Origin of the sequence: Endobacter medicaginis, from assembly GCF_014192375.1 — a bacterium.
GTDB classification, from domain to species: Bacteria; Pseudomonadota; Alphaproteobacteria; order Acetobacterales; family Acetobacteraceae; genus Endobacter; species Endobacter medicaginis.
Genome location: NZ_JACHXV010000004.1, coordinates 227,032 through 282,885 on the forward strand (window position 1 = coordinate 227,032; position 55,854 = coordinate 282,885).

The 55,854-nt window shown below is 68.5% G+C and carries 53 protein-coding genes and 1 pseudogene (2 of these 54 cut by a window edge); 23 read left to right on the plus strand and 31 right to left on the minus strand.

Annotated elements, in window-relative coordinates:
- A protein-coding gene (locus tag FHR90_RS06785; RefSeq protein ID WP_183274956.1) for a short-chain fatty acyl-CoA regulator family protein crosses the window boundary here: on the minus strand, positions 1-610 show its beginning. 803 nt of this gene lie to the left of the window's left edge; 610 of the gene's 1,413 nt are visible here — the first part of the coding sequence; the start codon lies at positions 608-610; the stop codon falls past the left edge of the window.
- A gap of 235 nt (positions 611-845) precedes the next feature.
- Between FHR90_RS06785 and aceA the strand changes: the two genes are divergently transcribed.
- The 3 genes from aceA to FHR90_RS06800 all read left to right on the plus strand — a co-directional run bounded on the left by aceA (position 846) and on the right by FHR90_RS06800 (position 5,083).
- Positions 846-2,153 (plus strand): isocitrate lyase, encoded by a 1,308-nt coding sequence (gene aceA / locus FHR90_RS06790; RefSeq protein WP_176623733.1) that lies wholly within the window; start codon positions 846-848, stop codon positions 2,151-2,153.
- Positions 2,154-2,259: 106 nt separating this feature from the next.
- On the plus strand, positions 2,260-4,446 hold the full coding sequence (locus FHR90_RS06795) for a malate synthase G (RefSeq protein ID WP_176623732.1): 2,187 nt from the start codon (positions 2,260-2,262) through the stop codon (positions 4,444-4,446).
- A gap of 136 nt (positions 4,447-4,582) precedes the next feature.
- The gene (locus FHR90_RS06800; RefSeq protein WP_394367838.1) at positions 4,583-5,083 is read left to right on the plus strand and encodes a UPF0262 family protein; all 501 of its coding nucleotides are present in this window, start codon (positions 4,583-4,585) and stop codon (positions 5,081-5,083) included.
- Positions 5,084-5,218: 135 nt separating this feature from the next.
- Here the strand turns inward: FHR90_RS06800 and FHR90_RS06805 are convergent, their stop codons facing one another.
- Positions 5,219-6,148 (minus strand): hypothetical protein, encoded by a 930-nt coding sequence (locus tag FHR90_RS06805; protein WP_176623728.1) that lies wholly within the window; start codon positions 6,146-6,148, stop codon positions 5,219-5,221.
- A gap of 135 nt (positions 6,149-6,283) precedes the next feature.
- Here FHR90_RS06805 and FHR90_RS06810 point away from each other — a divergent pair, with 135 nt between their 5' ends.
- The 4 genes from FHR90_RS06810 to FHR90_RS06825 all read left to right on the plus strand — a co-directional run bounded on the left by FHR90_RS06810 (position 6,284) and on the right by FHR90_RS06825 (position 9,743).
- Positions 6,284-7,480 (plus strand): BaiN/RdsA family NAD(P)/FAD-dependent oxidoreductase, encoded by a 1,197-nt coding sequence (locus FHR90_RS06810; RefSeq protein ID WP_408871428.1) that lies wholly within the window; start codon positions 6,284-6,286, stop codon positions 7,478-7,480.
- A gap of 29 nt (positions 7,481-7,509) precedes the next feature.
- The gene (locus tag FHR90_RS06815; RefSeq protein WP_176625806.1) at positions 7,510-7,944 is read left to right on the plus strand and encodes a PaaI family thioesterase; all 435 of its coding nucleotides are present in this window, start codon (positions 7,510-7,512) and stop codon (positions 7,942-7,944) included.
- 8 nt (positions 7,945-7,952) lie between these two features.
- The gene (locus FHR90_RS06820) at positions 7,953-9,041 is read left to right on the plus strand and encodes a PQQ-dependent sugar dehydrogenase (protein WP_176625808.1); all 1,089 of its coding nucleotides are present in this window, start codon (positions 7,953-7,955) and stop codon (positions 9,039-9,041) included.
- A gap of 81 nt (positions 9,042-9,122) precedes the next feature.
- The gene (locus tag FHR90_RS06825; RefSeq protein ID WP_246330081.1) at positions 9,123-9,743 is read left to right on the plus strand and encodes a YitT family protein; all 621 of its coding nucleotides are present in this window, start codon (positions 9,123-9,125) and stop codon (positions 9,741-9,743) included.
- 9 nt (positions 9,744-9,752) lie between these two features.
- Here the strand turns inward: FHR90_RS06825 and FHR90_RS06830 are convergent, their stop codons facing one another.
- Genes FHR90_RS06830 through bfr form a run of 3 tightly spaced genes read right to left on the minus strand, consistent with a single transcriptional unit; the run spans position 9,753 to position 12,027 of the window.
- Entirely contained in the window at positions 9,753-10,583 is an 831-nt protein-coding gene (locus FHR90_RS06830; RefSeq protein WP_183274957.1) for a nitroreductase family protein, read from the minus strand.
- On the minus strand, positions 10,580-11,461 hold the full coding sequence (locus FHR90_RS06835) for an aldose 1-epimerase family protein (RefSeq protein ID WP_176625577.1): 882 nt from the start codon (positions 11,459-11,461) through the stop codon (positions 10,580-10,582). Before FHR90_RS06835 ends, FHR90_RS06830 begins: the two co-directional genes overlap by 4 nt.
- 53 nt (positions 11,462-11,514) lie before the next feature.
- Positions 11,515-12,027, minus strand: a complete 513-nt coding sequence (gene bfr, locus FHR90_RS06840; RefSeq protein WP_176625579.1) for a bacterioferritin — start codon at positions 12,025-12,027, stop codon at positions 11,515-11,517.
- A 148-nt stretch (positions 12,028-12,175) separates the two neighbouring features.
- Here bfr and FHR90_RS06845 point away from each other — a divergent pair, with 148 nt between their 5' ends.
- Together FHR90_RS06845 and aroA are read left to right on the plus strand one after the other, a co-directional pair.
- On the plus strand, positions 12,176-12,391 hold the full coding sequence (locus FHR90_RS06845; protein ID WP_176625581.1) for a (2Fe-2S)-binding protein: 216 nt from the start codon (positions 12,176-12,178) through the stop codon (positions 12,389-12,391).
- A gap of 34 nt (positions 12,392-12,425) precedes the next feature.
- Positions 12,426-13,706, plus strand: a complete 1,281-nt coding sequence (gene aroA, locus FHR90_RS06850; protein ID WP_183274958.1) for a 3-phosphoshikimate 1-carboxyvinyltransferase — start codon at positions 12,426-12,428, stop codon at positions 13,704-13,706.
- A gap of 10 nt (positions 13,707-13,716) precedes the next feature.
- Here aroA and FHR90_RS06855 read toward each other — a convergent pair whose 3' ends face one another.
- A complete protein-coding gene (locus tag FHR90_RS06855) occupies positions 13,717-14,607 on the minus strand; it encodes a LysR family transcriptional regulator (RefSeq protein ID WP_183274959.1) in 891 nt (296 codons plus the stop codon).
- Between the two features lie 116 nt (positions 14,608-14,723).
- Between FHR90_RS06855 and FHR90_RS06860 the strand changes: the two genes are divergently transcribed.
- The 5 genes from FHR90_RS06860 (at position 14,724) to FHR90_RS06880 (ending at position 19,521) form a co-directional block, all read left to right on the plus strand.
- On the plus strand, positions 14,724-16,010 hold the full coding sequence (locus tag FHR90_RS06860; RefSeq protein WP_176623150.1) for a cupin domain-containing protein: 1,287 nt from the start codon (positions 14,724-14,726) through the stop codon (positions 16,008-16,010).
- A 123-nt stretch (positions 16,011-16,133) separates the two neighbouring features.
- A complete protein-coding gene (locus FHR90_RS06865; protein ID WP_176623148.1) occupies positions 16,134-17,210 on the plus strand; it encodes a lipase in 1,077 nt (358 codons plus the stop codon).
- Between the two features lie 50 nt (positions 17,211-17,260).
- Complete coding sequence (locus FHR90_RS06870; RefSeq protein ID WP_176623146.1) at positions 17,261-17,749, plus strand: MmcB family DNA repair protein; 489 nt, start codon at positions 17,261-17,263, stop codon at positions 17,747-17,749.
- Positions 17,750-17,787: 38 nt separating this feature from the next.
- Positions 17,788-18,627: an inositol monophosphatase family protein gene (locus FHR90_RS06875; RefSeq protein WP_176623144.1), complete on the plus strand. Its 840-nt coding sequence runs from the start codon at positions 17,788-17,790 to the stop codon at positions 18,625-18,627.
- Positions 18,628-18,687: 60 nt separating this feature from the next.
- Positions 18,688-19,521 carry a lipid-binding SYLF domain-containing protein gene (locus FHR90_RS06880; protein WP_176623142.1) on the plus strand — a complete coding sequence of 278 codons (834 nt, stop codon included), beginning with the start codon at positions 18,688-18,690 and terminating at the stop codon, positions 19,519-19,521.
- A 52-nt stretch (positions 19,522-19,573) separates the two neighbouring features.
- Here the strand turns inward: FHR90_RS06880 and FHR90_RS06885 are convergent, their stop codons facing one another.
- From FHR90_RS06885 to FHR90_RS06930, 10 genes are all read right to left on the minus strand, one after another.
- Positions 19,574-20,812: a tetratricopeptide repeat protein gene (locus FHR90_RS06885; RefSeq protein ID WP_176623140.1), complete on the minus strand. Its 1,239-nt coding sequence runs from the start codon at positions 20,810-20,812 to the stop codon at positions 19,574-19,576.
- Positions 20,813-20,818: 6 nt separating this feature from the next.
- Entirely contained in the window at positions 20,819-21,256 is a 438-nt protein-coding gene (locus FHR90_RS06890; RefSeq protein ID WP_176623138.1) for an ExbD/TolR family protein, read from the minus strand.
- A 70-nt stretch (positions 21,257-21,326) separates the two neighbouring features.
- The gene (locus tag FHR90_RS06895) at positions 21,327-21,758 is read right to left on the minus strand and encodes an ExbD/TolR family protein (protein WP_176623136.1); all 432 of its coding nucleotides are present in this window, start codon (positions 21,756-21,758) and stop codon (positions 21,327-21,329) included.
- Between the two features lie 5 nt (positions 21,759-21,763).
- Positions 21,764-22,774, minus strand: coding sequence for a MotA/TolQ/ExbB proton channel family protein (locus FHR90_RS06900; RefSeq protein ID WP_183274960.1), 1,011 nt, complete (start codon positions 22,772-22,774; stop codon positions 21,764-21,766).
- Between the two features lie 111 nt (positions 22,775-22,885).
- Complete coding sequence (locus FHR90_RS06905) at positions 22,886-23,536, minus strand: energy transducer TonB (RefSeq protein ID WP_183274961.1); 651 nt, start codon at positions 23,534-23,536, stop codon at positions 22,886-22,888.
- Positions 23,537-23,972: 436 nt separating this feature from the next.
- Positions 23,973-25,104, minus strand: a protein-coding gene (prfB, locus tag FHR90_RS06910; RefSeq protein WP_176624698.1) for a peptide chain release factor 2 whose coding sequence is annotated in 2 segments (ribosomal slippage) — positions 23,973-25,034 and positions 25,036-25,104 — 1,131 coding nt in all. Because the reading frame shifts where the segments join, the coding sequence is not laid out codon by codon here.
- A 28-nt stretch (positions 25,105-25,132) separates the two neighbouring features.
- Positions 25,133-27,931, minus strand: a complete 2,799-nt coding sequence (locus FHR90_RS06915; protein ID WP_183275004.1) for a penicillin-binding protein 1A — start codon at positions 27,929-27,931, stop codon at positions 25,133-25,135.
- A 113-nt stretch (positions 27,932-28,044) separates the two neighbouring features.
- A complete protein-coding gene (locus FHR90_RS06920; RefSeq protein WP_183274962.1) occupies positions 28,045-28,773 on the minus strand; it encodes an LrgB family protein in 729 nt (242 codons plus the stop codon).
- Positions 28,774-28,782: 9 nt separating this feature from the next.
- The gene (locus FHR90_RS06925) at positions 28,783-29,166 is read right to left on the minus strand and encodes a CidA/LrgA family protein (RefSeq protein WP_183274963.1); all 384 of its coding nucleotides are present in this window, start codon (positions 29,164-29,166) and stop codon (positions 28,783-28,785) included.
- A 33-nt stretch (positions 29,167-29,199) separates the two neighbouring features.
- Entirely contained in the window at positions 29,200-29,427 is a 228-nt protein-coding gene (locus FHR90_RS06930; RefSeq protein ID WP_176622651.1) for a hypothetical protein, read from the minus strand.
- Positions 29,428-29,575: 148 nt separating this feature from the next.
- On the opposite strand from FHR90_RS06930, the gene FHR90_RS06935 reads away from it, so the two are divergent.
- From FHR90_RS06935 to FHR90_RS06945, 3 genes are all read left to right on the plus strand, one after another.
- Complete coding sequence (locus FHR90_RS06935) at positions 29,576-30,373, plus strand: glucose 1-dehydrogenase (RefSeq protein WP_176622649.1); 798 nt, start codon at positions 29,576-29,578, stop codon at positions 30,371-30,373.
- A 4-nt stretch (positions 30,374-30,377) separates the two neighbouring features.
- The gene (locus tag FHR90_RS06940; protein WP_176622647.1) at positions 30,378-31,097 is read left to right on the plus strand and encodes a dienelactone hydrolase family protein; all 720 of its coding nucleotides are present in this window, start codon (positions 30,378-30,380) and stop codon (positions 31,095-31,097) included.
- A gap of 87 nt (positions 31,098-31,184) precedes the next feature.
- Positions 31,185-32,618 carry an alpha/beta fold hydrolase gene (locus FHR90_RS06945; RefSeq protein WP_176622645.1) on the plus strand — a complete coding sequence of 478 codons (1,434 nt, stop codon included), beginning with the start codon at positions 31,185-31,187 and terminating at the stop codon, positions 32,616-32,618.
- Positions 32,619-32,637: 19 nt separating this feature from the next.
- On the opposite strand, the gene FHR90_RS06950 is transcribed toward FHR90_RS06945, so the two are convergent.
- From FHR90_RS06950 to FHR90_RS06960, 3 genes and pseudogenes are all read right to left on the minus strand, one after another.
- Positions 32,638-32,883 (minus strand): hypothetical protein, encoded by a 246-nt coding sequence (locus FHR90_RS06950; RefSeq protein ID WP_176622643.1) that lies wholly within the window; start codon positions 32,881-32,883, stop codon positions 32,638-32,640.
- A gap of 14 nt (positions 32,884-32,897) precedes the next feature.
- Positions 32,898-34,990 (minus strand): annotated as a pseudogene (locus FHR90_RS17780) (penicillin acylase family protein).
- Positions 34,987-37,101: a S46 family peptidase gene (locus tag FHR90_RS06960; protein WP_176622641.1), complete on the minus strand. Its 2,115-nt coding sequence runs from the start codon at positions 37,099-37,101 to the stop codon at positions 34,987-34,989. Before FHR90_RS06960 ends, FHR90_RS17780 begins: the two are co-directional and overlap by 4 nt.
- A gap of 185 nt (positions 37,102-37,286) precedes the next feature.
- On the opposite strand from FHR90_RS06960, the gene FHR90_RS06965 reads away from it, so the two are divergent.
- Complete coding sequence (locus tag FHR90_RS06965; RefSeq protein ID WP_176622640.1) at positions 37,287-38,297, plus strand: DnaJ C-terminal domain-containing protein; 1,011 nt, start codon at positions 37,287-37,289, stop codon at positions 38,295-38,297.
- Positions 38,294-38,620 (plus strand): chaperone modulator CbpM, encoded by a 327-nt coding sequence (locus FHR90_RS06970; RefSeq protein WP_176622638.1) that lies wholly within the window; start codon positions 38,294-38,296, stop codon positions 38,618-38,620. Before FHR90_RS06965 ends, FHR90_RS06970 begins: the two co-directional genes overlap by 4 nt.
- A gap of 108 nt (positions 38,621-38,728) precedes the next feature.
- Here the strand turns inward: FHR90_RS06970 and FHR90_RS06975 are convergent, their stop codons facing one another.
- Entirely contained in the window at positions 38,729-39,847 is a 1,119-nt protein-coding gene (locus FHR90_RS06975; RefSeq protein ID WP_183274964.1) for an alpha/beta hydrolase, read from the minus strand.
- 125 nt (positions 39,848-39,972) lie between these two features.
- On the opposite strand from FHR90_RS06975, the gene FHR90_RS06980 reads away from it, so the two are divergent.
- From FHR90_RS06980 to FHR90_RS06995, 4 genes are all read left to right on the plus strand, one after another.
- Entirely contained in the window at positions 39,973-40,209 is a 237-nt protein-coding gene (locus FHR90_RS06980) for a zinc-finger domain-containing protein (RefSeq protein WP_176626048.1), read from the plus strand.
- Between the two features lie 71 nt (positions 40,210-40,280).
- The gene (gene polA, locus FHR90_RS06985) at positions 40,281-43,046 is read left to right on the plus strand and encodes a DNA polymerase I (protein ID WP_183275005.1); all 2,766 of its coding nucleotides are present in this window, start codon (positions 40,281-40,283) and stop codon (positions 43,044-43,046) included.
- Positions 43,043-44,167 carry an FAD-dependent monooxygenase gene (locus tag FHR90_RS06990; protein ID WP_176621741.1) on the plus strand — a complete coding sequence of 375 codons (1,125 nt, stop codon included), beginning with the start codon at positions 43,043-43,045 and terminating at the stop codon, positions 44,165-44,167. Before polA ends, FHR90_RS06990 begins: the two co-directional genes overlap by 4 nt.
- Positions 44,148-44,705, plus strand: coding sequence for a GNAT family N-acetyltransferase (locus FHR90_RS06995; RefSeq protein ID WP_176621740.1), 558 nt, complete (start codon positions 44,148-44,150; stop codon positions 44,703-44,705). Before FHR90_RS06990 ends, FHR90_RS06995 begins: the two co-directional genes overlap by 20 nt.
- Here FHR90_RS06995 and FHR90_RS07000 read toward each other — a convergent pair.
- From FHR90_RS07000 to tkt, 11 genes are all read right to left on the minus strand, one after another.
- A complete protein-coding gene (locus FHR90_RS07000; RefSeq protein ID WP_176621739.1) occupies positions 44,660-45,292 on the minus strand; it encodes a glutathione S-transferase family protein in 633 nt (210 codons plus the stop codon). The genes FHR90_RS06995 and FHR90_RS07000 overlap by 46 nt on opposite strands.
- Positions 45,289-45,927 (minus strand): nucleoside/nucleotide kinase family protein, encoded by a 639-nt coding sequence (locus tag FHR90_RS07005; protein WP_176621738.1) that lies wholly within the window; start codon positions 45,925-45,927, stop codon positions 45,289-45,291. The genes FHR90_RS07000 and FHR90_RS07005 overlap by 4 nt, the downstream gene beginning before the upstream one ends.
- Before the next feature lie 5 nt (positions 45,928-45,932).
- Positions 45,933-46,457: a gluconokinase gene (locus tag FHR90_RS07010; protein WP_176621737.1), complete on the minus strand. Its 525-nt coding sequence runs from the start codon at positions 46,455-46,457 to the stop codon at positions 45,933-45,935.
- 4 nt (positions 46,458-46,461) lie between these two features.
- Entirely contained in the window at positions 46,462-47,157 is a 696-nt protein-coding gene (rpiA, locus tag FHR90_RS07015; RefSeq protein WP_176621736.1) for a ribose-5-phosphate isomerase RpiA, read from the minus strand.
- A complete protein-coding gene (gene pgl / locus FHR90_RS07020; RefSeq protein WP_176621735.1) occupies positions 47,154-47,897 on the minus strand; it encodes a 6-phosphogluconolactonase in 744 nt (247 codons plus the stop codon). Before pgl ends, rpiA begins: the two co-directional genes overlap by 4 nt.
- Positions 47,897-48,709, minus strand: coding sequence for a Cof-type HAD-IIB family hydrolase (locus tag FHR90_RS07025; protein ID WP_176621734.1), 813 nt, complete (start codon positions 48,707-48,709; stop codon positions 47,897-47,899). Before FHR90_RS07025 ends, pgl begins: the two co-directional genes overlap by 1 nt.
- A gap of 6 nt (positions 48,710-48,715) precedes the next feature.
- Positions 48,716-49,552, minus strand: coding sequence for a Cof-type HAD-IIB family hydrolase (locus FHR90_RS07030; RefSeq protein WP_176621733.1), 837 nt, complete (start codon positions 49,550-49,552; stop codon positions 48,716-48,718).
- Positions 49,549-51,090 (minus strand): glucose-6-phosphate dehydrogenase, encoded by a 1,542-nt coding sequence (zwf, locus tag FHR90_RS07035; protein ID WP_176621732.1) that lies wholly within the window; start codon positions 51,088-51,090, stop codon positions 49,549-49,551. Before zwf ends, FHR90_RS07030 begins: the two co-directional genes overlap by 4 nt.
- A 21-nt stretch (positions 51,091-51,111) precedes the next feature.
- Positions 51,112-52,134, minus strand: coding sequence for a phosphogluconate dehydrogenase (NAD(+)-dependent, decarboxylating) (gene gnd, locus FHR90_RS07040; RefSeq protein ID WP_176621731.1), 1,023 nt, complete (start codon positions 52,132-52,134; stop codon positions 51,112-51,114).
- A 71-nt stretch (positions 52,135-52,205) separates the two neighbouring features.
- Entirely contained in the window at positions 52,206-55,073 is a 2,868-nt protein-coding gene (locus FHR90_RS07045) for a bifunctional transaldolase/phosoglucose isomerase (protein WP_176621730.1), read from the minus strand.
- A gap of 127 nt (positions 55,074-55,200) precedes the next feature.
- Positions 55,201-55,854: the end of a transketolase gene (gene tkt / locus FHR90_RS07050; RefSeq protein ID WP_246330102.1), read on the minus strand. 1,437 nt of this gene lie beyond the right edge of the window; only the last 654 of its 2,091 coding nucleotides appear in the window; its start codon lies beyond the right edge, outside the window — the gene reads right to left on this strand; the stop codon is at positions 55,201-55,203.

The window sequence follows — 55,854 nt, forward strand, 5'->3', positions numbered from 1 at the left end:
GCATCGCGTTGTCCAGGGCCGCGATCGACACCACCAGCCCGTGCCTCCGACGCAGCCGCCAGATCAGCGCCTGCTCGATCTCGGAGGGTGCCAGCGAGGCGCCGTCCTCGCCGACCATCTGCTCGCGCACCTGTTCGGCGGCGGCCTCCAGCTCGGGGAAATGGTTGAGCCGGTCGTGATAGAGCTGCCGCGCCTCGTCGGCCGGCAGCCGGATGCGCCGCCCCGACGGCAACATCATCCCCGACGCATCGTCGCGCGCCACGCGCAGCGCGCGATGCAGCGCAATCACCGAACGTGCCAGGGCGGGGCGCGCGCCCAGGGCTGCGAGTTCCTCGGGCGGCGGCGTGTCCTTGGCCAGGGCCGGGTCGGACAGCGCCTCGCGCACGCCCAGCATCAGCAGCCGCTCGCGCTCGCCCGACAGCATGTCGAGCTCGACATCGAGCGCGCGCGTGAGCTTGAACAGCAGCGAGGCCGTCACCGCGCGACGGTCGTGCTCGATGAGGTTGAGATAGCTGGCCGAAATGCCCAGCGTCGCCGCCAGGCGCTGCTGGGTCAGCCCGCGCTCGGCCCGCAGCCGGGCGATGGTCTGTCCGATCAACTGCCTCGACACGCGGCCTCCCTCGCTCCCGTTCCTGTAAAGTTTACAAACACAAGCGATTGGACGCGAGCGGTTTGTAAAGGGTTTTACCTCTTTACATGTTTTGCAGTGTGTTGACTGTTTTCTTGCGCCACACCCGGGGCCAGTGTCTGCCGCAGGAAGACCCCGCCGCTTTCGGGGCCGCACGCCGACCACACCCGGTCGCAAGCCCCGCCCGCCCGGCGGGGTCGTGAAAGGAGCGCCTGACATGATCCGCACCGAACTCCTGCGCAGCCCGGATGGCCCCGGCTTCGTCACCCCCACCGACGATCCGGACCGTTTCGCCGGCATCAAGCGCGACTACACCCCCGCCGAGGTCGAGAAGCTCGCCGGCTCGTTCCGCATCAAGCACACGCTGGCCGAGAACGGTGCGAAGCGCCTGTGGCACCTGCTCAAGACCGAGCCCTACATCAACACGCTCGGCGCGCTGACCGGCAACCAGGCCGTCCAGCAGGTCAAGGCCGGCCTCAAGGCCATCTACCTGTCCGGCTGGCAGGTGGCGGGCGACGCCAACCTCGCCGGCGAGATGTATCCCGACCAGTCGCTGTATCCGGCGAACTCGGTGCCGATGGTGGTGCGCCGCATCAACAACGCGCTGCGCCGCTCGGACCAGATCGCGCATCTCGAGGGTGATCACTCGACGCATTGGATGGCGCCGATCATCGCCGACGCCGAGGCCGGCTTCGGTGGCGCGCTCAACGCCTACGAGCTGATGAAGGCGATGATCGATGCCGGTGCGGCCGGTGTCCATTTCGAGGACCAGCTCGCTTCCGAGAAGAAGTGCGGCCACCTCGGTGGCAAGGTCCTGGTGCCGATCTCCCAGCACATCCGCACGCTCAATGCCGCCCGTCTCGCCGCCGACGTCGAGGGCGTGCCGACCGTGCTGCTGTGCCGCACCGACAGCCACGCCGCCCAGCTGCTGACCACCGATGTCGACGAGCGCGACCGTCCGTTCCTGTCGGGCGAGCGCACCTCGGAAGGCTTCTTCCGCATCAAGGAAGGCCTCGGCGTGAAGTATGCGATCGCCCGCGGCCTCGCCTACGCGCCCTACTCCGACCTGCTGTGGTGGGAGACCTCGGAGCCGAACCTCGAGGAAGCCGAGGAATTCGCCAACGAGATCCACAAGCAGTTCCCGGGCAAGATGCTCGCCTACAACTGCTCGCCCTCGTTCAACTGGCGCAAGAAGCTGTCGGAAGACAAGATCGCCGACTTCCAGCGCGCGATCGGCGCGATGGGCTACAAGTACCAGTTCGTCACGCTGGCCGGCTTCCACTCGCTGAACTACTCGATGTTCCAGCTCGCGCACGGCTATGCCCGTCGCGGCATGGCGGCCTACTCCGAGCTGCAGCAGGCGGAATTCGCCGCCGAAGGCCTTGGATACACTGCGACCCGTCACCAGCGCGAGGTCGGCACCGGCTACTTCGATGCCGTCGCCACCACCGCGTCGGGCGGCAAGTCCTCGACCACCGCCATGGGTGGCTCGACCGAGACCGAGCAGTTCCACGAACACGCCTGAGCTCCCCTCTTCGCTCAGTGACGTGAGACTTGGGGCGGCGGTCTGACCGCCGCCCCTTTTTTTCTTTGGCGCAATCTGTCCGCACGACAAGGACGGGAGAAACGAAATGGCACCGATCACCGAAGCCGGACTGCAGATCGACAAGGGGCTGCACGCGTTCGTCGCGAGCCGGCTGCTCGCCGGCACGTCGGTCACGCCTGCCGCGTTCTGGTCGGGCCTGTCCGCGATCGTCGCCGATCTCACCCCCGAACTGAACGCGCTGCTCGCCGAGCGCGACCGCCTCCAGGCGGCGATCGATGCGAAATACGAATCCGACCCCGCCATTGCCCGCGATCCGAAGGCGCAGGAAGCGTTCCTGCGCGAGATCGGCTGGCTGGTGGCCGCACCCGCCACTGTCGCCGCGACCACCACCGGTGTCGATCCCGAGATCGCCACCCTCGCCGGTCCGCAGCTCGTGGTGCCGGCGACGAATGCCCGCTATGCGCTCAATGCCGCCAACGCCCGCTGGGGCAGCCTCTACGACGCGTTCTACGGCACCGACCTGCTGCCCGACGAGGGCGAGATCGCCCGCGGTCGCGGCTTCAACGACACCCGCGCCGGCGAGGTGGTCAAACAGGTCCGCGCGCTGCTCGACACCTTCTTCCCGCTCGCCGAGGGCAGCCATGCGGCGGCGATCCGCTACACCATCCAGCACGGCAGCCTGGCGGTGAAGATCGCCGAGGAATGGACCGTGGCGTTGCGCAACCCCGCGCAGTTCGTCGGCTACACCGGCAGCGCCGACAGGCCCGAGACCATCGCGCTGCGCCATAACGGCCTGCACATGGTGCTCAAGATCGATCCGACCAACCGCATCGGCGCGCTCGATCATGCCGGCATCGCCGATGTGCTGGTCGAATCGGCCCTCTCCGCGATCATCGATTTCGAGGACAGCGTCGCCACCGTCGATGCCGAGGACAAGCTGGTCGTCTACGGCAACTGGCTCGGCCTGATGCAGGGCGATCTCACCGCCTCGTTCGACAAGGGCGGCAAGACCCTTACCCGCGCGATGGAGCCCGACCTGGTCTTCACCACGCCCGACGGCAAGGGCAGCCTGACCCTGCATGGCCGCTCGCTGATGCTGGTGCGTTCGGTGGGCCATCACATGTTCACCGACGCGGTGCGCGACGAGGCGGGCAACCCGATCGCCGAGGGCTTCCTCGATGCGCTGGTCGGCTCGGCCGCCGCCCTGCACGACCTCGCCAAGCGCCCCGGCGAGCTGCGCAACAGCCGCGCCGGCTCGGTCTACATCGTCAAGCCGAAGATGCACGGCCCCAAGGAGGTCGCGCTGACCGAGACGCTGTTCGGCCGCATCGAGCAGGTGCTCGGCCTGCCGCCCCTCACCCTCAAGATGGGCGTGATGGACGAGGAGCGTCGCACCTCCGCCAACCTCGCCGCCTGCATCGCGGCCACCGCCGACCGCATCGTGTTCATCAACACCGGCTTCCTCGACCGCACCGGCGACGAGATCCACACCGCGATGCGCGCCGGCCCCGTGGTCGGCAAGGCCGGCATGAAGCGCGCCACCTGGCTGTCCACCTACGAGCAGCGCAACGTCGCCATCGGCCTCGAATGCGGCCTGCGCGGCCGCGCGCAGATCGGCAAGGGCATGTGGGCGATGCCCGACCGCATGGCCGAGATGCGCGAGACCAAGCGCGCCCATCCGCAGGCCGGTGCCAACACCGCCTGGGTCCCCTCGCCCACCGCCGCCACCATCCACGCCCTGCACTATCACGAGGTCGATGTCGCCGCCCGGCAGACCGCGCTCGGCAATGCCGTGCCGGAGCCGCTGGAGAAGCTGCTCACCCTGCCGCTCGCCGACCGCTCCGAACTCACCGACGCGCTGGTCAGCCGCGAGCTCGACAACAACGTCCAGTCGATCCTCGGCTATGTGGTGCGCTGGGTCGACCAGGGCGTGGGCTGCTCGAAGGTGCCCGATCTCGACGATGTCGGCCTGATGGAAGACCGCGCCACCCTGCGCATCTCCAGCCAGGCTCTGGCCAACTGGCTCGCGCACGGGGTGATCACCGCCGACCAGGTCGACGAGGCGCTGCGCCGCATCGCCCCGGTGGTGGACCGCCAGAACGCCTCCGATGCCGCCTACACGCCAATGGCGCCGGGCTTCGACGGTCCCGCCTTCGCCGCCGCCCGTCAGCTCATCTTCGACGGCGCGAAGGCGCCGAACGGCTACACCGAGCCGACGCTCACCCACTGGCGTCAGGTGGCCAAGGCACGGGTCGCCGAACCGGCGATCTGATCCCCCGACGACGGCGCACGCGGCAATTGCACCGCGTGCGCCGTTGGCGGATGCTCCCGCGATCATGGAAGACGACGTGCCCCAGCCTGCCGACACCCGTGCCGCGCGTCCGAAGCCCAACGAGGGCCCGCGCGAGATCGTCCCGCCGCAGCGCGGCTCGCTGATCGACGTCATCTTCGACGCCGGCGGCGCCCCGGCCGCCGTGCGCAAGGCGCCCACCGGCCATCAGGACCGTGCCCAGGCCGCGCGCGACCTGCGCCTGTCAGGCCATTTCGAGCCCGTTGGCCTCACCGGCCCTTACCGGCTGCATCTGTCGGTGCGGCAGACCTGGCTGGTGTTCGACATCCGTGATCGCGACGACGAGCCGCTCCACACCCACGCCCTGTCGCTGTCGCCGTTCCGCAGCCTGATCAAGGATTACTGCATGATCGTCGACAGCTACGAGGAGGCGATGGCCGAGGGCGCCTCGGCTCGCGTGCAGGCGATCGACATGGGTCGGCGCGGCCTGCATAACGAGGGCGCGGAGCTAATGATGGAGCGGCTGCGCGACAAGATCGAGGTCGATTTCGAGACCGCGCGGCGGCTGTTCACCATCCTGTGCGTACTTTATCCCAACCGTCCGAGCAACGCCGCGTAGAGAATGTTCTTTTTTGTAAAAAGAACCAAAAAACTTCTAGATGTTGAAGTGGTCCGAAGGCCGTCATCGCCCTCCGGACCCTCCAGAAACGAGTAAAAGTCTTTTTGCTTCTTTTTCTTCAGAAAAAGAAGACCTTTAGAACCCCAGCACCCGCGTCCACGACTTCTTCGGCTTCGGCGGCGTCCATCCCGCCTTGACCAGCGCATCGCGCAGCGCCACCGGCACACCCGCCGCATCCTGGGCCGCGATTTTCGCCGAGCCCGCGGCCTTCGTCGCCTGAGCCTTCACGGGTGCGGTATCGAGCTGTGCGCTCATGGCCTGCAGCTTCTGCGCGGCATCCTTCAGCCAGTCGGTGCCAGCCTTCACGTTGGCCTGCAGGTTCTGTGTGTTGAGCACCGGGGCGGCCGCCTCGCGCAGGGCAGCGAGCTGGTCGGCCGGCGAGAACTGGCCGAGCTGCTTTTTCGCCTTCCTGCGGGCCTTGTCGAGCTTCTTGCGAGCCTCGGCGGCGGCGGCGGCGGATGCGTCTGCCGCGTCCTGGATGCGGGCCTCCGCCTTCTTGCGCGCCTTGCGCGATAGCTTGCCAAGCTTCTCGGCGGCTGCCGTCGCCTCCGGGCCGAGCTCGATCTGGTGGCCGCCGGGCAGGGTCAGCGTCGAGGTCTTCGGCTTCGAGCGGGTCAGGGCGACGATCACGCCGGCCGCCGTCGCACTCGCGCCCGCGACGATACCCAGCAGGGTCGCGTCCGACAGTCCGGTGCTGTCGCGCAGCCTGCGATAGCCGCCCACGGCCCGATCGACGAGCCGTGTGGAGGCGTCGGCAGCGGCACTGACCCGATCCACCGCCTCGCTGAACGTCGCGCTGACCTTCTCGGCCACGTCACTGACCGCGGCACGCGCCTCGTCCGCCTGCGCATGCACGCGATCGCTGATCTGCTCGATCTTTTCGCCGACCGGTGCGACCGCCTCCTTGACCGCCGGGCCGATCGCGGCGAGGTCGGGCGTCTCGGACGACAATGTATCGAGCTGCGCCTGGAGATCGTGCAGCTTGGCGGCGTCGGAACGGGGCATGGTGGTCTCGTCTCCCTGCTGGGCATGACAATGGCGGCGCGTGGAGGCCTGATCGTTGCATAACGCCCACCACGAGCCCCGGTTCGACGGCGGCTGGCGCGCGACGCGCCCGCCTGCCAGACTCCGGTCGTGATGATGGACGACGTGATCGTGATCGGCGCAGGCGCGGCGGGGCTGTTCTGCGCGATGACCGCGGCCCGGCGCGGGCGGCGTGTCAGCGTGCTGGAGGCAGGGCCGAAGCCGGGGGCGAAGATCCTGATTTCCGGCGGCGGGCGCTGCAATTTCACCAATCTCGGCACCACGGCCGCGAACTTCTTCTCCGACAATCCGCATTTCGCCAAATCCGCCCTGGCCGGCTTCACGCCGCGCGACTTCCTCGCTCTCGTCGAAGGCGCCGGCATCGCCTGGCACGAGAAGACGCTCGGCCAGCTGTTCTGTGATGGCTCGGCGCGGCAGATCGTCGATCTGCTGGTGGGCGCGAGCACCGAGGCGGGCGCGCGGATCGAGACCGGCTGCGCGATCGGCGAGATCACCCGCACCGAGGAGGGTTTCGTGCTGCACACCGATCGCGGCACGCGACGCGCGGCGCGGCTGGTGGTGGCGACCGGCGGACCGTCGATCCCGAAGCTGGGGGCAAGCGATTTCGCGTGGCGGCTGGCGAGGAAGTTCGGCCTGCGGGTCGTACCGGCGCACCCGGCGCTGGTGCCGCTGACCATCACCGATGCCGCGATCGGTGCAGCCTTCGGCGCGGGGAGCGCGGCCGAACTGGCGGGCGTGTCGTTCGAGACCATCGCCGGCTGCGGCCGCGCGCGGTTCCGCGAGGCGGCACTGATCACCCATCGCGGCCTGTCCGGACCGGCGATCCTGCAGGTGTCCACACCGTGGCGGCCAGGGGCTGCGATCACGCTCGACCTGCTGCCCGGCCAGGATGCGCAGGCGATGCTGCGGGAGGCCAAGCGCCGCCGGCCCCGCGCCTCGCTCGGCGGCGTGCTGGGCGAGCACCTGCCGCAACGTCTCGCCGCCAGCCTCGCCACCCTGCTGCCGCAGGCGACGGGACGGGGGATGGCCGACCTGCCCGACCGCGCGCTCGACGGGCTCGCCGCCCATCTCGGCGCCTGCCCGGTGCAGCCCTCCGGCAGCGAGGGCTTCGCCAGGGCCGAGGTCAGCGCCGGCGGGGTGGCGACCTCGGCGCTGTCATCGAAGACCATGGAAGCGCGCGACATCCCCGGCCTGTTCGTGATTGGCGAGGCGGTGGACGTGACCGGCTGGCTCGGCGGCTACAATTTCCAATGGGCGTGGTCGAGCGGATACTGTGCAGGCAACAACGTCTGACCAACGGACGTGAACGGGAGGGCATCCAGATGGACCTGACGGAATTCGGCCGCGACATCCTCGCACGGCAGTCGTTCAGCCGCCTGCTCGGCACGCGGCTCGAACGCTTCGACCGCGACGGTGTGGAACTGCGGCTGATGGTGCGCGAGGACATGCACCAGCAGCACGGCTTCACGCATGGCGGGTTGCTGGCCTATCTCGCCGACAACGCGCTGACCTTTGCCGGAGCGCTGGCCTTCGACGGGCTGCCGGTGGTGACGGTGGAGATGAAGGTGAACTATCTCCGTCCGGCAATCGGGCGCGAACTGATCGCCCGCGCCACGCTGCTGTCGGGCGGGCGCACGCAGTCGGTGAGCCGATGCGAGATCTACGTGGTCGGCGAGGACGGGGCCGAAAAACTCTGTGCCGCCGGCCAGGGCACCACCGCGTTGCTGCCGGAGAAGCGAAGCCCGAACGTCAATTGAGAGGTCTCATGCTGCGCAGGCTGATCGTCTCCCTCCTCGCCATGACCTGCCTGCCCGCGCTGGCCCGGCCGCTGCCGAGCGTGCCGGCGAGGTTCCATCTCGACGTGGTGACCGACCAGGTGCCGGATGCCCGCGAGATCGCGCTCGGGCCGCCGGGGGTGATCTTCGTCGGCTCGATGGACGAGGGTGCGGTGTATGCGGTGCGCTGGCGGCCCGGACAGACGGCGAAGGTCACCACCCTCGCCCGCGATCTCGCCGATCCGGCCGGTGTCGCCTTCCATGGCGGCGACCTCTACGTCTCGGCGACGAACCGCATCCTGGTGCTGCGCGACATCATCGATCATCTCGACGATCCGCCGAAGCCGGAGATCGCCGTCGATCACCTGCCGTGGAAACGCGGCGACCACTACTGGAAGTTCATCGCCTTCGGCCCGGACGGGCTGCTGTATGTGCCGATCGGCGCGCCGTGCAATGTCTGCGCGGTCGGCCACGATTACGGCAAGCTGATGCGCATGCGGCCCGACGGTTCGGCGCGTGAGGACATCGCCTACGGCATCCGCAATTCCGTCGGCATCGCCTGGCCGACCGGTGCGACCGCGCCGCTGCCGCTCTATTTCACCGATAACGGCCGTGACGGCATGGGCGACGACCTGCCCAGCGACGAGCTGAACCGTCTCGACCGCGTGGGACAGGATTTCGGCTTCCCCTTCTGCCACCAGGGCGACACGCCCGACCCGGATTTCGGCGCCGGCCACCCCTGCGCGGACTTCACCCCGCCGCTCGCTCGCCCCGGCGCCCATGTCGCGACACTCGGCCTGCGCTTCTATGACGGACCGATGTTCCCCGCCGCCCTGCGCGGCAGCGTGATCATCGCCGAACACGGTTCGTGGGACCGCTCCACCCCCTCCGGCTACCGCGTGGTCGCGATCCCCCTGCGGGACGGACACCCGGGCAGGCAGACGGTGCTGCTCGAAGCCCTTAGCGGCCTGACCCCCCTTGCCCGCCCCGCCGACGTGCAACCCTTGCCCGACGGCTCGCTGCTGATCTCCGACCAGCTCGACGGCCGCCTGTTCCGCCTCACCTACGAGGCTCCGTAGCACGGGCGCGAGGGGGCCTTTACAGCGCGCGGCCGGCTTTCTACGGATGCAAAACCCCTCGATCCGGAAACCGACATAGCCTTGTCCGAGCCCATCTCACGCGAGTCCGCGCTGCGTCATTCGCTGTTCGAGGACGCCTATGCGCTGGTGATCGGCTGTTCGCTGATCGTGCTCGGGCTGGCCTGCCTGCATCGTGCCGGGCTGGTGACCGGAGGGGTGGCGGGGATCGCGCTGCTGCTGTCCTACGTTCTCGGAGAGCCGACGGGACTGCTGTTCACGCTGATCAACATCCCGTTCCTGATCTTCGCCAGCCGCACGATGGGCTGGGCCTTCACCATCAAGACCTTCCTCGTCAGCAGCAGCATCACCCTGCTTGCCCTGGTGTTTCCGCGTCTGATGACGCTGGGCTCCATCTCGCCGCTCTGGGCCGCGTTCTTCGGCGGCACGGTGATCGGCATGGGCATCCTCTCCCTTGCGCGTCACCAGGCCGGCGTGGGCGGCACCGGGGTGGTCTGCCTGTGGCTGCACAGGCAGCGGGGCTGGAACGTGGGCAAGGTGCAGCTCTCGATCGACTGCGTGATCCTGGCGGTGTCGACCACCGTGATCGACCTGGCCCATGTCGCGCTGTCGCTGGTGAGTGCGATCGCGATCAGCGGCGTGGTGGCAATCTTTCACCGCCCGGACCGCTACACCGGCTACTGAGCCCCCGCCTCAGCGCAACGCGAAGCCGAGCGCGTCGAGGGCGGCCCGCAGTCGGTCGCGGCCGCTCAGCGTCTGCGGGCCGGCGACGCGGCGGATGGCGTCCTCGCTCCAGTCGCGGGCCGGCCGGCCCGCGGCCGCACTCGCCTCGGCAGCGGCGCGGCCATAGGCGGCGATGGCATCGGCCTCGCCCACGGGATCATAGCGGTCGTGATGCAGCACCACCGACGGCGGCAGGCGCGGCTTGATGTCGGGACGCTGGGCGGGATCGGGGATGCCGACCGTCATGCCGAACAGCACCATCGCCAGAGGTGGCAGGCCGGCGAGGTCCGCCACCTGCTCGGGATGGTTGCGCATGCCGCCGATATAGCAGGTGCCGTAGCCGCGATGCTCGAGGAAGGCGGCGGCGTTCTGCGCGCCCAGCGCCACATCGACGGCGCCGACGACGAACATCTCCAGCCAGTCGAGCGCCTCGGTGGGCTGCCCCGACGCCTCACCCATGCGGCGCAGGCGCGACAGGTCGAGCACCCAGAGCAGCAGCAGCGGCGCATCACGCACATGCGCCTGACCGCCGGCGAGTTCGGCGTAGCGGGCGCGCAGGGCCGGGTCGCGCACGGCGACGACGCTGAAACACTGCAGGTTCGACGACGTAGCGGCGGATTGCGCCGCGGCGATCGCGCCGTCGAGATCCGCCGCGGCCACATCACCCGCCGCGAAGGCGCGCACCGAACGATGGTCGAGCAGCGCCGACAGCATCGCGTCATCGGCGAGGGCCGAAAGATCGGGTGTACCGAGGGGTATGCGGGCGCGCAGCCGGTCATGCAGTGGATGGGGCAGGCTCATGCGACGAGCCTGACCTGCCAGCCGAGTTCGAGGCGCCCGCCCGGGGGAATGGCGACCACGCCCGGCTTGTCGCGGAACTCGCCATCGAATCCCTCGGGGCTGGCATGCCCACGCCAGGGTTCGATGCAGAGGAAACCGCCGCCGCGCTTGCTCCACAGACCGAGCGTATCGGCGCCGCGCCAGGCGAAGACCAGCGCACGGCCCCCGCCCTCATAGCGGACCGAAGTACTGGCCGGGCCGGGCAGGATCAGTGCGTCATCGTCGAACAGCGCCTCGTCGAGCGGCAGGATCGCGCCCTCGATGGGGCTCGGATGGGCGGTGGGCGTGAGCAGCCCGCCGGCGACGCGACGCACGGGTGCGGGCTCGGGGTGCTCGAACACCAGGCGGTGATCGGTCTTTGGCGTGCCCGGCACCAGCGGCCAGACGAAGGCGGGATGCGCGCCAAGCGAGGCCAGCAGGTCGGTGCCGGCCGCTTCGGGATTGATCGCGGTCATGCTGACCGACAGCGTGAGACCGTCGATCGCATAGGCGATGTCGAGCGCGAAGGCGAAGGGATAGATCGCGCGGCTGGCCTCGTCGTCGGTGAGCCGGAAGGTGCAGCGATCGGCGGCACGTTCGATCAGCGTGAAGCGGCGATCGCGGGCGAAACCATGCTGGGTGAGGCGGGTGCTGCGCCCGTCATGGCGCAGCGTGTCGCCGGCCAGACGGCCGACGATGGGAAACAGTACCGGCGCATGCCGCGCCCAGGCGGCACCGCCATCCCACAGCAGCTCGCTGCCATCGGGCGCGGTCAGCCGCACCAGCTCCGCCCCCTCGGCGGCGATGGTGGCGGACAGGCCGCCGGGAGCACTGATCTGGACATGATCGGGATCGGACATGACCCCGAGCCTGCCACAGACCGGGCGGCGGTCAAACCGCCCGGCGGAACCGATTACTTCGCGTCGGCGATGCCGGCATCCGCGTGCTGCTCGGGGGCAGAGGCGGAGTTCAGCAGCGTATAGCGCTCGATGCCGATCAGCTTGATGAGGTCGAACTGGCGGTCGAGGAAGTCGAGATGCTCTTCCTCGTTCTCGAGGATCTTCAGCAGCAGGTCGCGCGAGACGTAGTCGCGGACGCTCTCGCAATAGGCGATGCCCTCGCGCAGGTCGACGATCGCCTTCTCCTCGATCTTGAGGTCGCAGCGCAGCACCTCCTCGACGCTCTCACCCACCAGGATCTGGTTGAGGCGCTGCACGTTGGGCAGGCCGCCGAGGAACAGGATGCGCTCGATCAGCCAGTCGGCGTGACGCATCTCCTCGATCGACTCGTCGTATTCGTGCTTGCCGAGCTTGGTCACGCCCCAGTGGCGCAGGGTGCGGGCGTGCAGGAAATACTGGTTGATGGCGGTCAGCTCGTTGGTGAGCTGGGTGTTGAGGTGTTCGACCACCTTGGGATCGCGAATCATGACTGGGCTCCTTCATTCGTTGCGCGCACCGTAGCGAAGCCCTCCATCACCCGCAACCCATTGATATCATTTGCAGTTGAGAGTTGTTCGCGATTCCAGTTGAGAATGCGGTTGCGAATAATTCTCAGATATGGTGTCTTCGGTGGCGATGTATATCTGCTCCTGCAATGGCCTCACCGATCATGATGTTCGCGATGCAGCCTGTCATGGTGCCACCCGACCGGGCGAGGTCTACGCCCATCGGCAGTGCCGCGCGCAGTGCGGCAACTGCGCCCCCACGGTGCTGTGCCTGCTGCGCGAGGCGATCGCGGCTGCGCATCTGAACGCGCATCCCGCCATGCAGGGACGCGTCGCGCACGCTTGACCTTCGGGCGGGGCTGCCGCAAGCCCGCCGGGACATGTCCGCCCTCCCCGACCCCGTCCTGATCCACCCCGTTGGCCGGCCGATCGTCGGCCACGCGGCGCCGCCGGGGTCGAAATCGATCACCAACCGGGTGCTGCTGCTCGCCGCCCTCGCCACGGGCCGCTCGCATCTCACCGGCGCACTCAAGAGTGACGACACCACCCATATGGCCACCGCGCTGCGGGCGATGGGCGTGCATATCGACGAGCCGGCAGCGACCGAATTCACCGTCACCGGCAGCGGCGTGCTGCGCGCACCGGCCGCACCGCTGTTTCTGGGCAATGCCGGCACCGCGATCCGCTTCCTTACCGCCGCCTGTGCCACCGCGGAGGGACCGGTCGCGCTCGATGGCGATGTGCATATGCGCCAGCGCCCGATCGGACCGCTCGTCGCAGCGCTCGACCGGCTCGGCGTGCCGGCCGAGGCGGCCACGGGCTGCCCGCCGGTGCGCGTGCAGGGTCTGGGCGCGCACGGGCTGGCCGGTGGCCGCGTCGAGATCGATGCCGGGCTGTCGAGCCAGTATGTCTCCGCCCTGCTGATGCTCGCACCCCGTGCGCGCGCGCCGGTCGAGATCGCGCTGGTGGGCGGAGGCGACATCGGCGCACGCGGCTATGTCGAGCTCACGCTGGCGGCGATGCGTCGTTTCGGCGTGCAGGCCGAGACGGTCGACGCCGCATGCTGGCGCGTGCAGCCCGGCACCTATCACGCCGCCGACATCGCCATCGAGCCAGACGCCTCGGCCGCGACCTATCTGTGGGCCGCCGCCGCACTCACCGGCGGCACGATCGATCTCGGCCTGCGCGCGGAGGATTTCACCCAGCCCGACGCCGCCGCCCAGGCGCTGATCGCCCGCTTCCCCGAGTTGCCGCCGGTGATCGAGGGCAGCCAGATGCAGGACGCGATCCCGACGCTCGCGGTGATGGCGGCCTTCAACCGCGCTCCGGTGCGCTTCACCGGCATCGCCAATCTCCGCGTCAAGGAATGCGACCGCGTCTCGGCGCTCAATGAAGGGCTCAACCGCCTGCGGCCGGGTCTGGCGCGCGAGGCGGGCGACGATCTGCTGGTGTCAGGCGATCCCGCCCTGGCCGAACAGGTGGCGGGCGATGGCGGCGCGCGCATCGATCCGCGCCACGATCATCGCATGGCGATGAGCTTCGCCCTCGCCGGGCTGCTGATGCGCGGCGTGGCGATCGAGGATCCGGGCTGTGTCGCCAAGACCTGGCCGGGCTACTGGGACACGCTGCGCGCGCTTGGCGTGCGGCTGTCGGCGGCCTGAGCCTCGTCACTCAGGGCTTCGCGACCGACGGGCCACGCAGCACCTCGGCGCCGTCGATGATCGCCGCCGCGAGCCGGGCCGCCGGACCCTGGAGCCGCGCGGAGCGTCCATAGACGACGAAGGCGAGTTCGGGCGGCTCCGGCAGCCCCAGCCCTTCGGGTGCCATCGTCACCCCCGCCGCCAGCACCTGACGCGACTGCAGCGAGACGCCGAGGCCGGAGCGCACCGCCGCCAGCAGCCCGGTCAGCGTGCCGGACGTCCCCGCCAGCCGCCAGCGACGGCCCGCCGTGTCGAGCGACGCGATCGCCAGCCGCCGGGTGATCGAGGCGAGATCGTCATAGACCACGATCGGCAGCGGCGCGTCGTCGGAGGGCGCGGGGCGCGGATCGCCGACCCAGACCGGCCGCTCCCGCCACAGCAGGTGCAGCCGGCTCTCTTCGGCGCCCGGCGTGGCGGCAGGGACCTTGGCGAGTACGAGATCGAGCCGCCCGGCATCGAGCGACTGGCGCAGATGTCCCGACAGACCCACCGTCAGGTCGAGGTCGATCCAGGGCGACGCCTCGATGAAGCGCGACAGCAGCCCCGGCAGCCGGTCCAGCGTGAGGTCTTCGGAGACGCCGAAGCGGATCCGTGCCCGGCGCTCCGAGCCCGATCGCCAGGCGCAAATGCGGGTCTCGACGTCGAGGATCTCGCGGGCGAACCCGAACAGGGTCTCGCCATCGGCGGTCGGCTGCACGTGATGGGTGTCGCGCATCAGCAGCACCCGCCCGAGCTGCGCCTCGAGACGGGCCACATGTTGGCTCACCGTCGACTGGCGCAGGCCGAGCCGACGCGCGGCCTGCGTGAAGTGCCGGCTCTCGACGACGGCACAGAAGGAGCGGAGCTGGACCGGGCTGAGCATCGCACCTTCGTTTCGAACGGCACGATGTCATCACGAACCGTGATGACAGTGAAGCGTGGATCGGCGGCGGCGGCCGGTCCACCTCCTGTTCGGGTGGACAAACTGGAGGACGACACATGAGCAGGCAGGACGATTTGCCGACACCATCGCCGTTGTCGCGCCGGGTGATGCTGGGTGCTGCGACGCTCGGTTCGGCGGGGCTCGCGGCCCGCGCCCTGGCCGCGCCACGCGGGTTCGGCAATCCCGACGCGCCGGCCGAGGGACGCATCAATGCCGCCATCCCGGGTGCCGCGAGCAATCCGGGGCCGCAGAACCCGGCCCTTGCGGCGCAGTTTCCCAACACCGGGAACCCGCCGGCGACCGACATCAACGGGCTGCCGCAATTCTGGGCGTCGTTCAACAACGCCCATCTGCGCCAGCAGAGCGGCGGCTGGGCCCGGCAGGTCACGCAGGACGATTTCGCGATCTCGACGGAGATTTCCGGCGTCAACATGCGGCTGTCGGCCGGCGGCATCCGCGAGATGCACTGGCACCAGCAGGCGGAATGGGCGTTCGTGTCCAACGGCACAATCCGCATCACCGTGCTCGATACGAAGGGGCGCGCGCAGGTCGCCGACGTCAATGCGGGGGGCCTGTGGTATTTTCCCGCCGGCCTGCCGCATTCGCTTCAGGGTGTGGGGCCGGATGGCGGCGAGTTCATCCTCGCCTTCGACAACGGCCGTTCGTCGGAATTCAACACCCTGCTGCTGACCGACTGGATCGCGCATACCCCGCCGGAGGTGCTGGCGAAGAACTTCCAGGTGCCCGCGGACGCCTTCAGGAACATCCCGCTCGACAATCTGTGGATCTTCCAGGCCCCCGAGCCCGGGCCGCTGGCGTCCGACCAGCAGGAGGTGGGCGGCAGCGCCAACCTGCCCCCCGAAAGCTTCGTCTTCGACCTCTCGGGCATGAAGCCGACCAGGACCACCGCCGGTGGCTCGGTGCGGATCGCCGATTCAGTGACCAATTTCCACGCCTCGAAGACGGTGGCGGTGGCCGAGGTGCGTCTCAGGCCCGGAGGCTTGCGCGAGATGCACTGGCACCCGAACGCCGACGAATGGCAGTACTACGTCGAGGGCCAGGCACGCATGACGGTGTTCAACACCGGGCCCAAGGCGCAGACCGAGGATTTCCGCCCCGGCGATATCGGCTACATCCCCAAGGCGCTCGGCCACTACATCGAAAACACCGGCCCCGATGAGCTGGTGTTCCTCGAGATCTTCCGCACCGCCGAATATCAGGAGATCAGCCTCAACGACTGGCTGACACGCACGCCGAAAGCCATGGTGCAGGCCACGCTCAACATCTCGGCCGACACCATCGCGCGCTTCCCGCGAGGCATCCCTGACGTGCTGCCCGGATAGGTCGCGCCGCCCGGCGGAGGAGGCGACGTCGACCGGCGAGGATTGACCTGTACACGTTTTACTCGTGCAATGGTCTCGCCCTTTACGGGCCCACATAAAAAAGCACGCACCGGGAGACTTCCAATGAGCGCGACCCATCTCTCCGGGCAGGACACCCTGCTCGGCCGGAGTCAGGACGTATTCAGGCCTGCCGCACAGAATTCGACAACCACCTCGACGACAGCAGGCATGCAGGCGTTCAACCATGACGGTCTGGGATTCCTGACCGCGCAGACCGCGATCCCCGTCAGTCCGCTGACGCCGACCGTCACCGAGTTCCTCAATGCCGCGATCAGCGAATATGTCATCGGCGGCGTGCCGGCGGGGATGACGCCGTTCACCGTCGGCGGCCAGCAGATGACCTACTACGACACGCTGACCGGCGCGGTGGCCCATGCCTGGGTGAGCGCCGAACATCAGGTCGTGATCTCCTATGCCGGCACCACCGGCGGCGAGAATCTGCTGCTCAATCCGCTGCTGACGGCCGGCGGGCTCATCAGCGACCTGCAGATCTACAGCCAGCAGGTCTCGACCGCCCAGACCGAGTCGCTTGCCTTCGCGAGATCGGTCATCGCGGCGGCGAACGCGCAGGGCTATGCGAACAGCCAGATCTTCGTCACCGGCCATTCGCTCGGCGGCATCGAGGCCTCCTACGTCGCCCAGCAGACCGGGCTCGGTGGCATCGCCTTCGAGGCAACCGGCATTCCCGCCGCCAGCGGTGCGGTCGGCAAGGGGACGAACTTCGTCTCCGTGGTCACCGACGGCGATCCGGTCGGCAATTACAGCACCGACATCCAGGGCGAGCAGCCCTTCGCGCCAGCCTATGTGCCGACCTCACAGGGCGGTGGCAGCTACGCGCATTACGGCACGATCCTGCAGATCGGCAGTGCCGCCGACCAGGCGGCGCTGACGACGGCCGCAACCCTCACCACCAACCTGCTGACCTCCGTGGTGGGCGTGGCCGATCTGGTGTCGCTGATCGCCGAGTTCCATCTGCCGAAAAGCCTCTATACCGACCTCGACGTGACCGCGACCGGCAACCTGCTCGCGACCCTGCCGAGCAATATCGGGGTCGCCCATGGCGCGGTGCTGCCGGTCTCGGGCGATACGATCGGGCAGTTGCAGGCCTATATCTCGACCCACGCCACCACGACGGCCTGATCGCGTCACCCGCCTTCCCGGCATGGCGCGACGTTGCTAGAATGTTCACCATGCCGGTCACGCTCAGCCTGCCCGAGAACCAGCTCGCCATCCGCAGGGCCGCCGATCGGTTCTGCGCGCTCTCCGGTTGGTCGGTGCTGCACGAGATGGCGCTCGCCAACGGCCGACGCGCCGACATCCTTGCCCTGCGTCCCGATGGCGGCTTCGTCTGCATCGAGGTCAAGTCCGGCCCGCGCGACTTCCTGCTCGACGTCAAATGGCCCGACTACCGCGACTATTGCGACGAGCTGTATTTTGCCGTCGATACCGACTTCCCCGCCGGGCTGATCCCCGAGAGCGCCGGCCTGATCGTCGCCTGCACCCGCGACAACCACCCCGAGCCGGCCGAGCTGGTCCGCCCTGCCCTGCCCCATCCCCTGCCCGCCCCGCGTCGTCGCGCCCTGACGCATCGTTTCGCCATGGCGGCGGCCCAGCGCCTCGCCTTGCTCGAGGACCCCGCCATCACCGCCTCGCTCCGCGCCGCGCTCCGCGTCGAGTAGGCAGGGGCGCTGCCGACAGCGACGGAGGAGTACAGACGATGAGTGACGCATTACGGCGGCGGCTCGAGACGGGAGCTGCCGTGGTGGCCGAGGGGGCTGCGCTGGCGATGCGGATGCGCCCGCCGCCGGGCGGACCGAGCGGCACGCTGAAGAGCGCGCAGGATTACCTGACCGAGGCGGATGGCGCCGTCGAGGCGCTGATCGGAGCGCGGCTGGCCGAGCTGTTCCCCGCGGACGGATTCCAGGGCGAGGAAGGCGGACGCCAGCGCACCGGCACCCTGCGCTGGGTGGTCGACCCGATCGACGGCACCTCGAATTATGCGCGCGGGCGCGAGCGCTGGTGCGTGTCGCTGGGGCTGCTGGAAGGCGATGTGCCGGTGGCAGGGATCGTGGTGGCCCCTGTGCTGGACGAGACCTGGCTGGCGCTGCGCGGGGCCGGGGTGACGCTGAACGGGGTGGCGGTGCGGGCGGCGCCGACGCGGTCGCTGGACACCGCGATGATCGAGGTCGGCTGGGGCTCGAAACAGCCACCCGAAGCGTTCCCCCGCTTCATGGCGGCGATCCGGGCCGAGGGCGCGATGCCGCGATCGGGCGGTTCGGGCACGCTCGGACTGGCGGATGTCGCGGCCGGCCGGTCGGACGGCTATGTCGAGGCCTATATCAACCTGTGGGACGTGGCGGCCGCGCTCTGCCTGCTGGAGGAGGCGGGCGCGGTGGTGTCGCCATTCCTGCGCGATGGCGGGCTGGAGCGCGGCATCCCGATCCTCGCCGCAGCACCCGGCGTGGCGGAGCGGCTGTCGGAGATCACCGGCATCGACCTTGGCATCGACCTTGGCATCGACCTTGGCGGTCGGGTTGCGCAGATGCCGCGCTTCTGACTCAATCACCGCCCAGTTTGGCATCGCCCAATCCGCGGCCCCGACAGGAGACAGATCGCCATGAGACCTAATCTGAAACGGGGCCTGCGCCTTGCCTGCGCGGCGGGGATCGCCGCGACGCTCGCCGCCTGCCAGGACACCACGCGCTCGACGCAGGAACTGCAAGGCGAGGCGCAGCAGCTCGTCGACCGCTCGACGCTGACCGTGCAGGACATCCTCGCCTACAACCAGAACGGCGGCGAGGCGCAGCGCTTCCTGCGCAATGCCAAGGCGGTTCTGGTGTGTCCGAGCATCTTCAAGATGGGCTTCGTGATCGGCGGCTCCGGCGGCGGCTGCACGCTGCTGGCGCGCGGCGGGCGCGGCTCGTGGTCGGCGCCGGCCTTCTACCACATGGGCTCGGGCAGCGTCGGTGCCCAGGTCGGCATCCAGGATGCGGAGCTGGTGCTGTTCATCCTTACCCAGAAGGGGCTGCGGGCGATCGAGGACAGCCAGTTCAAGTTCGGCGGCGATGCGTCGATCTCGATCGCGACGATGGGCGCCGGCATGGAGGGTGCGACCACCGCCGCGCTGCGCGCCGACATCGTCGCGGTGTCGAAATCCAAGGGGCTGTATGCCGGGCTGTCGCTCCAGGGGAGCATCCTGAGCTCGAACAGCGACTACAACCGCGCCTATTACAACCAGCCGGTGGGCGCGGTGGACATCGTCGAGGCGATGCGGGTCAATAATCCGGGCGCGGACCCGCTGCGCTCGGCGCTGATGAAATTCGATTCGGTGGCGCCGCCGAGCTACCGGCCCGCGGCGGGCTCAGGCGCGGCCACGGATGGCGGCCAGCCGATGCAGCTGGCACCGCGCGGCAGCGTGCAGACCCAATCCCTCGCACCGCTGCACCGGTAGGACAAAGGATAACCCCCGGCGCGCCGGGGGTTTTCCATGCTTCGCGCCTCGGTCAGTGCGTCTTGAGATACAGCACCCAAAGCCGCGACAGGCGCGATTCCGGGGTGCCAGGAGTGACGCTCTTGAACGTCGCCACCGCATCGGCCTTCTTGCCGGCCTTCATCTGCGCATAGCCGAGATCGAGCTTCGCCTGGTCGGGGAAGCGCAGGCCGCCCTTGGCGATCCCCTGCTGGATGAGGGCGATGCCCTTGTCGGAATTGCCCAGCGAGGCCTCGGTGATGCCGTCATCGACGAGATCGGAACCATCCTTCTCGTTCGCTGCCGCGGCCTCGTCCTTGGGCAGCGAGGCGGTCTTGGCCGCGATGCGCTTGTCGATCAGCGCGGCAAGGCGCTGCTCACGGGCGGCGTCGGCCTTGCCCATCACCCCGGCCGAGGTGCCGGCGGCCATGATCGACTTGCCCTCGCCGAGCGCGCCGTCCTGCACGGCGGATTCGGTCGCATCCATATAGGCCGCCTCGTCGCCGAGCAGGCCGAGGGCGAGCTGGAGGCGCTGGAGCTCGAACGACAGATGCGCCGGGAAGGACGGATCGGTCTGGATGCCGTGCACGAGGTTCTGCCAGTAATCGGGCTTGGGATAGTAGGTGACCAGCAGCTCCAGCGTATGGGTGAAGCCGGCGGTGTCGTTCATCGCGCGCTGGCAGGCGGACAGCAGCTGGAGCTGCTCCTCGGCCGGCTTGCCGCCGGCCTTCACGGTCTGATCGATCTGCGCCTGCTGCAGCTTCGCCGCGTTGGCGTAGTCCTTTTTTTCGTAATACGCCTGGATCTTCAGACGGGTGGTCTGCGGGTTCGGCCCCGCGAGCTTGGTGTAGCGGTCGAGCCAGGTGATGGCGCGGTCGTAGTCATGCGCCGAATAGGCCATCGAGGCGATCGCCAGCGTCATCTGCGCCTGCTGTGCGGACGACAGCTTGCCCGACGCGATCAGCTTCTCGTAGGCATTGGCCGCGGTCTTGGTGTCGCCCGCCTGCTGGGCGATGGCACCGCGCATCTCGGTGATGATGAAGTCTTCATAGGACGACTTGCCACCGACCGCGTCGGCCTCGTTCACATCCGCCTGGGCCTTGGCATAGTTGTGCCGGGCGAGCTCGGCCTTGGCGGCAGCGAGCGGCTTGCCGACCGCCGGTCGCAGGTCTTCGGCATTCGCGCCCCCCGCACCGACCCCGGCCACGACCCCGCAGGCCAGCATCGCCGCACTGCCGAGAAGGATGCGCCGGAATGCGAAAGAGACAGACATCATCACTCAGTTGTTTCCCATATACTGTTCGTTGCCGACGATGCCGAGCTTGTCGACACCGACGCGCTGCGCATCCGCCATCACGTGGGCGACAACGTCGTAGGAGGCCAGCTTGTTCGGCCGCACATGCACTTCCGGCTGATCCTGCTGGGCCACCACGTTGCGGAAATGCGCGATCAGGTCGTTCTCGTTGCCGATCGCCGTCCCGTCCCACAGGATCGAGCCGTCGAAATCGATATCGATGGTCACCACGGTCGGCTGCACCAGCGGCGGCGGCGGGTTGCCCTGCGGCAGGTCGATGTTCACCGAATGCGTCTGCATCGGAATGGTGATGATGAGCATGATCAGCAGCACCAGCATCACGTCGATCAGCGGCGTGGTGTTGATGTCGAGCATCGGCTCTTCGTTGTCGCCGGCCGAGCCGGATCCGACAGTCATGGCCATGGCGTTGTGCCTCCGCGGTCACATCGGCGAGGCACCGGAAGGAATCGCGTCCTTCCGGTGCGTCGTGGTTTCAGTTGTTGGTCGGGCGTTCGGTGATGAAGCCGACCTTGGCGATGCCCGAGCGCTGGAGGTCGTAGACGACCTTGCCGACATACTCGTAGCGCGCCGCCATGTCGCCGCGGATATGAACCGCCGGCTGCGGCACCGTCACCGCAGCCTTGTGCAGACGGTCGAGCAGTTCGGCGTTGTCCTTCATCAGCGTCGTGTCCCAGAACACATCGCCATCCTTGTTGATGGCGATGGTGATGTCCTTGGGCTTGGTCTGCGACGCCTGGTTGGCGACGGTCGGCAGCTTGACCGGCACCGTGTGCGTCACGACCGGGATGGTGATCAGGAAGATGATCAGCAGCACCAGCATGACGTCGACGAGCGGCGTGGTGTTGATGGTCGACACCACGGTGTCGTCGTCGGCATCACCGTCGGAGGGGACGTTGACCGCCATGGCGTTCAGCCGACCTTGCCGGGCAGGCCGACGCGCGCACCGCTGACGGTCACGGTCTGCACGTCGGTCGAGAAGTAGCGGACGAACTCCATCGCGCTCTTGTTGCGGCGGACCAGCCAGTTGTAGCCGAGCAGCGCCGGCACGGCGGTGGCCAGACCGATCGCGGTCATGATCAGCGCCTCACCCACGGGGCCGGCGACCTTGTCGATCGAGGCCTGGCCGGCGATGCCGATCGCGGTCAGCGCGTGATAGATGCCCCACACCGTGCCGAACAGACCGACGAACGGCGAGGCCGAGGCGACGGTGGCGAGGAAGGCCAGGCCGCCCTGGAGGCGCGACTGGATGGTCTCGACGCCGCGCTGGATCGACATCGTCACCCACGACGAGCGGTCGATGTCCTCGAGCATGCCGCCTTCGTGATGCTCGTTGGCGACCAGGGCATTCTCGGCGATGTAGCGGAACGGCGAGTTCGCCTTGAGCGAATCCGCACCCTCGCGCACCGAGGACTTGCTCCAGAACGATTTCTGCGCGGCCTTGGCGGCAGAGAACAGGCGCTGCTGCTCGAGCAGCTTGGTCACGATGATGTACCACGAGCCGACCATCATGATCAGCAGGATGATGAGCACGCCGCGAGCGACGAAATCGCCGTTCTTCCACAGCGCGCCGAGACCGTAGGGGTTGGCGACGTCGGCGGTCTTGGGTGCCTCCGGCGGCGGCTGCGGGGCATCCGCGGCGGGGGCGGGCGTCTCGGCAGGGGCCGCGGTGGCGGGCGCGGCGGTGCCGGCATCGGGAGCGGGAGCGGGCGCGGCAGCGGCCGGAGCCGCATCCGGGGCCGGAGTGGCGGCCGGCGGGGTCGCGGCCGGCGGCGGGCTGGCGGGCGCCGGCTCGCTGGACGGCGCCGACTGGGCAAGGGCCGACGGCGCGAAGGCGATGGTCGGCGCCACCAGGGAGGTCGTCGCACTGAGCGACAGGACCAGGCCGGTTGCGAGTGCGGGCAGGCGAGTCTTGCGGGTCATCATGGTTCCTCTTGCCTGGGGCTGTCTTCGGCCCCGCCGGTCGTGTCGCTTGGTTCGGTCGGCTTTAAAGATCCCGCCCCGGCCGAGGCCGGAGCGGGAGGGCATCACGGATCACTCGCTGCCGAGACGATACGTGATGTGGAAGGTGTGGCGGCTCTCCACCGGCACGCCATTGTGGACGCGGGGCGTGTAACGGCGGGTGGAGACGAAATCCATCGCCGAGCGGGCGAAGGCGCTGCCGCCCTGGGTCGAAGTCACCTGGCAGTTCGAGGTCTTGCCGGTGGTGTCCACGTCGCAGGTGACGTTCACCGAACCCTCGCGGCCCTGGTCCTGCATCTCCTCGGGATATTCGGGCTGGCCGCCGTTGAGCGGGCGCTCGCCGACGTCATGATCGGGCACGGCCGGGCCGGGAGGCGCCGGATGGGTCGCGATCGGGCCGGGCGTCGGCGGCGTCGGCGGCGGCGTATGCGTCACCGTCTGGATCGCCTTGGGCGGCGGCGGCTGCTGGATCTGGATGTCCGGCGGCGGGATGTAGGGCGGCGGCGGCTGCGCCATGGTCGGCGGCGGCGGCGGCGGCGGGGGCGGCGGCGGCGGCTTGTGCTCCTCAATGATCTTGGTCTCGATCGGCGGCTTGACCAGATCGACGATGCTGTGGCCGAGGCCGCTGACCAGCGCCCAGATCAGCAGGGCCTGGAAGACGAGCACAACGGCCAGGATCGCCAGTTGGCGCACCGGATTGCGTTGTTGCTGCGCGTAATTCATCTCGAGGCAACTCTCCGCTGCGATCAACACCAGCCGGCGAACATGTCACCGGGCAAACCTGTTGCGACGGGCAAACGCGGTTCGCCCCGACCCAGCATCCCTGCCCGGTCCATTGCGCCCCGCGGTCCATCGCGTGAGGCGCATGGCAGCACATGCGGTCCGCTTAGCCAATCGCTTTTTGCACGGCTGGATGGCGTTCCATGCGCGCCCAGCGGGCACGTGCAGGTCGCATACCTTCCGCAACACTTTGATAATATTACATTTATTTTTGTGTGCGCTGCACAAAACAAGAATGATGGCGTCTTATTTTTGCTCTTGCGCGCGCTCTTGAGACAACAGACGGGAACCGTTGCCTGCCTAAGACTCAGGCGGGCTGCCCACGGTTCGACCATGGGCAGCCCGTCCCTTCGGCAGCCTCGACGTGCCTGCCGCACCGCTATTGCGCGGTGGCACTCGCCTCCGACCGCGTCGCCCCGACTCGCTGGGCGAGCGAGGCGGCCATGAACTCGTCCAGCGCGCCGTCGAGCACCGCGTCCGGATTGCCCTTCTCCACCCCGGTGCGCAGGTCCTTGACCAGCTGGTACGGGGCCAGCACGTAGGAGCGGATCTGGTGGCCCCAGCCGATATCGGTCTTGGCCGCCTCGGTCTGTGCGGCGGCAGCCTCACGCTTCTGCAGCTCCGCCTCGTAGAGCCGCGCCTTGAGCATCCCCATGGCGGTCGCACGGTTGCGGTGCTGGGAGCGGTCGGTCTGACAGGCGACGATGATGCCGGACGGCACATGGGTGATGCGGATCGCCGATTCGGTCTTGTTGACGTGCTGGCCGCCCGCGCCGGAGGCCCGGAACGTGTCGACCTTCAGGTCGGCCTCGTTGATCTCGATCTCGATGCTGTCGTCGACCACCGGATAGACCCATACGCTGGCGAAGCTGGTCTGCCGGCGTGCCGCCGCATCGAAGGGCGAGATGCGCACCAGGCGGTGCACCCCGGCCTCGGTCTTCAGCCACCCATAGGCGTTGGGCCCGGTGACCTGCATCGTCGCCGACTTCAGCCCCGCCTGCTCGCCTTCGGAGGCCTCCATCAGCGTGATCTTGTAGCCATGCTGTTCCGACCAGCGCGAATACATGCGCAGCAGCATCTCGGCCCAGTCCTGCGCCTCGGTGCCCCCTGCACCGGAATTGACTTCCAGATAGCAGTCATTGGCATCCGCCTCGCCCGACAGCAGGCTCTCGATCTCGCGCCGCTTGGCCTCCTCGGCAAGATTGCGCAGGGTGGCAAGCCCGTCGGCGACCATCGCCTCGTCGCCCTCCATCTCCGCCAGCTCGATCAGTTCGAGCGTGTCGGCGACATCGGCCTCCAGCTTCTGCACGCCCTCGACCTGGCCGGCCAGCTGCGTGCGCTCGCGCATCAGCTTCTGCGCCGCCTCGGCATCGTTCCACAGATCCGGGTCCTCGACCCGGGCATTCAGCTCCGCGAGGCGGCCTTGTGCGACATCCCAGTCAAAGATGCCTCCTCAGCAGTGCCACCGACTGCTTGATCTGTTCGTTCAGCGCGTCGGATTCGGCCGACATGGTCTGCTCCTGTGTTGAAGGGCGGGCGTCAATACAGGCCGCCCACGCCGATGTCACTCCCGGTGGCCGGCTTCGGCGGCGGCCGCTGGCCGGGGACGGGCGGGCTGCCTGACGCACCGGCGACCGGCACGGCTGCGGCACCTGCGTAGTCGCCGGAGCTCGCGATGCCGGCATTGTCGGCCTCGGTGCCGGTATCGGCGTCGGTCAGACCATTGCCCATATCCGCGCCGGCGACCGCGACGCCGCCCAGCCCGATCGACTCACCGGGCTTCTGGTCGAGCTTGAAGGCGTCGAGCGCGGTGCCGCGACCGCTGCCCCAGCGGGCCAGCACCACGCCCGGCGGCGCGCGGAACTCGACCTTCGGCTGGCCATTCAGCGCGAACTTCATGAACCGGTTCCAGATCGGACCGGCGACGTTGCCGCCGGTCTCCTTCTCGCCGAGGCTCTTGGGCGTGTCGTAGCCGATCCATACCGCGGTGAGCATCTGCGGCGCGTAGCCGACGAACCAGGCGTCGTTGAAATCCTGGGTCGTGCCGGTCTTGCCGGCGATCGGCTGCTCGATCCCGCTACCGGCCCGCGTGCCGGTGCCGCGCCGGATGACATCCTGCATCATCGTGGTGATCTGGAAGGCGCTGTCGGGATCGGCCACCCGGGTGCGGGTGTCGATGATCTCCGGCAACGCGTCCGCCCCGGGTGCGGCCTGGGTGGCGACCGCCGGATCGAGTGCCGGCTGCACCACGGCGGGCAGGCCATGGACCTTGCCGTTCGCATCCGGCTGCACCTGTGCCTGCGCGACATAGGGGATCTGCGCATCGCCCGCGGTCTGGGTGCCGAGATCGAAACCGGGAGCGCGGTAGATCACCCGCCCGTCGCGATCCTGCACGCTGTCGATCAGGCTCGGAGTGACCAGCCTCCCGCCCTGCTCGATCGAGGCATAGGCGCCGGCCTCACGCAGCACCGTGGTCTCGACCGCGCCGAGGGCGGCCGGCAGCACCTTGGGCATCGCATCCACCTCGTGCAGCGCGATCGCCAGATCGGCGATGTTGCCCATGCCGACATGGGCGGCGAGCCGCACGGTCACCAGATTGAGCGATTCCATCAGCGCATCGTGCAGCGAGGTGGGGCCGTTGAAATCCATCTCGTAGTTGTTCGGACGCCAGCTGCCGTTGACATAGGGCGCGTCCATGAACTGCTGGCTGGGCGAGATGCCCTGCTCCATCGCGGCGAGATAGACGATCGGCTTGAACGAACTGCCGGGCTGGCGCTGCGCCTGTGTGGCACGGTCGAACTGGCTGGCCTCGTAGCTCCACCCGCCGACCAGTGCCGCGACGCGGCCGGTGCGCGGGTTCAGCGCGACCAGCGCGCCCGAGACCTTGGGGATGGTGCGCAGGGTGAGGGTATCGCCGCCGCCCTCGGCATCCGGCTCGGTGGCGTCGACGCCCTTGGCCTCGGCGCGGCGGCCGAGCGCATCCTTCTGGCTCGGCTCGATCATCACCACATCGCCCGGGTGCGGGTTGCGCATCCAGAACCGGTCGCCGCTGGAAAGCTGACCGGTGTGCGGCGCGCCTTCACTGACCTTTCCGCCCGGCCCGATATCGAGCTCCAGCCACCCCACCCGGCCTTGCGGCTTGCCCGGCAGGATCACCGCCAGCCGCCAGCTGCTGAGCATGCCGGCGGGTGCTGCCACCTGTGCCAGCGCAGGCCCCCAGCTCGACGCCTCGGCGGTGATGTCGTTGAGATGCGTCACCGTGCCGTGCCACGGCTCGTGCGCGCGGTCATAGGCCAGCAGCCCGGCGCGCAGGTCGCGCGCCGCCTCGGCCTGCAGACGCGGGTCGAGGCTGGTCTGCACCACCAGCCCGCCCTCGTTGGTCTGCGCGGTGCCATACATGCCGACGAGCTGGCGACGCACCTCCTCGGCATACCAGCCGGCACCCGGAATCGGGTCGGGGCGATGGAAATTCCGCGGGATCAGCGGCTCGGCCTCGGCCTCGGCGGCCTGGGCGCGGGTGATCGCGCCGGTCTCGACCATGCGTTCGAGCACGAAGTTGCGCCGCGTCCTCGCGGCGTCGGGGAAGCGGAACGGGTTGTAGTTGGTCGGCGATTTCGGCAGGGCCGCCAGCGAGGCGGCCTCGGCGATGGTGAGTTCATCGAGCGGCTTGTTGAAATAGGTCTGCGCGGCGGCGACGATGCCGTAGGCGCCGGCACCGAGATAGATCTCGTTGAGATAGATCTCGAGGATGCGTTCCTTGCTCAGCACCTGCTCGATGCGCATCGCCAGGATCGCCTCCTGCGCCTTGCGCTCCAGCGACAGCGTGTTGGAGCCGAGCAGCATGTTGCGCGCCACCTGCTGGGTGATGGTCGAGGCCCCCACCGGACGACGATGCTCGTGCATCATCGTCACGTCGGTGACGGCGGCGCGCAGGATGGCGAGCGGATCGACGCCGCCATGGGTCCAGAAATTCTGGTCCTCGACGGCAACGAAGGCCTGCTTCACCCGGTCGGGAATCGCGCTGTACGGCACGAAGATGCGCCGCTCGGCGGCGAGTTCGGCCATCACCCGGCTGTCGGAGGAATAGACCCGGCTCATCACCGGCGGCTGGTAATGCGTCAGGCTGTCGACAGTCGGCAGGTCATGGGTCAGCAGCGCGTATTTGTGCCACACGATCAGGCCGCCGGTGGCACCGACCAGGATCACCGCGCCCAGCGAAGCGCCGGCGAAGCGCCGCCAGAAGCGGAACCGTGGGCGCAGGGGCCCGCGCGGCGGCCGGCCACCACCACCATTGCGCGGCGGCTGGCGCGGCGGCCCACCTGCATCGCGCGGCGCCATCGGCTCGCGTGAGCGCGCGCCGGCAAACAGGCCGGGAGGCACGCCGGAGGGGTCGGATGCGGTCATCGCCGTGTCCTAGCCTATTTCCGTCCCGCCTGCCACGCGCCGCCCGTTCACATACCCAGCCAGTGCAGCCGGTGCAGCAACGCGACCGCGGCGGGAGCGGCGAGTGCGGTCAGCAGCCCGTTCAGGCCGATGCCGAGGGCAGAGAACGCCGCCGCCAGCGGGTCGCGCCCCGCCACCTGGGCTGCCGCGATGCCGCTGCCAGCGAGCCCGGCGGCGAGCCCGTGCGCGCGCCAGTCGCGCACCCCGGTCGCGCGCAGCAGGCTCTCGCCGAGCACGGCGGCGATGATGCCGCCGAGGATCGCCAGCACCGCGGTCAGCGCCGGCAGACCGCCGATCTCGCTCGCCACCGCCATCGCGATCGGGGTGGTGACCGCCTTCGGTGCCATCGACAGCGCCACCTGAGCGGGACCGCCGAGCAGCAACACGAAGCCGATGCCGCTCAGCATCGACACCAGACAGCCGACCAGCAGGGCCGCCCCCATCTCGACCAGCGAGCGGCGGACATGATGGATATTGTCGGCCAGCGGGATGGCGAGTGCGACGGTCGCCGGGCCGAGCAGGAAATGGATGAATTTCGCGCCGGAGAAATAGGTCGCATACGGCGTGCCGGTCACCAGCAGCAGCCCGCCCACCAGGGCGATCGCCACCAGCACCGGATTGACCAGCGGCGTGTCGCCGGCGGCCCGGCGCAGCGCCACTCCGATCAGATAGGCGCCGAGGGTCACGACCAGCCATAGTAGCGGCGTCACCGACAGCGAGACCCACAGCTGATGCATGCGCGGGGCCTACCGCGCCCGCGCAGCGCGCGCCGCCAGCAGCGCATGCATGACCCAGCCGGTGGCCAGCAGGCCGAGCAAGGTGGAGCCGACCAGCCCGACGGCGATCGGCAGCCAGGCCGCCCGCAACAGGCCTGCCATCGCCACCACGCCCACCCCCGCCGGCACGAACAGCAGGCCCATGTGGCGCACCAGGCTCCGCGCGACGCTGTCGAGTTCGGCCGGGGTTGCGGCCTCGCGCCCCGCGGCGCCGGCCCGGCTGCGGCGGATGACGAGAGCGCCGGCGAGCAGGAACATGCCGATCACTGGCCCTGGCACCGGCAGGTCAAGCACCGAGTGGGCGATCTCGCCGATGAGCTGGAACAGCAGGATGACGAACAGCGATTCGATCATGGGCGCCGAGCGTGGCGCGAACCGGCTTGTGGATCAATCACACCCGACCGGGTCGGCGCCCCTGCCGAGCCATTCGTCGATCGCCGCGCAGGCGTTGTTGACCGCCTCCTTGAAGGCGCCGCGGGCCCGTGTCGTGCGCGCCACCCCGCTGGCCGTGCCGCCCTTGGGCGCACCGTCGGGATAGATCGCCCAGCGCCGGATTTCCCCCTGCTGCGGGCCGACGACATAGCGGATACCGCGATATTCGAGCTCCTGTTCCATACATCGACAACCACGCCGCCATCCGTCGGTTCGATCCACGGCAGGGCCCACAAGGAGATTTGATCGTCCGGAGCAGGCTGGCATCACGATCGGGAAAGATCGGCCCCGGTGCCGCGTTAGTCACGACCAGACAAGGAGAATGGCACCGATGCAGTGTCGGCTCGACGGACAGATCGCCCTGGTGACCGGTGCAAGTTCCGGCATCGGTCTCGGCGTGGCCCAGGCGCTTGCCGAGGCGGGGGCCTCGGTGGCGGTGAACTACAACAGCCAGCGCGAACCGGCCGATCGGCTGGTCGACGAGATCGTCGCCCGCGGCGGTCGCGCGATCGCGGTCGGCGCGGACGTCTCCGACGAGGATGCCGTCGCCGCGATGTTCGCCACCGTGGTGGAGACATTCGGCGGGCTCGACATCCTGGTCGCCAATTCCGGCCTCCAGCAGGACTCCGCGGTTGCGGAGATGACGCTGGCCCAGTGGCGCAAGGTGATCGACGTCAACCTCACCGGGCAGTTCCTGTGCGCCCGCGCGGCGATCCGCCAGTTCGATACGCAGGGGCCACGCCAGGCCTCGAAGGCACGCGGCAAGATCATCCACATGAGTTCCGTGCACGACATCATCCCCTGGGCCGGGCATGTGAACTATGCCGCGTCGAAGGGCGGCATCCTGATGCTGATGAAATCGCTTGCCCAGGAGGTGGCCGACCGCGGCATCCGGATCAACGCGATCTCGCCCGGCGCCATCCGCACCGCGATCAACAAGGCGGAGACGGAGGGCGAGAAGGGCGAGAAACTGCTCGACCTGATCCCCTACAAGCGCATCGGCGCCGCCGAGGACATCGCCCGTGTGGCCACCTTCCTCGCTTCCGACATGGCAGACTACATCGTCGGCACCACGATCTATGTCGATGGCGGAATGACCCTGTATCCCGAGTTCAACGGCAATGGCTGAGACGATGAGCGACCTGCGCGGCACCGACATTCCTTACAGCGACGGGCGGCTCGACTGCCTGGGCTATCAAGCGGAGGCCTCGGCCGACGCACCCTGGGTGGTGGTGGTGCATGAATGGAGCGGGCTGAACCACGGCACCAAGGCCGCCTGCGACCGCCTCGCCGGGCTCGGCTTCAATGCCTTCGCGCTCGACGTGTTCGGCGCTGGCACGCGCGGCGACGAGACCGGCGATAATTCCCACCTGATCGGCCCTTTGCTGGGTGATCGCACCGAACTGCTGCGGCGGCTCACCGGCGGGTTCGAAGCGGTGAAGCGCCTGCCGGGCGTGCCCGAAGGCGGGCTCGGCGCGATGGGCTTCTGCTTCGGCGGCCTGTCGGTGCTGGACATGGCCCGCGCCGCCCTGCCCGGCCTTCGTGCGGTAATCTCCATCCACGGCATCCTCGCTGCCCCGCCGACCCCGACGGGCCCGATCGCCGCCAGCGTGCTCGCCCTGCATGGCTGGGAGGACCCGTTCGCGGACACCGATGCGGTAAAGGCCTTCGCCGAGGAAATGACCACGGCCGGCGCCGACTGGCAGCTCCACGCCTACGGCCATGCGAAACACGCCTTCAGCTTCCCGCGCGCCAACAAACCGGAAATGGGCATCCTCTACGAGCCCCGCGCCGCCGCCCGTACCTGGCGCACCATCCCGGCCTTCTTCGACGAGACACTGCGCGGCGGGTAGACAGAGAAATTGACGAACAGGTCGAAGGAATAGCAGTATTCGTTTCGGATACGGATTTGTCTGCCCTCACTGCGGGACATCTTCGCCATGCCGATCCGACGTCGCTCCCTTCTCGCGGGTCTCGCCTGCTCCACCGTCTCCCGCCCGGCCGTCGCCGATTGCGTTTCGGCCCGGGTCTCCGACCCGGTGCTGTTCGGCGTGACCGAACTCGGTCCTGCCGATGGCGCACCGTTCACGATGACCGTGTTCTATCCGGCCCTTCCGGGCCTGGTTCGGTTGAACGGCGGCACATCGAAGAACGTCTTCGCATCCTGTCCGCACGCCGCCTCGCTGATCGTGCTGATCCATGGCGACGGCACGACGTGGCAGAGCTGGACACATCTTCCGGCCAGCCTGGCGCGCGCCGGCTACATCGTCGCCGTACCCGAGGTGCCGCATGCGCCGATGTCCGATGCGGTCGACAAGACGGTGTCGTTCGTGTCGCAGCGCGCACCCTTCGCCGCTGCGCTCGATGGCAGGGTCGGGCTGATCGGACACAGCCTCGGTGCGGGCGCGGTCATGCAGTTCGCGACCGATCCGACACTCAACCGGAATGTCGGGGGCATCGCCGCGCTCTCGGCAAACTACGAACCGGTTTTCCCGGGCGGACCGCCGTTCGGGCAGCTCCGCTGCCCGGTGATGATCGTCTGGGGCCGCGAGGACGCGCTGATCGCCTCGGGCGATTCGCCGAGCTACGATCTTACCCAACCCGGCAATGTCAGCAGCAACTGGGCGCCCATCCCGGCGCCCAAGCATCTGCTGACCATCGAGCGCGGACACCACTACGATTATGTGGGTGCCGGCGCCCCGGGTCTGATGCTGCAAGGCGACACGATCGGCCCCTGTCGGGAGGTACCGTTCGTCATCGCCGCGTGGCTCACGACGTTCTTCGCCCACGCCATCCCCCGACCGCAGCCCGATCCGATCGACGACCAGTTGCTGCCTGCGGCCATCTCGCCGCCCTTTGGTGCCTGCTTCCTGACGGATCTGATCGATTTCAAGGCCGGTCAGATCGCGCACCCCTCCGATACTTGTGGATTCAGCCATTACTGGGAAACCCAGACCACCGGAAAAGAGGATCTGGTGGTACCGAACTGGTCGGTCGGCATCCAGTATGTGACCAACGGCACCCATCAGAGCGGCAGCAAGACAGTCACCTGTCAGATCGTTGCCACCGCCAGCGGGCTTTGGCATCCGCGCTTCACCTGGAGCCTGGGCTGGCCGGGGGCAAGCGTGAAGCCGTTGAGCGCCGACGGAGCGATGGTGTCGATCACCTTCCCGAATGCAACGGTCAAGCCTGGGACTCTTCTTGGCGCGCTGACCCTGACCGCGAGCGATTCGTGCGGGCGCAGCGTGTCACTGCACGACGCGATCCTGCCGACCTACGCGGCCCTGGGTCTCGCACCACCATCGACGACGACCTGCCCGAAACTGGTCCCCGGCCAGATCAACGCGCCTTGCCCGCCGAAAGGTGCTCCTTGACGCCTGCGCCCGGTCCCGGTCAGGGCTTCGATCGGATTTCCGACTGCAGCCAGCCGGAGGCCAGGATCGCCAGAGACATCAGCAGCGACCAGAACCCCGCCCACCAGAAGCCGATCGGCGGCCCGGCGGTGCCGAGGCTGAGATATTTCGCGTCGAACCGCGCAGCGTAATAGATCGCCAACGTGACCACCGGCCACAGCACCACCGCGGCGATCACATAGATCAGCCGCGGGTCGCGGGGGCTGGGTCGGGCATCGGTGGTCACTGGGGGCTCCTTGGTCAGAAGGTGTCGCGCGCTTCGAGATGTTGCTCGACCTCGGCCCGTGTCGTCCACAGCTCGCGCAGTTTTTCGGCCGACAGGAAACGGAGCTGGTCGGCGCGGTGCGGCGAGCCGGGCTGGGTGGCGTTGCCATAGCTCAGCAGCCCCCTCACCCGCATCGGCTCTCCGAACTCGACCAGGCTGACCCAGGTCTCGCCATGCAGCGGCGTGCGCTCGCCACCCTGCATCGGTCCCCAGGTGATGGTGCGGAAGATGCCGAGATTGCCGTAACCGCCATTGCCCGGCAGGTCGACATCGCCGAGATGGAAGCGCGACACGGCGCCGAACGGCCGGTCGACTGCGCCATACAGCGCAATGGTGCGGTCGACCGCGCTCGACAGCATCGCCAGCGCGGCAGCGCCGTCGCGCAGGCCCCGCGGCGTCTCGATCGGATCGGTCTCGGTCCAGGGCGCGGCATAGTTGCTCTCGCCGGCGAATTTCGGACCTGCGAACAGCCCCGCCCACGTCTCGAACAGCAGCGCCCCTCGCGCATCGGCGTCGAACCGGTGGTTCCAGTGCGACAGCAGCTCGGCGGCGGCGTGCAGTTTCGGATCGTTGCTGGCGGCAGCGAGCGGGATCAGTTCCGGCAGCAGCCGGTCGGCCATCAGCGAGCGCGTGCAGAGTTTCTGGGCGACGAAATCGTCGTAGCTGACCTTCGCCTCGCTCAGGCGCAGATGCACCGATTGCTGCGCGCGCAGCGTCATCGGATCGAGCGGCGCCACATAGGCCGGGTATTGCTTACGGGTGATCGCCTGCGGCCAGGTGCTCCGCCAGGGGGTGTCGTTGGCATTCTGCACGAAGCCCGAGGCCGGATCGAACACCTGCGGCAGTTCGCCGAACGCCAGCGTGTCGGTCCACAGCGTCTTGGAGGTATCACCGGCGACCGGGTGCAGCCAGTCCTCGTAACTGCCACCGTCATGGCGCGGCACCAGCCCGTTATCGAGATAGAAGATGTGCCCGGCGCGGTCGCATAGACGATGTTGAAGGTCGGCACCTGCAGCTTCGCCACCGCCGCATGGAACTGCGTCCAGTTCCGCGCCCGGTCCATCTCCCAGTACTGCTGCAGCATGAACGGGCGATCGAGCCCGGCGACGCGGACCGCGATCGCGCTGCCATCGCCGCGCCGGAACACCGGGCCCTGCAGCGCGCGGTCCTGGGTGAAGCTCACCGTCTTCAGCGTGCCGTCCGGCTGGCGGACGCGGTAGGACTTCGCCTCGTGCGTGAAGGCGTGCGGCGTGCCGTCATAGACATAGCCGCGCCCGTTGGCGGTGAGGGTCAGACGGTAGCTGGTCCAGCCGAGCAGGTCGTTGACGGTATTGGTGAAGCCGAGCTCGTGATTGAAGCCGAAGCGCAGCACCGGCAGCCCGACCTGGGTGGCGCCGTAGATCGCCACCCCCGGCCCGGTCAGCTGCGCCTCGGTATAGGTGAGCTGCGACGGTGCCCAAGGCAGATGCGGGTTGGCCAGCAGCAGGGTGTGGCCGTCCTTCGTATGTGAGGGCGCGACCGCCCAGGCATTGGAGCCGCCGGCGGTGTTGAGCAACGGGTCGTCCAGCGCCTTCTTGCCCGACGCGATGTAGACATAGTTCATCAGCTTGAGCGCATGCGCGATGACGTCGCGACCGCTGACCGGCAGCACGACCGCCACCTTCGGGTCGATCGCCTCGGGATGCGCCTTCGCATAGGCGTTGATGCCATCGGCGAACGCGTCGAGATCGGCGCGGAAGGCAGGCGTCTGTGCGTCATACCAGCCCTGGGCGCGCTCCGGCATGTCGTTGCCGATCAGCCAGCGATCCTCCGCCTCGTAGTCGATGCCGTCGGGGCCCTTCGCGCCGAAATACTCCGCCCCCCGCGCCCGCGCCTCGCCATACAGGCGCAGCAGCAGATCGGCATGGTTGTGCGCCTGGGCATAGCCGAACCCGTAGAACAGGCCGGGCTCGGTCGGCGCGGTGACATGCGGCACACCGAAACTGTCCCACAGGATCTCGCCGTGCGGCGCCGCGCGAGCCGGCAGGCTCACGAGAGCCAGCAGGCAGACGAGCCCCCGACCCCTCATTTCGACGCCGGCAGCTTGCCTGCGCGAAGCTCCTCCGCCAGTGCCGGCAGGCCGTAGACGTCCTTGACCGCCGTGTAGAGCGCCGTCGTGTCCACCGCGACGGCCCGGTTGAGCTCGGGATCGTAGAGAAAATCCCCGCCCAGCGAATGGATGTTGCCGTCGAAGATCAGCCCGACCGCATGGCCGTCGCGGTCGAGCACCGGCGAGCCGGAATTGCCGCCGATGATGTCGTTGGTCGTCGCGAAATCGAATTTCGTCTTCAGGTCGAGCCGGGGCTTCGCGTCCAGCCAGACCTTGGGCAGCCTGAACGGTTCCGAGCCGGTGGCGCGCGCATAGAGACCGGCAAAATCGGTGAACGGCGCGATCTCGCGGCCGTTCTCGTTCCAGCCCTTCACCGTGCCGTAAGACAGACGCTGGGTGAAGGTGGCGTCGGGGTAGGAATTGGCCCCGTCTTTGGCAAAGCGCGCGCGCGCGATCGCCTCGGAAGCCTTGGCGAGCGGCGCGACGACCTGATCCTCGTACTGCTTGCGCAGGGCGAGCGCTTCGGGATCGATCCTGCGCGCCAGCACGATCATCGGGTCGGTGGAGGCCTCGATCGCCGCGCTGCCGCCCTTGTAGAGCGCCATCCGCACCGCGGGATCGCCGAGCTTGCTGCCGCTGACCAGGGCATGCGCCACCTCGTCGGGCGACTGCTTGCCAAGCACCTCGTGGACGAACGGGTCATCGGCGGTGAGGGCCTGACGCAGGCCGGTCAGCGAGAAGGCGAGCGTGGTCGCGTCGAACTGCGGATGGACCGGCGCGCTGGAGCCGAGCGCCGCCTTCAGCGCCGGCAGGCGTGCATCGCGGAAGGCCGGCAGACGCTCAGCATCCGGCTTGCCGGACTGGCTTGCGGCGCGCACCAGCATGCGCGCATAGCCGAACAGGTCGGAATCGAACCCGGCCGGGCTGCGCGTGCCCTCGATATAGGTGAAGCGGGTGAACAGTTTCCGCTGCGTCTCGATCGCCCGGTCGATCTGCGCCCAGGGGTCGCCGAACTGCTTCTGACGGGCGGGATCGGCGTCGATCCAGTCCTTCAGCTCGGCTTCGGCCTTCGCCTTGCCGGCCAGCACCGCGGGATCGGCGAGCGTCTGCATCCAGCCGCGATAGACCTTGAGGCCGTTCTGCACCCCGAACCATACCTCCTCGGCCTGACGCGCCTGCTCGCCGCCCTGGCGGCTGTACTCCCACAGCAGTCCGTCGAGGGCCGACAGGCGCGACAAGGTCAGCGGCAGCACCACGTCGTGCAGGAAGCGCAGCGACGCCACCGGCGTCTCGCGCGAGGTCGAGCCGGGATTGCCGGAGGTGAACACCAGTTCGCCGGCCTTGGGACCATTGACGTCGAACGGCAGGAAATCGGGCGTCGCCGCCGGTCTGCCGTTCTCGTAGGCGCGCAGGAACGTCACATCGAGGTCGTAGCGCGGAAAGTTGAAATTGTCGGGGTCGCCGCCGAAGAAGGCGATCTGCTGGTCGGGCGCGAACACCAGCCGCACGTCCTGATAACGCTTGTAGCGATAAAGCGCATATCGGCCGCCGTGGTAGAGGCTGACCACGTCGCAGCGCCACGTGGTGGCGTCGCCGCCGATGCACTCATGCTCGATCGCGCTCTCGGCCGCATGCTGGGCGTGGTTGTAGTCCGCGCCTTCATGCCCCTTGGTGGCGTCGTTCATCCGGTCGGTGACGTCGGTGATCGCGTAGAGCTGGTCGAGTTCCATCGCCGGGCATTTCGGCTCGCTCGCCTGGCCGGCGGCCCTGTAGCCGTCCGCCATGTAGTTCCGGCCGGGGCCGGACAGCTCCGAGAGACACTCGTTGGCGCAATGATGGTTGGTCATCACCAGCCCGTCGGCCGACACGAACGAGGCCGAGCAGCCGAGCGCGAGACGGGCTGAGGCGCGGGTGACCCGCTCGATCCAGGCCGCGGAAGGCTCGAAATGGTATTTGTCGCGCAACTGCGACAGCGGCAGGTGGTCCATGGTCCACATGCCCTCCTCGCCCAGTGCCGGCACCGCGGACACGGCGCTCAGCGCCGTGGCGGCCAGCAGCGGGACCACCGCGCCGAAGGACAATACACGCATCGAAACTCTCTCCCGTCGGTCGCGGCGTCCAGGCCACATGTCCGCCATGCGTAAACCGCGCGAGCCCGCCGTCAAGGGCCCCGGTCGCGACCAGGACGGGTTGACGCGGCGCCGGGGAAAACGTCCTCATTCCTGACGCGTTGAACGTGTATTGCGACGTGTGGACGAAGGATCGGCAGGAGGGCATGGCGCAGGACCCCTATCAGGTGCTCGGCATCAAGCGTGATGCCAGCGCCGACGACATCAAGCGCGCCTACCGTACGCTGGCCCGCAAGCTGCACCCGGATCTCAATCCGGGCGATGCGGACGCCGAATCGCGCTTCAAGGCGGTCAACGCCGCCCATGACCTGCTGTCGGACCCGGACAAGCGCGGCCGCTTCGACCGCGGCGAGATCGATGCCGAGGGCCAGGAGCGCGGACCCCCGCCCGGATCGGGTTTCGGCGGAGGGTTCGGAGGCGGCTTCGGGGGCGGAAACTGGCGCGAGCATGCCGAGGGACCACAAGGTGCGCGCTACCGGCGTCGTGCGGGGGGCGGCGGTGCGGACTTCGATCCTTCCGATTTCGACGATTTGTTCGGCGACTATTTCCGCCAGAGCGAGGCGCGGTCCAACGGGCCGCAGCGCGGCCGTGACGCGCAATATGCCCTCACCGTCAGCTTCCTCGACGCGATCCGGGGTGCGACCAGCCGGCTGACGCTGCCCGATGGCCGCACGCTGGACGTGAAGATCCCCGCCGGCATCGAATCGGGCACCGTGCTGCGCCTGCGCGGCCGCGGCGGTCCGGGTCGCAACGGTGCGGCCGACGGCGATGCGCTGATCGAGATCGTCGTGGCCCCGCATCCGGTGTTCACCCGCGATGGCGACGCGATCCGGCTCGACCTGCCGGTCAGCATGCGCGAGGCGGTGCTGGGCGAACGCGTCACGGTGCCGACGCCGCAGGGCAACGTGGCGATGAAGCTGCCCGAGGGCGCGGATGCCGGCACCGTGCTGCGGGTGCGCGGCAAGGGTATCGCCGCCCACGGCAAGGTGCCGGCCGGGGATGTCTACGTCACCCTGAGGATCGAGATCGGGCCGCGCGACGCCGCTCTGGCCGATCTGCTGCGCGCCTGGACGCCACCGGGCGGTGCGTTCGACCCGCGCGCGGCGCTGCTGGCGGAGATCGACGCCGCCGCCCATGCCTCGGGAGAAGCCGCATGAGCAGGCAGATCACCCTGGAACTGGTCTGCCGCGAGGCGGGCATCGAGCAGCGGATCGTCCGGCAGTGGATCGAGCGCGACTGGCTGCGGCCGGCCCCGGTCACGGCCGACGAGTTCGCCTTCGAGGAGATTGACCTCGCCCGGCTGCGCCTGCTGCGCGAACTGCACGCGCTTCAGCTCGGCGAGGCGGGGGTGCCGGTAGTGCTGTCGCTGCTCGATCAGCTCTACGACACCCGCCGCAGCCTCGGCCGCCTGCGCGAGGCGCTCGACGCCGCACCCGAGCCGGCACGCCTTGCGATCGTGCAGACGCTGCGACGCGGCTGAACCCGTTCACCCACCCGAAGAAGGACACCCGACCATGATCAAGATCTTCCTGCTCGGCGCCGCCATCGCGGTCGGCATCAAGCTGTTCGCGAACCGCAAGCCGCCCGCCTACTGAGCGTCCCGCGCCGGGTCGTAGCGGCAGGGCTCGGGCTTCGCCCGCGGACCGCCACGACCCGGCAGGTTGCCCAGGCGCGACCACAGCGGCACCGAGGCATCCTGCCCGGCCGAAACGGTCGGGAACGTGCTGGCATAGACATCCGCGCCCGACGGCAGCGCGTTGCCCGGCGCCTCCATCCAGCTCACCACGTCGCCGATCACCGCCTGACGGTTCAGGTCGTCGGGCAACAGATGATAGCCCGACGGATAATAGGCGCGCCGGACCCAGTCCGGCAGCGCCGCCCAATTGGCCCGCATCGCCTCGGGCGGGACCAGCCGGTCATGCGCGCCATAGGCCACCAGCAGTGGCGCGCGCACGCGCGGCGCCGCGGCGGCGGCACGGTTCATCAGTTCCACCACACCGTGCAGGTCGACCACCGGCGCCCCGTGCAGGGTGAGCGGATCATAGGACAGTCGCAGCAGCGCATTGCAGTTGTCGGTAACGACGCGCTCGACGCCATAGCGATGCGGGTCGGGCTTCCAGTCGGGGGCGAAGGTGTTGGCAAGTGCCAGCGGCACCGTCAGGCCGATGCCCATCTGGCCGGAGGTCCATACGCCCGGAGCCAGCGCGATGAAGCCCGCGACCCCCGGCGGCGGATCGGCGGCCAGGATCTGCACCTCGCCGCCGCCCATGCTCTCTCCCATCACGAACAGGCGCTGGCCGGGCTCGCGTGCGGCGACGGCCGCGATCATGGCGCGCGCATCGGCGATCAGGGCGTCGGTGCCGGGCCAGCGGCCGCGTCCCGGAGCGGCACCGAAGCCGCGCTGGTCGGGCGCATAGACCGTGTAGCCGGCCCGCACGAAGCCGGGTGCTGCGAACTGCCAGCCATCGCGGCTGTCGGTGAAGCCGTGCAGGGCGAGGATGACACCGTGCTGCGTGCCCGAGGCGCGCCACACCCGGGTCGGCAGCGCGGCCCCATCAGCACCCGGCAGGGTCAGGTCGACCGGGCCGGGCTGCAGATAGGCGGCCGGCACGCCGCGCTCGGCGGCGGTCAGGGTCCGTTCGGGAGGGGACTGGCAGGCGGACAGCGCCAGCGAGGAGAGAGTCAGGGCGAAGAGGGCGCGGATCATCGCCCCACTATGCCAGCGCCACCCGGATATGCCAGCCAGCCGGCTTCACGCTTGCGCCAGCCCATAGGAAAGCCCGGCCGGCGGGACTATGATGCGGCTCGCCTGAAGACGATGGATGAATTTCGATGAGCCAGAGCGCCCTGCCCGCCGATTTCCGCCGCGACGAAGGCCTGCCGCGCCCGCAACTTGGCGGGGTGGAGCGTATCGTGGTGCACAGCCGGGTGGTGGCCTGCGATGGCGGCGACGGGCCGCTCGGCCATCCGCGCGTGTGGCTGCGCATCGTCGGCGCGCAGCATTTCTGCCCCTATTGCTCGCGCCTCTACGTGCTCGACCCGGCGGCCGGGGCCGACGACGCGCATTGAGGGCGGCTCACGTGGCCGAGGACACGATCGACCTCGCCCCGCCCGACGCCCCGCCTGACGCAACGGGGTCGCTGGCGGGGGCGAAGCTGGTGCTGGTGGACGGCTCGGGCTTCATCTTCCGCGCCTATCACGCGCTGCCGCCGATGACCCGCGCCGACGGCACCCCGGTCAATGCCGTGTTCGGCTTCTCCAACATGCTCGCCCGCCTGCTGCGCGACCATGTCGGCACCCATCTGGCGGTGATCTTCGATGCCGGGCGCAGCACCTTCCGCAACCGCATGTACACCGCCTACAAGGCGCACCGGCCGGAGCCGCCCGATGACCTGATCCCGCAATTCGCCCTGGTGCGCGAGGCCACCGCCGCCTTCGGGGTGCCCGCGGTGGAGCTGGCCGACTGGGAGGCCGACGACCTGATCGCCTCCTATGCGCGCGAGATCGTCGCCCGCGGCGGCGAATGCACCATCATCTCGTCCGACAAGGACCTGATGCAGCTTCTCGGACCGGGCGTGGAGATGCTCGATCCGATCAAGCAGAAGCCGATCGGCGCCGAGGAGGTGCTGGCGAAGTTCGGCGTGCCGCCCGACAAGGTCGTCGAGGTGCAGGCGCTGATGGGCGATTCCGTCGACAACGTGCCCGGCGTGCCCGGCATCGGACCCAAGACCGCCGGCCAGCTCGTGGCCGAGTTTGGCGATGTCGAGGCGATCCTGGCCGCGGCCCCGGCGATGAAGCCGTCCAAGCGGCGCGATTCGCTGATCGAGCATGCCGAGGCGGCGCGCATCTCGCGCCGGCTGGTGGAACTGGACCGCAATGCGCCGCTGCCGCTGCCGATCGAGGCGCTGGGTGCGACCACGCCGGATGCACGCCGGCTCGGCACCTGGCTCGACGGGATGGGCTTCCGCTCCATCGCCGCACGACTGAGCCTGCCGGGCATGGTGCGTGGCGAGGTGGCGGCCGTCGCAAGCCCCGATCCGCACGCACCGGTCGCGGACGCGGCCGCCGAAGGCACGCCGTCCGTCGCCTATGGCCCCTACGGGCTGATCACCGATGCCGACGCGCTGGCCGCGCTGACCGACGAGATCACCCGCGCCGGTGTGGTGGCGATCGCGGTGCAGACCGACACCACCGACGCACGGCGCTCGCCGATCGTCGGCATCGCCTTCGCCACCGGCGCCGGCCGGGCGAGCTACCTGCCGCTGCGCCACGAGGGCGATCTCGAGCATCCCGTCGGCCCGCAGCTCGACTTCGGCACCGTCGCCGAGGCACTGCGGCCGCTGCTGGCCGATCCTTCGGTGCTGAAGCTGTTCCACAACGCCAAGTTCGACACGCTCGCGCTGTCCGCGGCGGGACTGCCCTTCCCCGCCCCGCTCGACGACACCATGCTGATCTCCTACGCGCAGGATGCCGGCGCGCACGGCCACGCGCTCGGCGAGCTCGCCGCCCGCCATCTCGGCCACACCCCGGCGACGTTCGAATCCGTCACCGGCACCGGCCGCGCCCGCCTGGCCTTCTCGCGTATCGCCCCGCAGGCGGCGGGACAGTTCGCAGCCGAGGCGGCGGATGCGACGTGGCGGCTGTGGCGCGCGCTGCGGCCCGGGCTGCGCGCGCAGAGATCGCTGTCGGTGTATGAACTTCTCGAACGCCGGCTGGTGCCGATCATCGCGCGCATGGAACAGGACGGCATCGCCATCGACGCCGCCGAACTCGCCCGCATGTCGGCCGATTTCGGCGCGCGGATGGCGGTGATGGAGACCGAGATCCACGCGCTCGCCGGCCGCTCCTTCAATCTCGGCAGCCCCAAGCAGCTCGGCGAGATCCTGTTCGACGAGATGGGCCTGCCGGGCGGCAAGCGGATGAAGACCGGCGCCTGGGGGACGGACTCGTCAGTGCTGCAGACGCTGGCCGAACAGGGCCATGTGCTGCCGGCGCGCATCCTCGACTGGCGGCAACTGGCGAAACTCAAATCCACCTATGCGGATTCGCTGGTCGACGACGTCGATCCCCGCACCCGTCGTGTCCACACCACCTTCCAGATGGCGGCCACCACCACCGGCCGGCTGTCGTCGAACGCCCCCAACCTGCAGAACATCCCCATCCGCACCGAGGAAGGCGGCCGCATCCGCCAGGCCTTCATCGCCGCCCCCGGCCAGGTGCTGGTGAGTGCCGACTATTCGCAGATCGAGCTGCGGCTGCTGGCGCATGTCGCCGACATCCCCGCCCTGCGCGAGAGCTTCCGCAACGGCGAGGACATCCATGCCCGCACCGCGTCCGAGGTGTTCGGCGTGCCGATGGCAGGCATGGACAGCCTCACCCGCAGGCGCGCCAAGGCGATCAATTTCGGCATCATCTACGGCATCAGCGCCTTCGGCCTCGCCCGCCAGCTCGGCATCGAGCCCGGCGAAGCGAAGCTCTATATCGACCAGTATTTCCGTCGCTATCCAGCGATCCGCGACTACATGGAGACCACCCGCGAATTCGCCCGCACCCATGGCTACGTGCTGACCCCGTTCGGCCGGCGCTGCTGGATCCCCGGCATCGCCGAGAAGAACCCGGCCCGGCGCGCCTATGGCGAGCGGCAGGCGATCAACGCGCCGCTGCAGGGCGGTGCGGCCGACATCATCAAGCGGGCGATGGTGCGCCTGCCCGACGCGATCGCGGCGTCCGGGCTGTCGGGACGCATGCTGCTGCAGGTCCATGACGAACTGCTGTTCGAATCGCCCCAGGACGAGGCGGCCGCGCTCGCGGACCTCGCGCGCGACGTGATGCAGCAGGCGGCGAGACTGGTGGTGCCGCTGGTGGTCGAGACCGGCACCGGCCGGCATTGGGGAGACGCGCATTGAGCCTGCATGCCTCGGATGTCCTGGTCAGCGGCGCCGGTTTCGCGGGCCTCGCCACCGCCTTCTGGCTCGACCGGCTGGGCTATCGGGTCACGGTGGCGGAGATCGCGCCGGGGCTGCGGCATGGCGGCACGCCGGTCGACATCGAGGGCGAGGCCCTTGCGGTCACCGCCCGGATGGGGCTTCTCGACGCCGTGCGCGACAAGGCGCTGCCACCGCGCCGGGTGGAGTTCCTCGGTGCAGATGGCGGCACGCTGGGGCTGATGCCGGCACAGTCCGACATTCGTGACGAAAAACACGAAATCCATCGCGACGACCTGCTCGACATCCTGTTCGCCGCGGTCGACGGCCGGGTGCGCACGCTGTTCGGCCGCACGATCATCGCACTCGAGGAGACGGATCAGGGCGTGACCGCCACCTTCGACAACGGACACCGCCACGAGTTCGCGCTGGTGTTCGGCTGCGACGGCAACCGCTCGAACACCCGCCGGCTGACGTTCGGCGAGAATGACGTCTCGTTGTTCATGGGTGGATATTTCGCCATCAAGGTGGTGCCGACGGTGAAGTTCCTGCCGGCCAACGTCACCCAGATCCTCTCCGTTGCCGGCCGCGCGGTGCTGCTGAACGGCTACAGCGACCGCACCGATATCGGCGCGGTGTTCCGCGCGCCGCATCCGCTCGAGCACGATCATCGCGACCGCGCCTGGCAGCGGCGCGTCCTGCAGGAACGTTTCGCCGGGCTCGGCTGGCAGGTCCCTGCCCTGCTGCGCGAGCTGGTGGCCGATGACAGCTTCTATTTCGACAGCATCAATCAGATCCGCATGCCCGCCTGGTCGCGCGGCCGGGTCGCGCTGGTCGGCGACGCCGGATACTGCGTCTCGCCGGTGGCAGGGTTCGGCGGCTCGATGGCGCTGATCGGCGCGGCGCATCTGGGCGAGGCGCTGGCAGCCCACCCGGGCGACCACGCGGCCGCCTTCGCTGCCTATGAACAGGGCCTGCGACCGCTGGTGACGAGAGTGCAGGACAAGGCGGTGGCGCGCGGCATGTCGTTCATGTTCCCGGCCACCGATATCGAGCTCGAACGACGCAACATGGCGATCAGCGATGGCAGTTTCGATCTCTGAACCGCAGGTCGCGCCGATCGAGGCTGTCGACCGGCGGGATGCAGCACTCTGCGCAGCACTGCTCGGGCTCAACAACGACTATGCGCGCGAACTGTCGCTGCTCGATGCGGCACGCTTCGACGACCTGTGCCGGATGGCCTTCGCGGCCTGGCATATCGGCGAGGCGGCCCTGCTGCTCGCCTTCGACCAGGACGCCCGCTACGACAGCGAGAATTTTCTGCATCTGCGCCGCAGCTTCGATCGCTTCGTCTATATCGATCGCGTCGTCGTCGCCGCCGCCGCGCGGGGGCTCGGCCATGCGGCCCGCCTCTATGCACGGCTGGAGGATGCCGCGCGCGCGGCCGGGCACCGGCGGCTGGTCTGCGAAGTCAACATCGATCCACCCAATCCGGGCTCGGACCGGTTCCACGCCGCGCGCGGCTTCCGGCCGATCGGCGAGGCACAGCTCGGCAACGGCAAGCGGGTCGGCTATCTCTGCCGCCCGCTGGATGCTCAGCCTGCTTCCACCGCCGCATCGTCGAGCGCCGCGGCACGCTGAAACGCCGGACGGCCCTGGGCGCGGGCGACGAATTCGGTGAAGACCGGGCACGGCGGGATCACCTTGAACTGGATCATGAAGCCGAGCTGCGAGGCGAGATAGAGATCGGCGACACTGAACGACGGGCCACAGAGCCAGTCCGCGCCGGTCACCGACAGCGCATCGTCGAGCACGTCGAGCATCTCCTCGAAACTGCCATAGCCGCACATCGCCCGCTTGTCGGGCGGCACCGTCACCCCCAGCGTGCGGTCGGTGCAGGCCGCCTCGACCGGTCCGGCGGCATAGAACAGCCAGCGGTAATAGGCCGCCCGCCCCGGATCGCCGGGCGGCGGTGCAAGCCGGCTCTGCGGATAGGTGTCGGCGAGCCAGGCGCAGATCGCCGGGGTCTCGGTGATCACCTGCCCGCCCGCCACCAGCGTCGGCACCTTGCCCATCGGATTGATGGCGAGAAAGTCCTCCCGCCGCATCGGCGCGCCCCAGCCAAGCACCTCGACCCTGTAGGGCGCGCCCACCTCCTCGAGCATCCAGCGCACGATGCGGCCGCGTGACTGCGGATTCGTATAGAGGACGAGTTCGTCGGTCGTCATCGCGTCGGGGTCTCCCTGATCGGCCAGCCAATGATCCGGTCGGCCCGCTGGCGTGTGTCGTTGATCCGGCGCGCATTGGGTTCGTCGGTCTGCGCGATCCAGGCCTCCGCCTCCGCACGCGTGCGGCCGAAGCGCATGTGGCGGGCCAGCAGCCACGCATTCCGCAACGCCGGATCGGTGTCGATGAACCAGATCTCGTCGAGCAGCGCGCGCACCTGCCCCCAATCGCCATCGAGCAGCAGGTAATTGCCCTCGGTGACGATCAGCGACGCCTCCGCCGGCACCGCGATCTCGCCGGCGACCGGCTGCTCGATCTCGCGATGGAAGGCGGGCGCATAGACGGTCTCGCCCGGCACCGGCTCCCGCAGGCGACGCAGCAGGGCGACATAGCCCCAGACGTCGAACGTATCGGGCGCGCCCTTGCGCGCGGCGCGGCCGAGGCGGTCGAGCTCGGCTTGGGCGAGATGGAACCCGTCCATCGGCACCAGCCGTGCGGATGGCCCGGCCTCGGCGACGATCGCCGCCGCGAGCGTGGACTTGCCGCCGCCCGGAGCGCCGCACAGGCCGAGCAGGCACCGCCCGCCTTTGGTGCGCAGCACCTCCAGACGCTCGCAGACGAGCGTCGGCAGGGCCATGTCGCTCAATCCTCGGCCCGGATATGCGCCATCACGATCGCCGCCGTCTCGTCGACCGGCCGCGTCGCATCGACCGCCCAGACCGGCTCGTCGACGGTCGGCACTTCCAGCGTGTCGAGCTGGCTCTGGAGAAGCGAGGCCGGCATGTAATGCCCCTTGCGGGCGGCGAGACGGGCTTCCAGCACCTCGCGCGAGACGCGCAGATAGACGAAGCGCAGGTTCTGCAGCCCCTCGCCGACGATCTCGCGATAGGAGCGCTTGAGCGCCGAGCAGGTCAGGATGCCGCCCTCGCCCGCCGCCAGCCGTTCGCGGGCCCACCGCCCGCAGAGCCGCAGCCACGGCGCGCGGTCGGCGTCGGTGAGCGGGATGCCGGCGCTCATCTTGGCGACGTTTTCAGGCGGATGCAGCTCGTCACCCTCCTGGAACGCCCAGCCGGTCCGGACCTGGAGCGCCTTCGCCAGCGTGGTCTTGCCGGTGCCTGACACGCCCATGATGACCAGCACGTAAGGGTGCAGCGTCTGCGCGGGCATCGCCTCAGCCCTCCCGCACGATGCGTCGGACGCCGCCGATGCCGGCCACCAGGGCGCATTCGGCGCGGTTGATGAACAACCCGCTCTCGACCACGCCGACCACGTCGTCGATCGCCAGCTCGCTCGCACGCGGATCGGCGATGCCGTCGAACTTGCAGTCGAGGATGAGATTGCCGCCATCGGTGATGAACGGCACATCGCCCCCGGCATGGCGCAGGATCGGCTCGGCGCCGAGTTCACGCAGATGCGCGGCGGTGGCCTGCCAGCCGAAACGCACCACCTCGACCGGCACCGGTGTGCGGCGACCGAGGCGTTTCACCAGCTTGCTCTCGTCGGCGATGATGACCAGACGCTTCGAGGCGGCAGCGACGATCTTCTCGCGCAGCAGCGCACCACCGAGCCCCTTGATCAGGGCGAGCGAGCCAAGCTCGATCTCGTCGGCGCCGTCGACGGTCAGATCGATCCGCGGATGCGTGTCCAGCCCGACCAGAGGGATGCCGACGCTGCGCGCCTGCTCGGCAGTGCGTTCCGAGGTCGGAATCGCCACGATCCGCAACCCATCGCCGACCCGGCGCCCGAGTGCATCGACCAGGAAGCGCGCGGTGGAGCCGGTCCCCAGGCCCACCACCATGCCGTCCTCGACCAGCGCCGCGGCGGCTTCGCCCACGGCCTGTTTCTGCTCGTCCTGGGTATCGGTCATGACGCGTCGCCGGCTGCGGCGCGGTCGATGAACCACAGGATCTCGCCGCGCGAGGTGATGCGTGCCGCAGGCTGACTGGTGTCACCGTCGAGCACGCGGCCCAGCACCTCGTGCTTGCCGGCGCCGACGACGAGGAACAGCACGCAGGCCGAACTGTCGATAGCCGGGTAGGTCAGGGTGAGGCGGTCGTTCGGCGCGTCGTCGGGTGTGCACCAGCTCACCCAGGCATCGGTCACATCGAGCACGGAGGTGCGCGGAAACAGCGAGGCGGTGTGGCCGTTCTCGCCCAGGCCCAGCAGCACCACGTCGAACAGCGCCCCGCGCGCATTGAGCTCGTCGCTGCCATAGACCCGCACCAGCTCGTCCTGATAGGCGGCGGCGGCGGCGGCCGCATCGTCACCGAAGGGCGGCACATGCACGTTGGCCGCCGGGATCGGCACCTCGTCGAGCATCGCGAGACGCGCCATGTGGACATTGCTGCGCTCGTCGTCGTGCGGCACGAAGCGTTCGTCGCCGAAGAACAGCTGCACCGACGTCCACGGGAAACGATCGCGATAATCGGGCCCGGCGAGGATCTGGTACAGCCGCTTCGGCGTCGAACCGCCCGACAGCGCCAGACGGAACGTGCCGCGCTCCTCGATCGCCTCCAGCGCACGGTCGGTCAGGAACTCCGCGGCCGCGCGCGCCACCGCCTCGCCATCGGCATAGACATCCACACCCGCGTGATCGGTCACGGCCATCACGCGTCCTCCCCGAGCACGAAGCGCTCCATCGCCTTGGCGAAGCCTTCATCCTCGGAGGAATCGGTGACTTCCTTCGCCTGGCCCTTGACCTCGTCGGAGGCGTTGCCCATCGCGATCGACAGCCCGCTCTCGCGGAACATCAGCACGTCGTTGGGCTGGTCGCCGATGGTGGCGATGGCATCGAGCGGAATGTCGAGATGCTTCGACAGCCACTTCACCGCCGCACCCTTGTTGGCCAGCGGGTGGGTGATGTCGAGATAATAGGGCTGCGAGGGCGCAGCCGAAACCTGGTCGCCGAACGCGTCCTGCACCGCCTTCAACCCGGCCGCGACGTCATCCTCGTTGTCGCTGACGCCGACGATCTTCACTGCGTCGTCGAGAAACGGCGCAAAATCATCGACCACCTTCGGCTGGAACTTCACCGTCCAGGCCTCGCGTTCGACATGCGGCGCGCCTGCCTTGCCGATCAGCCAGTCATCGCCCGCATAGACCCAAGGATCGAGCTTCGCCTCGCGCAGCAGTCCGATCAGCTTCTCGCTGGTCGCGCGGGGCAATGTATGCGCCTCGATCACGTCCTTCAGATCGGGCGAGACGAACATGCCGCCATTGAAGCCGGCGACCGGCTCGTCCATCTCCAGCGGCCCGACCAGCATCTGCATGCCCTTCGGCGGCCGGCCGGAAGTGATCGCAAATCCGATGCCCTGCTCACGCATCTTCTTCACCGCCGCGATGGCGCGGTTGGTCAGCACCTTGTCATGCGTGACCAGTGTCCCGTCGACATCGGCCAGCACCAGCTTGATCTTCGACATGATGATTCAGACGACCTCCCCGTTCGCCGGTGCGCGTGGCAGCACGAATTCGCGCACCGCATACGCCCAGCCATCTTCCTCGTTGGTGCGGGTGACGACATGCGCATGCGCCTGTACCGCCTCCTCCGCATTGCCCATCGCGATGGCGAGGCCGGCGACCTTCAGCATCGCGATGTCGTTCGGCATGTCGCCGATGCACGCCATCTCCTCGGGCTCGACACCGAGCAGACGTGCGAGCGTCAGGGCCGCCTCGCCCTTGTTGGCGCGCGGATGGGTGATGTCGAGATAATAGGGCTGAGAGCGATGCGCATTGAGCACGTCGCCGAGGGCCGCATCCATCTCGATCGCCACCCGCTCCAGCTTCGGATAATCGGTGGTCGAGCCCATGATCTTGCCGGCGATGGTGGTGAACGGCGTGAAATCGCGCACCACCGTCGGCGTCATCCGGATCGCGTGCTGCTCGTGCTCGACATAGCCGCCCTGGGGATTGCGGATATACCAGCGCCCCTCGCCGAAGATCCAGGCGTCGATCCCGTGCGTCTCCAGCATGTCGAGCGCGGCCTGCGCCGCCTCCGGCTCGATGAACACGCTTTCCAGCAACGAGCCGTCGGGGCTGAGGATCTCGCCGCCATTGAGTCCGGCGCGCGGCGTGTCGATACCGAGCGGCTCCAGCAGCATGTCCATGCCGTGCGCAGGCCGCGCGCTGACCAGTGCGAGCCTGATGCCGGCCTCGCGCAGTGCCCGTGCGGCCGCCAGCACGCCCTCGGTCAGCCGCTTGTCGCGAGTCACCAGCGTGCCGTCGATGTCGGAGACCAGCAGCCGGATGGGAGATGGCGCGCTCATGTGCGCAACCTCAGCCAGGAACGTCCCTTGCCCTCCAGCAGCGTATCCGCCTCGGCCGGACCGCGGGTTCCGGCGACATAGGGACGGATCGGTGCGAGCCCCTCGGCCCGCGCCTCCAGCGCGGGCTCCACCGCCGCCCAGCCGGCCTCGACATTGTCGGCACGCTGGAACAGCGTCGCGTCGCCGATCATGCAGTCATAGATCAAGGTCTCGTATCCCGTGCTGGGTGCCACCGGAAACCAGTCGGCATAGTCGAACTTCATCCTCACCCCGCCAAGCTTGACGATCGGCCCGGGCCGCTTGGCGCTGAACTGGATCGTGCAGCCCTCGGAGGGCTGGATGTGCAGCACCATGATGTTGGGCGTGAGCTTCTCGACCGGCGTGTCACGAAACAGCGCATAGGGTGCCTGCTTGAAATGGATCGCCACCTCTGTTTTGCGTGCCGACAGCCGCTTGCCGGTGCGCAGGTAGAACGGCACCCCGGCCCAGCGCCAATTGTCCACCGCGACCTTCATCGCCACATAGGTCTCGGTATCGGAATGCGGATCGATATCGGGCTCTTCGAGATAGCCCGGCACCGCTCTGTCGCCGATCGTTCCGGCGGTGTACTGGCCGCGCACATAGGTCAGCGGCAGGTTGCCCTGCGGCATGTGATGGATCGCCTGCAGCACCTTGGACTTCTCGTCTCGCACCGCATCCGCATCGAAGGAGCTCGGCGCTTCCATCGCGGTCATCGCCAGCAACTGCATGATGTGGTTCGGCACCATGTCGCGCAGCGCGCCGGTGCCCTCGTAGAACCGTCCGCGCGCCTCCACTCCCACCGTCTCGGCGGCGGTGATCTGCACGTGATCGATGTTCTGGCGGTTCCACAGCGGCTCGAAGATGCCGTTGGAAAAGCGCAGGGCAAGGATGTTCTGCACCGTCTCCTTGCCCAGATAGTGATCGATCCGATAGATCTGGCTTTCCGACAACGACTTCGCCAGATCGCGGTTGAGCAGACGGGCCGATCCGAGATCGGCGCCGAACGGCTTCTCGATGATCACCCGACGGAAACACCCGTCCTCGCGCGTCAGCCCCGACGCCCCCAGCCCTTCGACGATAGTGCCGAAGAATCGCGCTGCGACCGCAAGATAGAACACGCAGTTGCCGGTGCCGATCTCGGCCGCAAGTGCGGCATAGGTGTCAGGATTTTGAAAGTCGCCGCGCAGGTAGGAGATGTGGTCGCGCAGCCAGGTCCAGACCGGAACGTCCAGCAGCGTGGCATGCGCCTGCCGCTTGGCGGCGAAGTCCTGGATCGAGACGGTAAGTTTCTCGCGCAGTTTCTCGTCGTTCTGGTCCTGCCAGTCCACCGCAATGACCCGGAATCCCGGGTCGAGCAGCTGCGCGACCGCAAGATTGTAGAGGGCGGGCACCAGCAGGCGCGCGGTGAGGTCGCCGCTGCCGCCGAAGATCACCAGCGTGCAGGGCGGCGCCCGTAACGGTTGTGGCCCGTCCGCCGCTTCGAGCACGCCGTCGAGGGGCAGATCGAGAGCTTCCATCGCGCGCCGCCCTCCTGCGCCTCAGCCCTTCACCTCGGAGACCCCCGCGCCGTGCTTGTGCTCGACATCGTGCTGCTCGACATGCCCGCCGAACTGGAAGCGCATCGCAGAGAGCAGCTTCTCGCCGTAATTGTTGCCCGACCGGCTGCGGAAACGCGCGAACAGCGACGAGGTGAGCACCGGTGCGGGCACCGCCTCCTCGATCGCCGCCTCGATCGTCCAGCGCCCCTCGCCGGAATCGGCGACCTCGCCGGTGTAGTTGCTCAGCGTGATGTTCTGCGCAAGTGCGTTGGCGCACAGATCGAGCAGCCACGACGACACCACCGAACCACGGCGCCACACCTCGGCGATGTCGGCCATGTTGAGATCGAAGCGCTGATCCTCGGGCAGATCACCCGAGTTCTTGTTGCGCATGATGTCGAAGCCTTCAGCGTAGGCCTGCATCATCCCGTACTCGATGCCATTATGGACCATCTTGACGAAATGCCCCGAACCGGCCGGCCCGCAATGCAGATAGCCCTGCTCGGCACGCGGGTCGAACTTCTCGCGGCCCTTGGTCTCCTCGATCTCGCCCTTGCCGGGTGCCAGCGCGGCGAAGATCGGATCGAGACGGTCGACCGTTTCCTTCGAGCCACCGATCATCATGCAGTAGCCGCGATCGAGCCCGTGCACGCCGCCGGACGTACCAACGTCGATGTAGTTGATCCCCTTTTCCGACAGTTCCTTCGCGCGACGGATGTCGTCCTTGTAGAAGGTGTTGCCGCCATCGATGATGGTGTCGCCCTTCTCCAGGATCGTGGACAGTTCGCCGATCGTGTCCTCGGTGATCTTGCCGGCGGGCAGCATCACCCACACGGTGCGGGGCGCATCCAGCTTGCCGACCAGATCCTTGAGCCCATTGGATGGCGTGCCGTGCGCACTATCGGCAATCTTGCTGACCACGCCGGCATCGCGGTCATAGACCACCACCTTGTGGTCGTGACGCGACAGACGCACGCTGATGTTGCCACCCATCCGGCCAAGCCCGATGATCCCGATCTGCATCGAAAAACTCCAACAGAGATATCATGAAGAAAGGGCCCGCATCCGGTGTGGATGCGGGCCCCGAAGATCGTTCAGGCCGCGGCCTTGATCGCCTTGCCGATGGCGTCCAGCCCGGAGGCGAGGTCGCCGCTGACATGCACCCGCAGCGCCCGACGGCCACGCTCGCTCAGCACGTCGAAATCGCCACGCGCCTGCGCCGCCTTCACCACGCCGAACGTGTATTTCTCGCCCGGCACCGCGACGTCGGCCGCATCGTCGGCGGTGATCTGCAGGAACACGCCGCTGTTGGGTCCGCCCTTGTAGGCCTGACCGGTCGAGTGCAGGAAGCGCGGCCCGAACTCGGCGACGGTGGCGACGTGACGCCCGTCACGCACCGCCAGGCGCGCCTCCTCGATCCAGTCGATCGTCTTCGGCTCGCGCTGGATATAGGCCAGCAGACCGATATAGTCGCCGGCCTTGGCCTGGTCGAACAACGCCTTGAGCAGCGGCTCCAGCGTCGTTGCCCCACCGAGCTTCGCCTGATTGGCCTCGTCGGTGAAGAAGCTGAACGCGCCATCTGTGGCGAAGGCGGTCTCAGCGGGCAGCTTGCCGGAGCTGTTGTAGGCGTCGGTCAGCTTGCGGGTCTCGACCTTGCTGGCCTCGACATCCGGCTGGTCGAACGCATCGATGCCGATGATCGCGCCGGCGACCGCAGTGGCGAACTCCCAGCGGAAGAACTCGCCGATCACCTGCTCCTTGGTCTCGAGCGTGATCCGCACCACGGGATGGCCGGCCTTGGCCAGCGCATCGAGTGCCGCATCCTGCGAGCTGTCGCCCTTGAGCAGCACGGCGGCGAACACACGGTCCTCGCCATAGACCGAGGGCGCGCCCAGCGTCTCGTTATCGATGGGGATCAGACCGCGGCCGATCTTGCCGGTGGATTCCGCCAGCAACTGCTCCAGCCAGGCACCGAGATCATAGATGTCCTTCGAGGTGACGAAGGTGACCTTGTCGCGGCCGTGATTGGCCGAGACCCCCAGCACCGTGCCGAGGATCGCACCCGGATTCTGCCCGACCGGCACGTTCGACGCGCAGGACGACGCCATGCGGATCGCTTCGCCGAGCACGGTGTCGAGATCGAGCCCCATCGCCGCGGCCGGCACCAGGCCGAAATTCGACAGCACCGAATAGCGGCCGCCGATCTGCTTGTCGCCATAGAAGATCTTGCGGAAGCCGTCACCCTTGGCGACCTGCTCCATATGCGAGCCGGGATCGGTGACGGCGACGAAATGGCTGCCCGCCTTGTCGCCCACCGCCTTCTTCATGCGATCGAAGAAATACGCCTTGAGGATGTTCGGCTCCAGCGTGCCACCCGATTTCGAGCTGACGATCACCAGCGTCTTCGACAGGTCCACCTTCTTCTCGAAGGCCACCACCTGCTGCGGATCGGTGCTGTCCAGCACATGCAGGGTCGGGAAGCCGGCCTGCTTGCCGAAGGTCTCGGCCAGCACTTCCGGGCCGAGGCTGGAGCCACCCATGCCGAGCAGCAGCACGCTGTCGAAACCGCCCGTCTTCACATCCTGCTGGAACGCCTTGAGCTCATCGACATGCGCGAGCCGCTCATGCGGCACATTCAGCCAGGCGAGCCACTTCGCCTCATCGCCACCCGTCCAGACCGACGCGTCCTTCGCCCAGATCCGGCGGGTGGTGCCGTCCTTGCGCCACGTCTCGATGCTCTCCTTGACGGCCTTGTCGAGCGCTTCCGGCAGGGCGACGCTCATCGCCGCCAGCTTCGCACCCAGCTTTTCCGTACGCTTGGCCGCCACCGCGCCGAGCAGCGCGTCGAACGCATCCTCGAAGGATTTCACGCCCTCCTTGACCAGCGTGGCGGTGACGCCAGGCAAGTCGAGCCCGAGCCGGTCGGCCTCGGCGAGCACCTTCTTCGCCCCGTCCACATCCTCGACCAGCGAGTTGCGCGGCGTGCCGTGATCGCGGAACGCGTCCATCGTCGCCGGCGGCATGGTGTTGACGGTATCGGCGCCGATCAGCTCCTCGACATACAGCACGTCGCTGTACGCCTTGTCCTTGGTGCCGGTGGACGCCCACAGCAGCCGCTGCGGGTTCGCGCCCAGAGCCGCCAGTTTCTGCCAGCGCTCGCTCTTCGTCACTTCCAGGTAATGCTGGTATGCGAGCTTGGCGTTGGCGATCGCCACCTTGCCGCGCACGGCCTTGAGTGCCTCGGCATCCTTGTCGCCGGCGGCGACGCGCTTGTCGATCGCACCGTCGATCTTGCCGTCGATCCGGCTGACGAAGAACGACGCCACCGACGCGATCGCGTCGATCTTCTCGCCCTTCGCCGCCCGCGCCTCAAGACCGGCGATATAGGCCTCGAGCACCTTCTTGTAGGCATCGAGCGAGAACAGCAGCGTCACGTTGATATTGATGCCGTCCTCGATCAGCGTGCGGATCGCCGGCACGCCCGGTTCGGTACCCGGCACCTTGACCATCAGGTTGCGGCGATCAACCGTCTTCCACAGCCGGCGCGCCTCGGCGATCGTCGGCTCGGTCTGCAGGCCGAGATAGGGCGACACCTCGAGGCTGACATAACCGTCCAGCCCGCTGGTCGCCACCCAGACCGGATCGAGCACCGCGCAGCCATTGCGGATGTCCTCGATCGCCATCGCCTCGTAGATGGTGCCGGCATCATCCAGCCCCTCGCCAAGCAGCTTGTCGAACTGCGCGTCGTATTCGGTGCCGTGGCCCATCGCCTTCTCGAAGATCGACGGGTTCGACGTCACGCCACGCAGCCCGTCATTGTCGACGAGCCCCTTCAGCTTGCCTTCGGCGATGAAGCTGCGCTGGATGAAGTCCAGCCAGGGCGACTGACCGTATGCATCGAGTGCCACCAGAGGATTGGACTGCCCGGCGGCGGAGGGTTTCGGGTTCTCGATCACGTTCATCACGCATCTCCCATTCAGGGTTGCGGCCGGGCGATCGCCTCGGGCCGCCATCGCGTCCGGATACGCTCCGGACCGGCGCAGAATTCTCTCCCCGGCCCGCCACGAGAGCGGACCGGGGCCGGACGCCTCAGCCGGCCTTCGCCGCCTGCTTGCGGGCAGCCTCGACGACCTTGTCGACCGTGAAGCCGAACTTGTCGAGCAGGGCCGCGAGCGGCGCGGAAGCGCCGAACGTCCTGATGCCGATGATGGTGCCGGTCGGGCCGGCATAGCGATCCCAGCCAAGGGTCGCCGACATCTCGATCGTCACGCGGTTCCAGTTGTCGGGCGGCAGAACCGAGTCCCGATACGCCTGGTCCTGTTCCTCGAACAGCTCCCAGCTGGGCAGCGACACCACGCGCGCGGCGATGCCCTCGGCCGAGAGCTTCTCCCAGGCCTGCACCGCAAGCTGGAGCTCCGAACCGGTGGCGATCAGGATCACCTTCGGCGCCGGCGCGTCGGCCAGCACGTAGCCGCCCTTCGCCACCCCCTTGGCGGAGGCGAATTTCTCGCGATCCAGCGTCGGCAGGTTCTGCCGGCTGAGGATCAGCGCGGACGGACGGTCCTTGAGCGGCAGCAGCACCCGCCAGGCCTCGGCGACCTCGTTGGCATCGCCCGGACGCATGGTGATCAGCCCCGGCGTGCCGCGAAGCTGCGCGAGCTGCTCGATCGGCTGATGGGTGGGTCCGTCCTCACCGACGCCGATCGAGTCGTGGGTGAAGATGTACTGGACCGGCAGCTCCAT

What these genes read in the sequence shown, in the direction of transcription:
- FHR90_RS06920 (WP_183274962.1), bottom strand. Translation starts at nt 28,773, where the DNA reads ATGCATCAGCTGTGGGTCTCGCTGTCGGTGACGCCGCTACTATGGCTG.
- FHR90_RS06845 (WP_176625581.1), top strand. Translation starts at nt 12,176, where the DNA reads ATGTATATCTGCTCCTGCAATGGCCTCACCGATCATGATGTTCGCGAT.
- FHR90_RS06885 (WP_176623140.1), bottom strand. Translation starts at nt 20,812, where the DNA reads ATGTCTGTCTCTTTCGCATTCCGGCGCATCCTTCTCGGCAGTGCGGCG.
- FHR90_RS07045 (WP_176621730.1), bottom strand. Translation starts at nt 55,073, where the DNA reads ATGAACGTGATCGAGAACCCGAAACCCTCCGCCGCCGGGCAGTCCAAT.
- FHR90_RS06805 (WP_176623728.1), bottom strand. Translation starts at nt 6,148, where the DNA reads ATGCCCCGTTCCGACGCCGCCAAGCTGCACGATCTCCAGGCGCAGCTC.
- FHR90_RS06860 (WP_176623150.1), top strand. Translation starts at nt 14,724, where the DNA reads ATGAGCAGGCAGGACGATTTGCCGACACCATCGCCGTTGTCGCGCCGG.
- FHR90_RS06995 (WP_176621740.1), top strand. Translation starts at nt 44,148, where the DNA reads ATGGCAGTTTCGATCTCTGAACCGCAGGTCGCGCCGATCGAGGCTGTC.
- FHR90_RS06855 (WP_183274959.1), bottom strand. Translation starts at nt 14,607, where the DNA reads ATGCTCAGCCCGGTCCAGCTCCGCTCCTTCTGTGCCGTCGTCGAGAGC.
- FHR90_RS06975 (WP_183274964.1), bottom strand. Translation starts at nt 39,847, where the DNA reads ATGATCCGCGCCCTCTTCGCCCTGACTCTCTCCTCGCTGGCGCTGTCC.
- gnd (WP_176621731.1), bottom strand. Translation starts at nt 52,134, where the DNA reads ATGCAGATCGGGATCATCGGGCTTGGCCGGATGGGTGGCAACATCAGC.
- aceA (WP_176623733.1), top strand. Translation starts at nt 846, where the DNA reads ATGATCCGCACCGAACTCCTGCGCAGCCCGGATGGCCCCGGCTTCGTC.
- FHR90_RS06835 (WP_176625577.1), bottom strand. Translation starts at nt 11,461, where the DNA reads ATGTCCGATCCCGATCATGTCCAGATCAGTGCTCCCGGCGGCCTGTCC.
- FHR90_RS06960 (WP_176622641.1), bottom strand. Translation starts at nt 37,101, where the DNA reads ATGCGTGTATTGTCCTTCGGCGCGGTGGTCCCGCTGCTGGCCGCCACG.
- FHR90_RS06900 (WP_183274960.1), bottom strand. Translation starts at nt 22,774, where the DNA reads ATGACCCGCAAGACTCGCCTGCCCGCACTCGCAACCGGCCTGGTCCTG.
- FHR90_RS06970 (WP_176622638.1), top strand. Translation starts at nt 38,294, where the DNA reads ATGAGCAGGCAGATCACCCTGGAACTGGTCTGCCGCGAGGCGGGCATC.
- FHR90_RS06815 (WP_176625806.1), top strand. Translation starts at nt 7,510, where the DNA reads ATGGACCTGACGGAATTCGGCCGCGACATCCTCGCACGGCAGTCGTTC.
- FHR90_RS07030 (WP_176621733.1), bottom strand. Translation starts at nt 49,552, where the DNA reads ATGAGCGCGCCATCTCCCATCCGGCTGCTGGTCTCCGACATCGACGGC.
- FHR90_RS06890 (WP_176623138.1), bottom strand. Translation starts at nt 21,256, where the DNA reads ATGGCCATGACTGTCGGATCCGGCTCGGCCGGCGACAACGAAGAGCCG.
- bfr (WP_176625579.1), bottom strand. Translation starts at nt 12,027, where the DNA reads ATGATTCGCGATCCCAAGGTGGTCGAACACCTCAACACCCAGCTCACC.
- FHR90_RS06795 (WP_176623732.1), top strand. Translation starts at nt 2,260, where the DNA reads ATGGCACCGATCACCGAAGCCGGACTGCAGATCGACAAGGGGCTGCAC.
- FHR90_RS06895 (WP_176623136.1), bottom strand. Translation starts at nt 21,758, where the DNA reads ATGGCGGTCAACGTCCCCTCCGACGGTGATGCCGACGACGACACCGTG.
- FHR90_RS07010 (WP_176621737.1), bottom strand. Translation starts at nt 46,457, where the DNA reads ATGCCCGCGCAGACGCTGCACCCTTACGTGCTGGTCATCATGGGCGTG.
- rpiA (WP_176621736.1), bottom strand. Translation starts at nt 47,157, where the DNA reads ATGACCGATACCCAGGACGAGCAGAAACAGGCCGTGGGCGAAGCCGCC.
- zwf (WP_176621732.1), bottom strand. Translation starts at nt 51,090, where the DNA reads ATGGAAGCTCTCGATCTGCCCCTCGACGGCGTGCTCGAAGCGGCGGAC.
- FHR90_RS07005 (WP_176621738.1), bottom strand. Translation starts at nt 45,927, where the DNA reads ATGGCCCTGCCGACGCTCGTCTGCGAGCGTCTGGAGGTGCTGCGCACC.
- FHR90_RS06870 (WP_176623146.1), top strand. Translation starts at nt 17,261, where the DNA reads ATGCCGGTCACGCTCAGCCTGCCCGAGAACCAGCTCGCCATCCGCAGG.
- FHR90_RS06935 (WP_176622649.1), top strand. Translation starts at nt 29,576, where the DNA reads ATGCAGTGTCGGCTCGACGGACAGATCGCCCTGGTGACCGGTGCAAGT.
- FHR90_RS06880 (WP_176623142.1), top strand. Translation starts at nt 18,688, where the DNA reads ATGAGACCTAATCTGAAACGGGGCCTGCGCCTTGCCTGCGCGGCGGGG.
- FHR90_RS06930 (WP_176622651.1), bottom strand. Translation starts at nt 29,427, where the DNA reads ATGGAACAGGAGCTCGAATATCGCGGTATCCGCTATGTCGTCGGCCCG.
- FHR90_RS06830 (WP_183274957.1), bottom strand. Translation starts at nt 10,583, where the DNA reads ATGAGCCTGCCCCATCCACTGCATGACCGGCTGCGCGCCCGCATACCC.
- pgl (WP_176621735.1), bottom strand. Translation starts at nt 47,897, where the DNA reads ATGGCCGTGACCGATCACGCGGGTGTGGATGTCTATGCCGATGGCGAG.
- FHR90_RS06820 (WP_176625808.1), top strand. Translation starts at nt 7,953, where the DNA reads ATGCTGCGCAGGCTGATCGTCTCCCTCCTCGCCATGACCTGCCTGCCC.
- FHR90_RS06980 (WP_176626048.1), top strand. Translation starts at nt 39,973, where the DNA reads ATGAGCCAGAGCGCCCTGCCCGCCGATTTCCGCCGCGACGAAGGCCTG.
- FHR90_RS06865 (WP_176623148.1), top strand. Translation starts at nt 16,134, where the DNA reads ATGAGCGCGACCCATCTCTCCGGGCAGGACACCCTGCTCGGCCGGAGT.
- FHR90_RS06810 (WP_408871428.1), top strand. Translation starts at nt 6,284, where the DNA reads ATGGACGACGTGATCGTGATCGGCGCAGGCGCGGCGGGGCTGTTCTGC.
- FHR90_RS06945 (WP_176622645.1), top strand. Translation starts at nt 31,185, where the DNA reads ATGCCGATCCGACGTCGCTCCCTTCTCGCGGGTCTCGCCTGCTCCACC.
- FHR90_RS06965 (WP_176622640.1), top strand. Translation starts at nt 37,287, where the DNA reads ATGGCGCAGGACCCCTATCAGGTGCTCGGCATCAAGCGTGATGCCAGC.
- FHR90_RS06925 (WP_183274963.1), bottom strand. Translation starts at nt 29,166, where the DNA reads ATGATCGAATCGCTGTTCGTCATCCTGCTGTTCCAGCTCATCGGCGAG.
- FHR90_RS07025 (WP_176621734.1), bottom strand. Translation starts at nt 48,709, where the DNA reads ATGTCGAAGATCAAGCTGGTGCTGGCCGATGTCGACGGGACACTGGTC.
- FHR90_RS06905 (WP_183274961.1), bottom strand. Translation starts at nt 23,536, where the DNA reads ATGAATTACGCGCAGCAACAACGCAATCCGGTGCGCCAACTGGCGATC.
- FHR90_RS06875 (WP_176623144.1), top strand. Translation starts at nt 17,788, where the DNA reads ATGAGTGACGCATTACGGCGGCGGCTCGAGACGGGAGCTGCCGTGGTG.
- FHR90_RS06915 (WP_183275004.1), bottom strand. Translation starts at nt 27,931, where the DNA reads ATGGCGCCGCGCGATGCAGGTGGGCCGCCGCGCCAGCCGCCGCGCAAT.
- FHR90_RS07000 (WP_176621739.1), bottom strand. Translation starts at nt 45,292, where the DNA reads ATGACGACCGACGAACTCGTCCTCTATACGAATCCGCAGTCACGCGGC.
- aroA (WP_183274958.1), top strand. Translation starts at nt 12,426, where the DNA reads ATGTCCGCCCTCCCCGACCCCGTCCTGATCCACCCCGTTGGCCGGCCG.
- FHR90_RS06940 (WP_176622647.1), top strand. Translation starts at nt 30,378, where the DNA reads ATGAGCGACCTGCGCGGCACCGACATTCCTTACAGCGACGGGCGGCTC.